At 69.1% G+C, this 57,671-nt stretch carries 53 protein-coding genes (2 of these 53 only partly in view); 10 read left to right on the top strand and 43 right to left on the bottom strand.

The annotated features are described in order from the left end of the window. On the top strand, nt 1–366 hold the 3' portion of the coding sequence (locus OG555_RS31660; RefSeq protein ID WP_329476209.1) for a hypothetical protein. It extends 354 nt beyond the left edge of the window; the window shows 366 of its 720 coding nt (coding positions 355–720); its start codon lies off the left edge, out of view; its stop codon occupies nt 364–366. Here the strand turns inward: OG555_RS31660 and fxlM are convergent. Next, nucleotides 350–1,552, bottom strand: a complete 1,203-nt coding sequence (gene fxlM / locus OG555_RS31655; RefSeq protein ID WP_329476208.1) for a methyltransferase, FxLD system — start codon at nt 1,550–1,552, stop codon at nt 350–352. The genes OG555_RS31660 and fxlM overlap by 17 nt on opposite strands. Nucleotides 1,553–1,557: 5 nt before the next feature. Beyond that, on the bottom strand, nt 1,558–2,055 hold the full coding sequence (locus tag OG555_RS31650; protein ID WP_329476207.1) for a MarR family winged helix-turn-helix transcriptional regulator: 498 nt from the start codon (nt 2,053–2,055) through the stop codon (nt 1,558–1,560). Between the two features lie 73 nt (nt 2,056–2,128). Between OG555_RS31650 and OG555_RS31645 the strand changes: the two genes are divergently transcribed. From OG555_RS31645 to OG555_RS31635, 3 genes are all read left to right on the top strand, one after another. Next, nucleotides 2,129–3,031: an EamA family transporter gene (locus OG555_RS31645; RefSeq protein WP_329476206.1), complete on the top strand. Its 903-nt coding sequence runs from the start codon at nt 2,129–2,131 to the stop codon at nt 3,029–3,031. Nucleotides 3,032–3,033: 2 nt separating this feature from the next. After that, nucleotides 3,034–3,675 (top strand): NAD(P)-dependent oxidoreductase, encoded by a 642-nt coding sequence (locus OG555_RS31640; protein ID WP_329476205.1) that lies wholly within the window; start codon nt 3,034–3,036, stop codon nt 3,673–3,675. A gap of 592 nt (nt 3,676–4,267) precedes the next feature. Further along, a complete protein-coding gene (locus tag OG555_RS31635; RefSeq protein ID WP_329476204.1) occupies nt 4,268–7,003 on the top strand; it encodes an ATP-binding protein in 2,736 nt (911 codons plus the stop codon). Nucleotides 7,004–7,053: 50 nt separating this feature from the next. Here OG555_RS31635 and OG555_RS31630 read toward each other — a convergent pair whose 3' ends face one another. From OG555_RS31630 to OG555_RS31620, 3 genes are all read right to left on the bottom strand, one after another. After that, nucleotides 7,054–7,725, bottom strand: coding sequence for a helix-turn-helix transcriptional regulator (locus OG555_RS31630; RefSeq protein ID WP_329476203.1), 672 nt, complete (start codon nt 7,723–7,725; stop codon nt 7,054–7,056). Nucleotides 7,726–7,968: 243 nt separating this feature from the next. After that, nucleotides 7,969–8,406: a type II 3-dehydroquinate dehydratase gene (gene aroQ / locus OG555_RS31625; RefSeq protein ID WP_329484908.1), complete on the bottom strand. Its 438-nt coding sequence runs from the start codon at nt 8,404–8,406 to the stop codon at nt 7,969–7,971. A 19-nt stretch (nt 8,407–8,425) separates the two neighbouring features. Further along, on the bottom strand, nt 8,426–9,016 hold the full coding sequence (locus OG555_RS31620) for a TetR/AcrR family transcriptional regulator (RefSeq protein ID WP_329476202.1): 591 nt from the start codon (nt 9,014–9,016) through the stop codon (nt 8,426–8,428). A 53-nt stretch (nt 9,017–9,069) separates the two neighbouring features. Here OG555_RS31620 and OG555_RS31615 point away from each other — a divergent pair, with 53 nt between their 5' ends. Further along, nucleotides 9,070–11,094 (top strand): HelD family protein, encoded by a 2,025-nt coding sequence (locus OG555_RS31615; RefSeq protein WP_329476201.1) that lies wholly within the window; start codon nt 9,070–9,072, stop codon nt 11,092–11,094. On the opposite strand, the gene OG555_RS31610 is transcribed toward OG555_RS31615, so the two are convergent. The 6 genes from OG555_RS31610 to OG555_RS31585 all read right to left on the bottom strand — a co-directional run bounded on the left by OG555_RS31610 (nt 11,055) and on the right by OG555_RS31585 (nt 15,760). After that, entirely contained in the window at nt 11,055–12,137 is a 1,083-nt protein-coding gene (locus OG555_RS31610; protein WP_329476200.1) for a Gfo/Idh/MocA family protein, read from the bottom strand. The two genes, OG555_RS31615 and OG555_RS31610, sit on opposite strands and share 40 nt — an antisense overlap. A 100-nt stretch (nt 12,138–12,237) precedes the next feature. After that, entirely contained in the window at nt 12,238–13,338 is a 1,101-nt protein-coding gene (aroB, locus tag OG555_RS31605) for a 3-dehydroquinate synthase (protein ID WP_329476199.1), read from the bottom strand. After that, nucleotides 13,335–13,844: a shikimate kinase gene (locus OG555_RS31600; RefSeq protein WP_329476198.1), complete on the bottom strand. Its 510-nt coding sequence runs from the start codon at nt 13,842–13,844 to the stop codon at nt 13,335–13,337. Before OG555_RS31600 ends, aroB begins: the two co-directional genes overlap by 4 nt. Beyond that, nucleotides 13,841–15,046, bottom strand: coding sequence for a chorismate synthase (gene aroC / locus OG555_RS31595; RefSeq protein ID WP_329476197.1), 1,206 nt, complete (start codon nt 15,044–15,046; stop codon nt 13,841–13,843). Before aroC ends, OG555_RS31600 begins: the two co-directional genes overlap by 4 nt. A 43-nt stretch (nt 15,047–15,089) precedes the next feature. Then, on the bottom strand, nt 15,090–15,500 hold the full coding sequence (locus OG555_RS31590) for a type II toxin-antitoxin system VapC family toxin (protein ID WP_329476196.1): 411 nt from the start codon (nt 15,498–15,500) through the stop codon (nt 15,090–15,092). Beyond that, nucleotides 15,497–15,760, bottom strand: a complete 264-nt coding sequence (locus OG555_RS31585; protein WP_328520013.1) for a type II toxin-antitoxin system Phd/YefM family antitoxin — start codon at nt 15,758–15,760, stop codon at nt 15,497–15,499. The genes OG555_RS31590 and OG555_RS31585 overlap by 4 nt, the downstream gene beginning before the upstream one ends. Nucleotides 15,761–15,891: 131 nt before the next feature. Between OG555_RS31585 and OG555_RS31580 the strand changes: the two genes are divergently transcribed. Beyond that, entirely contained in the window at nt 15,892–17,013 is a 1,122-nt protein-coding gene (locus OG555_RS31580; protein WP_329476195.1) for an ADP-ribosylglycohydrolase family protein, read from the top strand. Between the two features lie 9 nt (nt 17,014–17,022). Here the strand turns inward: OG555_RS31580 and OG555_RS31575 are convergent, their stop codons facing one another. The 16 genes from OG555_RS31575 to OG555_RS31500 form a co-directional block, all read right to left on the bottom strand. After that, the gene (locus OG555_RS31575; RefSeq protein WP_329476194.1) at nt 17,023–17,730 is read right to left on the bottom strand and encodes an A24 family peptidase; all 708 of its coding nucleotides are present in this window, start codon (nt 17,728–17,730) and stop codon (nt 17,023–17,025) included. Nucleotides 17,731–17,762: 32 nt separating this feature from the next. Continuing rightward, nucleotides 17,763–18,803 carry a DUF2330 domain-containing protein gene (locus tag OG555_RS31570; protein WP_329476193.1) on the bottom strand — a complete coding sequence of 347 codons (1,041 nt, stop codon included), beginning with the start codon at nt 18,801–18,803 and terminating at the stop codon, nt 17,763–17,765. Between the two features lie 13 nt (nt 18,804–18,816). Further along, nucleotides 18,817–20,289: an FAD-dependent oxidoreductase gene (locus tag OG555_RS31565; RefSeq protein WP_329476192.1), complete on the bottom strand. Its 1,473-nt coding sequence runs from the start codon at nt 20,287–20,289 to the stop codon at nt 18,817–18,819. Next, the gene (locus tag OG555_RS31560; protein WP_329476191.1) at nt 20,276–21,100 is read right to left on the bottom strand and encodes a shikimate dehydrogenase; all 825 of its coding nucleotides are present in this window, start codon (nt 21,098–21,100) and stop codon (nt 20,276–20,278) included. Before OG555_RS31560 ends, OG555_RS31565 begins: the two co-directional genes overlap by 14 nt. Continuing rightward, complete coding sequence (mltG, locus tag OG555_RS31555) at nt 21,100–22,296, bottom strand: endolytic transglycosylase MltG (RefSeq protein WP_329476190.1); 1,197 nt, start codon at nt 22,294–22,296, stop codon at nt 21,100–21,102. The genes OG555_RS31560 and mltG overlap by 1 nt, the downstream gene beginning before the upstream one ends. Next, nucleotides 22,293–22,751: a Holliday junction resolvase RuvX gene (gene ruvX, locus OG555_RS31550; RefSeq protein WP_329476189.1), complete on the bottom strand. Its 459-nt coding sequence runs from the start codon at nt 22,749–22,751 to the stop codon at nt 22,293–22,295. Before ruvX ends, mltG begins: the two co-directional genes overlap by 4 nt. Next, nucleotides 22,751–25,420 (bottom strand): alanine--tRNA ligase, encoded by a 2,670-nt coding sequence (gene alaS / locus OG555_RS31545; RefSeq protein ID WP_329476188.1) that lies wholly within the window; start codon nt 25,418–25,420, stop codon nt 22,751–22,753. The genes ruvX and alaS overlap by 1 nt, the downstream gene beginning before the upstream one ends. Nucleotides 25,421–25,425: 5 nt before the next feature. Continuing rightward, nucleotides 25,426–25,698: a DUF6167 family protein gene (locus OG555_RS31540; protein ID WP_329476187.1), complete on the bottom strand. Its 273-nt coding sequence runs from the start codon at nt 25,696–25,698 to the stop codon at nt 25,426–25,428. Further along, nucleotides 25,695–26,105, bottom strand: a complete 411-nt coding sequence (locus OG555_RS31535) for a DUF948 domain-containing protein (RefSeq protein ID WP_329476186.1) — start codon at nt 26,103–26,105, stop codon at nt 25,695–25,697. The genes OG555_RS31540 and OG555_RS31535 overlap by 4 nt, the downstream gene beginning before the upstream one ends. Nucleotides 26,106–26,245: 140 nt before the next feature. Beyond that, the gene (locus tag OG555_RS31530; RefSeq protein ID WP_329484907.1) at nt 26,246–26,371 is read right to left on the bottom strand and encodes an excalibur calcium-binding domain-containing protein; all 126 of its coding nucleotides are present in this window, start codon (nt 26,369–26,371) and stop codon (nt 26,246–26,248) included. Then, a complete protein-coding gene (locus tag OG555_RS31525; protein ID WP_329484948.1) occupies nt 26,313–26,630 on the bottom strand; it encodes a hypothetical protein in 318 nt (105 codons plus the stop codon). The genes OG555_RS31530 and OG555_RS31525 overlap by 59 nt, the downstream gene beginning before the upstream one ends. Nucleotides 26,631–27,194: 564 nt before the next feature. Next, nucleotides 27,195–27,629: a hypothetical protein gene (locus OG555_RS31520; RefSeq protein WP_329476185.1), complete on the bottom strand. Its 435-nt coding sequence runs from the start codon at nt 27,627–27,629 to the stop codon at nt 27,195–27,197. Between the two features lie 759 nt (nt 27,630–28,388). Next, nucleotides 28,389–29,756 (bottom strand): replication-associated recombination protein A, encoded by a 1,368-nt coding sequence (locus tag OG555_RS31515; RefSeq protein WP_329476184.1) that lies wholly within the window; start codon nt 29,754–29,756, stop codon nt 28,389–28,391. 52 nt (nt 29,757–29,808) lie between these two features. Beyond that, a complete protein-coding gene (locus tag OG555_RS31510; RefSeq protein WP_329476183.1) occupies nt 29,809–30,456 on the bottom strand; it encodes a VC0807 family protein in 648 nt (215 codons plus the stop codon). 76 nt (nt 30,457–30,532) lie between these two features. Next, nucleotides 30,533–33,046: an accessory Sec system translocase SecA2 gene (gene secA2, locus OG555_RS31505; RefSeq protein WP_329476182.1), complete on the bottom strand. Its 2,514-nt coding sequence runs from the start codon at nt 33,044–33,046 to the stop codon at nt 30,533–30,535. A gap of 44 nt (nt 33,047–33,090) precedes the next feature. Beyond that, nucleotides 33,091–33,888, bottom strand: a complete 798-nt coding sequence (locus OG555_RS31500; protein WP_329476181.1) for a GNAT family N-acetyltransferase — start codon at nt 33,886–33,888, stop codon at nt 33,091–33,093. 107 nt (nt 33,889–33,995) lie between these two features. On the opposite strand from OG555_RS31500, the gene OG555_RS31495 reads away from it, so the two are divergent. Then, entirely contained in the window at nt 33,996–34,595 is a 600-nt protein-coding gene (locus tag OG555_RS31495; RefSeq protein ID WP_329476180.1) for an AMIN-like domain-containing (lipo)protein, read from the top strand. A gap of 52 nt (nt 34,596–34,647) precedes the next feature. Here OG555_RS31495 and OG555_RS31490 read toward each other — a convergent pair whose 3' ends face one another. The 4 genes from OG555_RS31490 to OG555_RS31475 form a co-directional block, all read right to left on the bottom strand. After that, nucleotides 34,648–36,663, bottom strand: a complete 2,016-nt coding sequence (locus tag OG555_RS31490; RefSeq protein ID WP_329476179.1) for a GxGYxYP domain-containing protein — start codon at nt 36,661–36,663, stop codon at nt 34,648–34,650. A 232-nt stretch (nt 36,664–36,895) separates the two neighbouring features. After that, nucleotides 36,896–37,249, bottom strand: coding sequence for a GntR family transcriptional regulator (locus tag OG555_RS31485; protein WP_329476178.1), 354 nt, complete (start codon nt 37,247–37,249; stop codon nt 36,896–36,898). A 50-nt stretch (nt 37,250–37,299) separates the two neighbouring features. After that, complete coding sequence (locus tag OG555_RS31480) at nt 37,300–37,728, bottom strand: VOC family protein (protein ID WP_329476177.1); 429 nt, start codon at nt 37,726–37,728, stop codon at nt 37,300–37,302. Beyond that, nucleotides 37,725–38,189, bottom strand: coding sequence for a helix-turn-helix transcriptional regulator (locus OG555_RS31475; RefSeq protein WP_329476176.1), 465 nt, complete (start codon nt 38,187–38,189; stop codon nt 37,725–37,727). Before OG555_RS31475 ends, OG555_RS31480 begins: the two co-directional genes overlap by 4 nt. A gap of 82 nt (nt 38,190–38,271) precedes the next feature. Between OG555_RS31475 and OG555_RS31470 the strand changes: the two genes are divergently transcribed. Continuing rightward, complete coding sequence (locus OG555_RS31470) at nt 38,272–38,943, top strand: class I SAM-dependent methyltransferase (protein ID WP_329476175.1); 672 nt, start codon at nt 38,272–38,274, stop codon at nt 38,941–38,943. Between the two features lie 9 nt (nt 38,944–38,952). Here the strand turns inward: OG555_RS31470 and aspS are convergent, their stop codons facing one another. From aspS to OG555_RS31455, 3 genes are read right to left on the bottom strand one after another with little or no spacing between them, the layout of a single operon-like run. After that, on the bottom strand, nt 38,953–40,737 hold the full coding sequence (aspS, locus tag OG555_RS31465) for an aspartate--tRNA ligase (protein ID WP_329476174.1): 1,785 nt from the start codon (nt 40,735–40,737) through the stop codon (nt 38,953–38,955). Further along, complete coding sequence (hisS, locus tag OG555_RS31460) at nt 40,734–42,065, bottom strand: histidine--tRNA ligase (RefSeq protein ID WP_329476173.1); 1,332 nt, start codon at nt 42,063–42,065, stop codon at nt 40,734–40,736. The genes aspS and hisS overlap by 4 nt, the downstream gene beginning before the upstream one ends. Nucleotides 42,066–42,075: 10 nt before the next feature. After that, complete coding sequence (locus tag OG555_RS31455; protein WP_329476172.1) at nt 42,076–42,765, bottom strand: MBL fold metallo-hydrolase; 690 nt, start codon at nt 42,763–42,765, stop codon at nt 42,076–42,078. 234 nt (nt 42,766–42,999) lie between these two features. On the opposite strand from OG555_RS31455, the gene OG555_RS31450 reads away from it, so the two are divergent. After that, entirely contained in the window at nt 43,000–44,226 is a 1,227-nt protein-coding gene (locus OG555_RS31450) for a DUF349 domain-containing protein (RefSeq protein ID WP_329476171.1), read from the top strand. A gap of 38 nt (nt 44,227–44,264) precedes the next feature. Here the strand turns inward: OG555_RS31450 and OG555_RS31445 are convergent, their stop codons facing one another. The 3 genes from OG555_RS31445 to OG555_RS31435 all read right to left on the bottom strand — a co-directional run bounded on the left by OG555_RS31445 (nt 44,265) and on the right by OG555_RS31435 (nt 49,740). Further along, nucleotides 44,265–48,119 (bottom strand): hypothetical protein, encoded by a 3,855-nt coding sequence (locus OG555_RS31445; RefSeq protein ID WP_329476170.1) that lies wholly within the window; start codon nt 48,117–48,119, stop codon nt 44,265–44,267. Nucleotides 48,120–48,346: 227 nt separating this feature from the next. Then, nucleotides 48,347–49,156, bottom strand: a complete 810-nt coding sequence (locus OG555_RS31440; RefSeq protein ID WP_329476169.1) for a hypothetical protein — start codon at nt 49,154–49,156, stop codon at nt 48,347–48,349. 2 nt (nt 49,157–49,158) lie between these two features. Then, nucleotides 49,159–49,740, bottom strand: coding sequence for a papain-like cysteine protease family protein (locus OG555_RS31435; protein WP_329476168.1), 582 nt, complete (start codon nt 49,738–49,740; stop codon nt 49,159–49,161). 190 nt (nt 49,741–49,930) lie between these two features. Between OG555_RS31435 and OG555_RS31430 the strand changes: the two genes are divergently transcribed. After that, a complete protein-coding gene (locus tag OG555_RS31430) occupies nt 49,931–50,830 on the top strand; it encodes a hypothetical protein (protein WP_329476167.1) in 900 nt (299 codons plus the stop codon). 3 nt (nt 50,831–50,833) lie between these two features. Here OG555_RS31430 and OG555_RS31425 read toward each other — a convergent pair whose 3' ends face one another. The 6 genes from OG555_RS31425 to secD form a co-directional block, all read right to left on the bottom strand. Then, entirely contained in the window at nt 50,834–51,490 is a 657-nt protein-coding gene (locus OG555_RS31425) for a hypothetical protein (protein WP_329476166.1), read from the bottom strand. A 309-nt stretch (nt 51,491–51,799) separates the two neighbouring features. Continuing rightward, the gene (locus tag OG555_RS31420; RefSeq protein ID WP_329476165.1) at nt 51,800–52,372 is read right to left on the bottom strand and encodes a GrpB family protein; all 573 of its coding nucleotides are present in this window, start codon (nt 52,370–52,372) and stop codon (nt 51,800–51,802) included. Nucleotides 52,373–52,412: 40 nt separating this feature from the next. Continuing rightward, complete coding sequence (locus OG555_RS31415; RefSeq protein WP_329484906.1) at nt 52,413–54,611, bottom strand: RelA/SpoT family protein; 2,199 nt, start codon at nt 54,609–54,611, stop codon at nt 52,413–52,415. A 284-nt stretch (nt 54,612–54,895) separates the two neighbouring features. Then, nucleotides 54,896–55,435 (bottom strand): adenine phosphoribosyltransferase, encoded by a 540-nt coding sequence (locus tag OG555_RS31410; RefSeq protein WP_329484905.1) that lies wholly within the window; start codon nt 55,433–55,435, stop codon nt 54,896–54,898. Further along, nucleotides 55,435–56,628, bottom strand: a complete 1,194-nt coding sequence (secF, locus tag OG555_RS31405) for a protein translocase subunit SecF (RefSeq protein WP_329476164.1) — start codon at nt 56,626–56,628, stop codon at nt 55,435–55,437. The genes OG555_RS31410 and secF overlap by 1 nt, the downstream gene beginning before the upstream one ends. Then, a protein-coding gene (gene secD, locus OG555_RS31400; protein WP_329484904.1) for a protein translocase subunit SecD crosses the window boundary here: on the bottom strand, nt 56,628–57,671 show its 3' portion. 657 nt of this gene lie beyond the right edge of the window; the window shows 1,044 of its 1,701 coding nt (coding positions 658–1,701); its start codon lies beyond the right edge, outside the window; the stop codon is at nt 56,628–56,630. Before secD ends, secF begins: the two co-directional genes overlap by 1 nt.

Here is a 57,671-nt window from a genome sequence, read left to right as displayed (position 1 = left end):
CAGGACCTCGACACCCGGGTGCGCGAGCTGATGCGCACCGGCCACGAGGTCGGCGCGATCCGGCTGCTGTGCGACGAGCGGGACCTGGGCATCCTCGACGCGCAGAAGTACGCCCGCGCCCTGGTCGCGCCGACCGGCACCACCGCCGGCTCGCCGCAGTCCGCGGACGCCGAGCCGGACGAGGACGAGTCCCGGTACGTCGGCTCGGCCGCGTTCGCCGAGTCGATCTTCGACCTGGACCGCGAGGAGGACGTCTGGGCCAGTGGCTGGGTCGACACCCCCGAGCCCGACGACCGCTCCGACATCGACGAGCTCTGGCAGACCGTCCGCAACCCGCCGCGCCCCGGAGTCACTCCGGCCAGCTGACCGTGATGTAGCTGTGCCGCCGGCCAATGTGGAAGCCCGGCGGCAGTTCGTCGCCGACCGGGTGCACCTGGAACGCCGGCCCGGGACCACGCCGGTGATGGACGTCCCAGATCCGCACCTGGTCGACCATCCGATCGATCAGGTCACGTGCGTCCGGGCCATGACCGTTGCACCCCAACTCCACGAACGAGGCCAGGGCGCTCCGAGCCTGACGGGACGTCAGATAGGCGACGCTGTCGCGGGTCGCCACCGCTGCGGCTCCCCAATGCGGCGTCGGCGCGACGACACCCGGTCCGCCACCGGACAGAACGCAGTACCCGGGCAGTGTGGTCGCGAGCCGGAGGTTGAGATCGAACAGCGGCTCCTCGCGGTTCACCACCACCCCTGACCAGACCCGCTCCCCCGGTTGCTCCAGCACGCCGTCGTACGGATGCGCGTCGACCTCCTGATCCTCGTCGAAGCAGACGCCCACCTCGTCGCCGCTGATCGGGACGAGCCGCTCATAGTTCGCACCGGCCCCTTGCATGCAGACGAATCCGCACCAAGTCATCGACCGGCTGTCCAGGTGACCGTGCACCCGGTCGAACGCGATCGCCCGCGTCTGCCCACGCACCCGCAGCGGTACGACGATCCGCCCACCAGGCCGAAGCTGGTCGATCCAAGCCAGCGGGATGTCCCAGGCCGTCACGGTCACCACGATCCGGTCGTACGGCGCCTGACCCGGCGCACCGTACTCGCCGTCCGCCTGCACGACCAGGACGTCGTCGTACCCGGCCTGGTCCAGAAGCGCACGGGCGCGGGCGGTGACCTCGGGGTCGATGTCGACCGTGGTCACGGACCCCTTCGGCCCGGTCAGCTCCCGCATCAGGGCGGCGTTGTAGCCGCCGGAGCCGATCTCCAGCACCTGGTCACCGGGCTCGATCCCGGCCTGCTCGAGCATCAGTGCCACGATGCTCGGCTGCGACACCGAGCTGATCACCACGCCGGCCTGGTTCCGCTTCATCAGCACGACATCGTCAGCGTACGCGAGGTCGAGCGGAGTGTACGGGACGAACAGGTGCCGCGGCACCGTCCGGAACGCGGCAGCCACCCGCTCGTCACGGATGGTGCCTTCAGCAACCAAATGCCGGGTGAGGGCCGCACGCAACAACTCCGCCTGGGCCGAGTCGTTGCCGAGGGCAGCCATGGCGGTCAGTCCTGTTGGTCCCCGAGCGATTCCAGCAGCGTCCGCAGCAGACCGGCGAGCTGATCGCGCTCGGCCCCGGACAGCCCGGCGAGCAGCCGGCTCTCAGTGTCGACGTGGGTCGGCAGCACGGCATCGATCAACCGCAGACCCTCGGCGGTCAGCGTCACCCGAACGCCGCGCCCGTCGGTCTCACTCGGCGCCCGGGTGACCAGGCCGCGGGCCTCCAACCGGTCGAGGCGCTGACTGATCGCTCCGGACGTCACCATCGACGAGCGCATCAGACCGGCCGGGGTCAGGCTGTGCTCGGAGTTGCTGCGCCGCAGGGTCGCGAGAACGTCGAACGACGCCCGGTCGAGGTCGTGCCGGGCGAAGTTGCGCCGCAGCTCGCCGTCGAACAGCTGACTCAGCCGGCTCAGCCGGCCGATGACGCCCATCGGCGACGCGTCCAGGTCGGGCCGCTGCTCGCTCCACTGCTCGAGCACCAGGTCGACGTGATCTGCCATCTGTCCAGCTTACGGCCAACTCGCTTAGCGGTGAGGTATTGAAAGTTGCTTAGCGCTGAGATACTTTATCTTAGTGCTAAGCAATCGGGTCTCACTCCTCCTGGTCACGGCGATCACGCCGATGCTCTGGGGCACCACGTATCTGGTCACCACTGAGCTCCTTCCACCACACCGTCCGCTCCTCGCGGCGCTGCTCCGGGCCCTGCCGGCCGGACTGCTGCTGATCGCCATCACCCGCACGCTGCCGCGCGGCAGCTGGTGGTGGCGATCGCTGGTCCTCGGCACGCTCAACATCGGGGCGTTCAACGCACTGCTGTTCATCGGCGCCTATCGGCTGCCAGGTGGCGTGGCCGCGACGGTCGGCGCGATCCAGCCGCTCCTCGTCGCGCTGCTGTCTACCGGTCTGCTGGGTCAGCGACTGTCGCTGCGGACTGTCCTGACTGCGATCGCCGGTGTGTTCGGGGTCGGCATGCTGGTCCTCCGAGCCAACGCCCAGCTCGACACCTGGGGTGTGCTCGCAGCCCTTGGTGGAGCGGTCGTCATGGCGCTAGGCGTCGTACTGAGCAAGTGCTGGACGTCGCCCGCTCCCCTGCTGGCCACCACCGGCTGGCAACTCGTCGCCGGCGGTGTGGTGCTGCTGCCCGTCGCGTTCCTGGTCGAGGGCGCACCGCCTGCGTTCACCCTGCAGAACATCGCGGGCTACACCTACCTGACGATCATCGGCTCCGCGGTGGCGTATGCCCTCTGGTTCCGTGGCCTTCGGGAGCTGTCCCCCACCGATGTCACGTTCCTCGGGTTGCTGAGCCCGGTGACCGCCACCACCCTCGGCTGGCTGGTGCTCGACCAGCGCCTCACCACCGCCCAAGCCATCGGCGGCCTGATCGTGCTGGCCGCGCTCATCAGCGCCCAGGTACGGCGCAGGACGAGGCCAGTCAGTCCAGCGCCCGTCCTCGTGGCAGCGGGAGAGAGGAGCTGACGATGCGCGTCCTCGTCTGGGGCGCCACCGGCGCAGTCGGCAGCCGAGTCGTCCACGACGCCCTCGCCCGCGGCCACGAGGTGACGGCAGTGAGCCGAACCCTCAGCCGCCTCGCGACACTCCCCGCCTCTCCCGCTCTACACATCCGCCGAGGCAACGCGTCCGACCCGGATGACGTCGCCGCCCTGAGCGCCGGCCACGACGTCGTCATCAGTGCGACCCGTCCACAGCCCGGTCAGGAAGCCGAGTTGGTCCAAGCGGCCAAAGGCCTCCTCATCGGTCTCCGGTCCAGCGGCGTACGCCTGATCCTGGTCGGCGGTGCGGCCGGCCTGATCGTCCCCGGCACGAACCACATGCTCGTGGACGCACCAGACTTCCCAGCCCTTCTGCGCCCGATCGCCCTTGCCTGCAACGAACAGTTCGCCCTGGTCCGCGAAGCTGACGACGTCGACTGGACGTACGTCAGTCCCCCGGCCCTCCTCGAACCAGGCACCCGTACCGGCACCTACCGCAAGGGAACAGACCACCTCCTCACCGATGCCCACGGCAACTCCCACCTCTCCATCGAAGACTTCGCGATCGCCTTGCTGGACGAGGCCGAGCAGCCACAACACATACGCCACCGCTTCACCGTGGGCTATTAGCCGTACCCGGCCGGAGGTTGGTGGTGCCGCCAGCAGCCAGACGACGACAGCACTGGCCTCACCTCCCAGGTCACCACACTGCGCCGGCAACAGATGGGGAGGATTCCGGCCGATCCGGGAGTGTGATCCGGGAGCATAATCCGCTCCACCTCAAGATCGCCGCGTCAGCACGCCGCGGGTTGTCGCCCCCTGAGGTGGTGGGTTGCCGCCTGAGTTGGTGGGTTGCCGCCTGACATTCTGGCTGTGCAACCCATCACCTCAGGGGGCAACCTCTCAAAGCCGCACTAGAACAACCGCGTTGCGCGGCCGGCTCCACTCGCCGCCAGCAGCCCGCGACAGCGCGACCGGCTTCACTCCGCGAGTCACCACACCGCCTCGCCCGAACGGTCGTACGACGGGCAGCTGTGCGCCGCCGGGAAGCGCCCGCGGGGGGTGGGTGGGAGTGTCGCGGGAGCGGGGGTGGCGGGTTGGTGTTCGACGGTAGGTATGGGGAACGCCGGCGGGCTGGTGCGATGGCGCCGTACCGGGGGACCTTCCGGGTTAGCGAAGGGGCAGGCTCTAAGATCGGCGGGTACGACGTCCTCCACTGGGGGTGAGAGCGACGAGGCACCTGCTCCTGCAGGTCGATGTCCTTGGCCCGGCCGAGGTGGTGACGGCTGCCCGGGTGCGGCTTGCGGTGCGGCAACCGCTGGCTCGGGCGTTGGCCGTGCGGCTCGCGTTGGCCCGGGGTGAACCGGTTGCCGATGACATCTTGATCCGGGATCTGTGGGCTGACGCGGACGCGGCCCGGCCGACCGCGCGGCTGCGGGTGCTGGCGTCCCGGCTGCGTGGTGCGCTGGGTGAGTTCTCGGGTGCCCTCGACCGGAGTCCGGCGGGGTTCAGCCTGCGGGCCGAGCCTGCCGACCTGATCGCCGCCGAGCGTGCGCTCGCCACGATCGACGCCGTACGGCGAACTGACGACAACGCCCGCGTGTTCGCGACGGCAGCGACCGCCATCGACCTCTGGCGTGGTCAGCCGCTGGGCGATCTGGACGACATCCCTTTCGTCGCAGCACAACGGCACCGCCTGCAGTCCCTCCAACTGGAGCTTCAACTGGCCTGGGCCGAGGCCGGCCTGGCTCTCGGTCACCCCATCGGACCCGACCTCGAACGTCTCGTCGCCGCCCACCCACTGCACGAACGCCTGGTCGGCCTGTCCGCCCTCTCACTCGCCCGCTCCGACCGGCAAGCGGAGGCGCTCGACCGGCTCCGGAGTCTGCGCCACCAACTCGCCGACGAACTCGGCATCGACCCCGCACCGGAGACTGTGGCGATCGAGGACGACCTCCGCGGCCATCGCCCCACGATGCCCCGGATTTCGTTGCCCACGGCAGCGAAGAGCTTCGTCGGCCGCCGGCACGAACAAGCCGAGCTGCTCAGCGACCTCACCCGCCCGACCCTCATCACGTTGCTCGGCGACCCCGGAGCCGGCAAGACCCGGCTCGCCCGCGAGGTCGCCGCGCAAGCCGTCGGCGAGGGTCGTCCGGTCGCCTGGCTCGGCCTCGCCCCACTGCACGCCGCGGACAACCTGGTCGCAGCCCTCGCCGCGGCGATCGGTGCCGACAGCAACGGTGGTTCGATCGGACAGGCCGCCGAACTGCTCACCGGCGCGCTGCTCGTGGTCGACCACGCCGAACACCTCACCGCCGAGATCGGCCCGGTGATCGACGAACTGCGGGTCAAGGCCGCCAACCTGTCCATCCTCGTCACCTCGCAGCGCGCGCTCGAGCTCTCCGACGAGCATGTCCAGCGCATCGGCCCACTCTCGGCGACGGCCGCGGTCGCGCTGTTCTGCGATCGCAGCGGGGTCGAGGCAAGCTCCGCCGTCGACCAGATCTGCGCCGCCGTCGACCGTCTCCCCCTCGCTATCGAGCTCGCCGCCGGCCTGACCCGAACCCTTCCCGTGCGGCAACTCGCCGACCGGATCGACGACCGCCTGCTGATCTGCGACGCGGGACCCTGGCACGCGGGCCTCCGGACCGCCCTCGACTGGAGTCACGAGCTGCTCGAACTACCAGTCCGTACGGCGCTTCGCCGGCTGTCGGTGTTCGCCGGGGGCTGCACGTTGGAGGCCGCCGAGGCGGTCGTCGGCGGCGACGGAATCCGGGTCGATGAGGTGGCGGAGCTCCTCGCCGTACTGGTGGACCGGAGTCTGGTGACGATGGACGACGACGAGCGGTTCAGTCTGCTGGAGACCGTCCGCGAGTACGGGCACGAGCGACTGCGGGCCTCCGGTGAGGAGGCCGCCGTACGGGCGCGTCATGTCACGTGGTGCGCGGGGCTGGCGAAGTTCGGCGAGCACTATGCACGGTTGAACCAGCGGTCGTCCCTGCCCGAGCCGGTGGCAGCGCGGCGGCTGCGGACCGAGGAGCCCAACCTGCTGGCCGCGCTCGACTGGTGCCTCAGCGAAGGCAACGACCCGGGTCGCGTCAGCGAGATCGTCGCGCCGCTGTCCTGGCACTGGTACTACCGCGGCATGATGACCCAGGCCCGCGGCTGGTTGCGTGGCTCCCTCGCCATGCTCGCGCCCGGCTCACCTGAGCGCGCCGCCGCGCTGGCCGCGCTCGCGGTCCAGACCCGCTTCAGCGGTGGGTACGCCGAGGCGCGCGACATCGGCCTGGAATGCGTGGAGATCTACCGCGCGCTGGGTGACGACCGCGGACTCGCGATCGCGTTGCAAGGACTCACACTGACCAGCCTCGGCTTGGCCGACGAGTACGCCGCCCTCGACTACGCCCACGAGACGGAGCTGCTGACGCGCCGGCTGAACTTCGGCGTACTCCTGGGTGGGGCGCTGAACTGCTCAGGCCTTGCACTCCGGCAGCTCGGATACCCGGTCGAGGCCCGGACGATGTTCGAGGAGGCGTACGCCGCCTGGTCCGGGCTGCAGGACGACCAGGGCATGGTGATTGCCGGCGGCAACCTCGGGATCATGGACTTCCAGGCCGGCGACTTCGCCGCCGCCCGGGACCGTGGCCTGCACACCCTGCGGACCGCGCGGAACGTCGGCTACTCCGTCGGCGTGCTGGACGCGTTCGGCCTGCTCGCCTCGGTCGAGGCCGCCGCCGGCCACCACGACCTGGCGGTCCGCCTTCTCAAGACCGCCGAACACCAGCGCGAGGAGATCAGCGCCCCACTGTTCATCGCCGACGAACTCGCCGCCGTCGCCACCGCCTGGACGCTGTGCCGCCAGGCCCTCGGCCCCGAGGCGGACCACATCGCCGAGTCGGCCCGCCAGCTGTCCATCGACAGCCTGGTCACCGAGCTCCTCCAAGACCACAGCCACTAGCAAAGAAGCCGGCCCTCGCGGGGAGCGAGGGCCGGCGGGGTGGCGATGGGTCAGATGAGGCCTTCGCGGAGGGCGTAGGCGACGGCGTGCGAGCGGTTCTTCAGTTGCAGGCGGCTGGTCACGTCGTGGAGGACGTTCTTCACCGTCCGCTCCGAGTAGGACAGCTCGCGGGCGATCTCCTGGGTGTCCTTGCCGTCGGCCACCAGCCGCAGCACCTGCGTCTCGCGGTCGGACAGCCCGGTGTCGGACAACCGACGCGGTGCCAGCACGTGCCGCTGCATCCGCGACACCTGACCGAGCAACCTGCCCAGCAGATCCGGAGGCAGGCTGCCGTCACCCGCCGCGGCGGCCTGCAGAAGGTGCACGATGCGGTCGGCCGTCGCCTCGGTACGCCGCAGCACACCGGACACCCCCAGCTCGACCGCGGTCATCAGCGCCTCGTCGTCGATCGTGCCGCCGATCAGCACGGTCCGGCGACACCCCCGTTGCGTTGCCGCCCGGAGGACCTGGACGGCTCCGCTGTCCAGCGAGTCGACGGCGACCAACGCGACCACTGGCGGGGCGGTGCGCTGGTCGGCCGGCGGGCTCTGCTGCAGCGCCGCTAGGTCGGCGTCGCTGATCAGGGCGATCTCGCGCCGCTGCTTGAGCGCGTGCACCAGCCCGAACTGCGACAACGGGTCCAGCGCTTTCACCCAGACAGGTATGCCTTGTTGCGTGATCATGCTTGTCACTCCCCCAGAGCGTTGATGAACGGGACGGATCGAATCCGCAGTCACACGAACCCCCGAATCGTCGATTCGATCGTGCCGCCGAACCTTCAGCCAGCCTTCAGACCGGTGACGGCCGGTAGCGGGGCCCCACGCCTAGAGTGAACCATCCGCCTCTCACCGGCGTCTCACCCCGATCTCTTGGCCGGGTCCGCGACGTGTGCCCACACCACCTAGATGCCCGAAAGGGCAGTTTGGTTATTCCGGGAGGGTGGTGAGGGCGCGAAGCGCGAGCCGGTAGGAGTCGAGGCCGAAGCCGGCGATGGTACCGGTGGCCACGCCCGCGACGACACTGGTGTGCCGGAACTCCTCGCGGGTGGCGGGGTTGGTGAGGTGGATCTCGATCAGCGGAGCGGTCCGCTGGGCGATGGCGTCGCGGAGTGAGTACGAGTAGTGGGTGAACGCGGCCGGGTTCAGCACCACCGGGATCCGCCCGTCAGCCGCCTCGTGCAACCAGCCGACCAGCTCAGCCTCGTCATCGGTCTGCCGCACCTCGACCTCCAGCCCGAGCTCGGCACCCGCCTTCTCGCACTCCCCCACCAACTCGGCGAACGTCGTCGACCCGTACTTCTCCGGCTCCCGAGACCCCAGCCGCCCCAAGTTGGGCCCGTTCAGCACCAGCACTCGCCTACGCACATCAGTCACCCGACCCACCCTAGAGCCCAGCGGCCAGCGAGTTGTAGGCGGTGACCGCCTCGGCGCGAGCCGTCGGGTAGTAGACGGAGGCCGCGGTCCCGGAGCTCATGGCTTGCCAGTTGCGGCGGCTGAGCACCTGATGGACCGAGATCAGGCAGGCCGCTGTGATCTCGGCGCGGAGGTCATTGCCCAGGGCAACCGCCAGGGCCTGCTGGTCGCCGGCGACAAACTGCGCGAGGTGAGTCTCCAGAGCCGGAGTGGTGAAGACGAGGTTGTTGTAGGCGAGCACGGCTGGGTGGTCGTTGAGACCGGTGACCGGGTCGCGGCGGTCGAGGCCATCGAGGAAGTGGTCGCGGAGGGCCTCGATCGGGGGCGCTGCGGAGGCATCGACCACTCTGGCGGCTTCGTGCTGGTGGTCGGCGATGCGGTGCAGAACGAGATCCTGTTTGGTCGGGAAGTACTTGAACAGGGTGGGTTTGGAGACGTTCGCGGCCGCGGCGATGTCGGTGACCGACACCTCGTCGAAACCGCGCTCGAGGAACAGCGTGATCGCCGCCTCGGAGAGGGCGTCGTGGGTCTGCTGCTTCTTGCGGGCGCGGAGTCCGGTCACGACGTCATGTTAACCTAGTCAGAAGATTGACCGGGTTAACTTTCAGGAGGGTGATGCGCGAGCTGGGCGGGGAGCGCGAGTACGCCGAGCGGTGCCGGGAGGCGTTGCGGCGGATGGTGGCCGGCGCGCGGGAGAACGTGGTCGTCGGCGAGGACACCTGGGGCGATCGGTACACCGCCGAGCGACTCGGCTACTACCTCAAGACGCTCGCCCGCGACCTGGGCGAGGAGGGTGACAACCCGCCGTTCTTCGGGCTGATCCGGTACGGCGCGCAGTCCGGCGCCGGCGAGCACCGTGGCCAGACGTACTACCTCGGCCGGCGCCACATCTCGGATGCGATCGGGCGCCCGCCGATGGTGATCGACTGGCGCGCCCCGGTGTCGACCGCCTTCTACCAAGCCTCGGCCGTCGAGCCGCAAGGGGTTGAGACCCGTCGCCGCTTCGGCTGGTCGGGCAACAGGCTGACCAGCTTCGAGGACGAGCACCTCACCTCGGGCGCGCCGTCCGGTTCGAGCGATCTCGTCCGGCGGGAGATCGAGCGAGCCCGGGTCGGTCCGATGCGCGACATCGTGGCCACGATTCAGCCGGAGCAGGACGCGCTGGTGCGGACCGAGTTGGAGCTGTCGGTTTGCATCCAAGGTGCACCCGGCACGGGGAAGACAGCGGTCGGACTGCATCGGGCCGCCTACCTCCTCTACGCACACCGGTCGCGGCTGCGGCGGAACGGCGTACTCGTGCTCGGCCCCAACCGTGCCTTCCTGCACTACATCTCGGCCGTGCTGCCGACGCTCGGCGAGGTCGACGTCGAGCAGACAACCGTCGAGGAGTTGCTGGGCGGCACGATCCGGAGCATCGACGAGCCGGAGATAGCCGCGATCAAGCACGATCCGCGGATGGCCGACGTACTGCGGAACGCGGTGTACGGGCGGATCGGGCGGCCGGACCAGGCCGTGGTCGTGGCTGACGGGTCGTACAAGTGGCGGGTCAATCAGCACGAGTTCGACGAGATCGTGGCCGAGGCCCGGGCGGATGCGACTGCCTACCTGATCGGTCGCGAGCGAGTGACCGCTCGGATCGTCGCCTCCTTGCAGCGTCAGGCAGAGGCGCGCGGTCAGAACTGCAACGCGGTATGGCTCCGGGCGATGGCACGAGCCGCGAAGCCGGCGGTCGAAGCCGTGTGGCCGAACGTGAAGGCCGACGAGATCCTGGCCGAGCTCCTCAGCCACCCCGATCAGTTGGCGACCGCCGCGGACAGCATCCTCACCACGGAAGAGCAGGAGGCCATCGCCTGGCCTCGGCCGCGGAAGGCGAAGAGCGCACGCTGGACCGCGGCGGACGCCGTACTGCTCGACGAGGTGAGCGCCCTCCTCGAACGCGGGCAGACCTACGGCCACGTGATCGTCGACGAAGCGCAGGACCTCTCCCCCATGCAGTGCCGCGCGATCGCCCGTCGCAGCGAGCACGGCTCGATCACCGCGCTCGGCGACCTGGCTCAAGGGACGACAACCTGGGCGGCCGGCGACTGGGAGACACAGCTGACGCACCTCGGGAAGCCGTCGGCCGAGGTGGTCGCGCTCACCACCGGGTACCGCGTGCCGGCAGCCGTGGTGGAGATCGCCAACAGGCTGCTGAAGCCGCTCGGCGTCTCGGTGCCGCCGACCACCTCGTTCCGCTCCGACGGGCAACTGACGATCACGCGGGTCGACGATCTCCCGTCGGGCTGCGTGACCGCCGTCCAAGCAGCACTCGAGTACGACGGCTCGATCGGCGTGATCACCGCGGACCACCACAGCGCGACCCTGGCCGATGCGCTCAAGGCGGCCGGAATCGAATCCGTCCCGCCGGACGGCGACGGCCGGGTGGCCGTCGTACCGTCAAGTCTGGCCAAGGGCCTCGAGTACGATCACGTGATCGCCGTCGAACCGGCCGAGATCGTCAGCGCCGAGCCCCGCGGCCTGAATCGCCTCTACGTTGTGCTGACCCGAGCCGTCTCCCGCCTCGACGTCCTGCACACCCGCGACCTGCCGAGCGAACTGACTTACCAAGGCGCGCCCGGGCCACCCATGCGCTCGGCATAGCTAGTTCCCCGGGTCAGCTCACCGCGACGAACCGGCTTGTCGGTGAAGGCGGACGCGTAGATGGCGGCAGCCAACTCGACCGTGTTGCGAGCTTCGGCGAGGGTGACCGGCGCCGGCGCACCCGTAGTCAGGGCATCGAGAACCGCGGCCAGTTGGGCAGCGTGCCCGCTCGCGACGTCGGGCAGATCGGTAGACCAGGCATCGGTCACCGACTCCTGGCCAGGTGCCGCGGTGATCGTCCAATCGGGGTTCTTGTAGCCGTAGAGATGTTCCAGCTCGACCGTCGCGTTCTCGTAGTCGAAGCGGAGCTGGGACGTCTGCCGCGGCGACACGAGGGAGTTGACGACCGAGGCGACGGCGCCGTTCTCGAAGGTGACCAGTGCCATCGACACGTCCTCGGTCTGCGTCGGCCGCGCCTGCCTGGCCGCGAGCGCGGTCACCTTCTCCCACGGACCGAGGATCGACAGCAGCAGGTCGTACTGATGGATCCCGTGCCCCATCGTCGGGCCGCCGCCCTCGACGTCGAAGGTCCCCCGCCACGGCACCGCGAAGTACGCGTCGTCGCGGTACCAGGTGGTGTTGCACAAGGCAACCAATGGCCGGCCGAGAACACCGTCGGCCACGAGCTCGCGCAACCGCACCGCCCCGGCCCCGAACCGATGCTGGAAGATGCAGGCGACCTGAGCAGCTGACGCGCTCTCCGCCTCCAGCAACGCGTCGAGCTCGTCGAGCGACAGCGTCGGCGGCTTCTCCACCAGGATGTCGACATCCGCCGCCAGGCACTCGGCAGCCAAGGGCACGTGTGAGCTGGGCGGCGTACACAGGTGGACGAGGTCGACGCCGCCGGCCGCGAGGAGCTCGGTCAGGCTCGGGTACACCGCGGGGATGTCCCACTTGGTCGCGAACTCCTTCGCCCGGTCGAGGTCGACGTCGACCGCGGCGACGAGCTCGGCGCGCTCGGGCAGCGACGTGACCGCCTTGGCATGGGAGTTGGCGATCCCGCCGGTGCCGACGATTGCGATCCGGTGCTTGCTGTCAGACATGCAGCCCCTTCAGGTCGGAAAGCCCTTTCCAAATATCCTTGAGGGGTTTGCACCGATGTACAAGGCCTGGTCCAGCAGGTGACCGTTTCCGGCCACGGCTTCAGCTGATCTCGGCGTACGCCGCGACGAGCAGGCTCGGGTCCGGGGCCTCGAGGATCGTCGGCTTGGCCAGGGCGTCGAGGATGACGAAGCGGAGCCGGTCGGCCCGGGTCTTCTTGTCGAGCTTCATCGCGTCCTGGAGCTGCGGCCAGGCGTCGGCCCGGTAGCAGACCGGGAGGCCGAGGGATTCGAGTACGGCGCGATGGCGGTCGGCGGTCGCGTCGTCGAGCCGGCCGGCCGCGCGGGCCAGCTCGGCGACGAAGATCATGCCGATGCTGATCGCGGCGCCGTGCCGCCACTTGTACCGCTCGACCCGCTCGATCGCGTGGCCGAGCGTGTGCCCGTAGTTCAGCGCCTCGCGGCCGATCCGGCCCCCGGCGGTGGTGGTCCGCTCACGCAGATCCGCGCCGACCGTGTCGGCCTTCACCTGGATGGATCGAGCGATCAGTTCCCCGGTCGCGTCGTACGACGGACTCGTCGCGCCGGCCGGATCCTTCTCGACCAGGTCGAGGATCACCGGGTCCGCGATGAATCCGCACTTCACCACTTCGGCGAGACCGCTGACATAGTCGTTGCGAGGCAGCGTCTCCAGCGCGGCGAGGTCGCACAGCACGCCGGCCGGCTCCCAGAACGCGCCGACCAGGTTCTTGCCCTCGGCGGTGTTGATCCCGGTCTTCCCGCCGACGGCCGCGTCGACCATCCCGAGCAGCGTCGTCGGGATGTGCACGACCTTCACCCCACGCAGCCAGGTCGCGGCGACGAAGCCGGCGAGGTCGGTCGTCGTCCCGCCGCCGATGCTCACGATCGCGTCGGAGCGGGTGAAGCCGGCCTGACCGAGCACCGACCAGCAGTAGGCCAGCACCTCGGCGGTCTTCGCGTCCTCGGCGTCCGGGATCTCGATCGCGTGCGCGGTGTACCCGGAGGCGGTCAGGTCGTCGCGGATCGCGTCGCCGCTGGTCCGCAGCGCGCGCGGGTGGACGACGGCGACCCGCTGCACGCCGTCGCCCAGCAGGCCAGGCAGTTCACCGAGCAGATTGTTGCCGATGACAACGTCGTACGGCGCGGCCGCGGTCACCCTGATCCGGGTCGACTCGCCGGTCACCCGCGGGCTCCGAGCTGACTGAGGATCTCGTCGGTGATCTGCTCGGGCGTCTTCTCGTCGGTGACCACAGTCAGCTTGGCGACCTCGGCGTACAGCGGTCGGCGGGCTTCCATCAGGTTGCGCAGCTGAGTCCGGACGTTGCCCAGCAGCAACGGCCGCGCGACGCCGAGACCGACGCGCTTCGCCGCCTCGCCGAGGCTGACGTCGAGGAAGACCACCGTCTGACCGGCCAGGTCGGCACGAGTGTCGGGGTCGAGGATCGCACCACCGCCCAGCGACAACACCTCGCCGGAGTCGGCGAGCGCGGCCACGATCGCAGCTCGCTCCAGCGCGCGGAAGTGTGCTTCACCCGAGTCGACGAAGATGTCCGAGATCGGCTGGCCCGCAGCGGTTTCGACATCGGTGTCGGTGTCGCGGTGCCGGGCGTGCAACCGCTCGGACAGCAGTGCGGCGACGGTCGACTTGCCCGATCCGGGCGGCCCGACGAGAACGACGAGAGGACTCACTGCTCGGCCCACTCCCGCGGCGTGATGGTGGTCGGCAGGCTCGCCAGGTACGCCTTGTGGTTGCGCGCGGACTCGGCCACCGAGTCGCCGCCGAACTTCTCCAGCGCGACGTCGGCCAGCACCAGCGCGACCATCGCCTCGGCCACGATGCCCGCGGCCGGTACGGCGCAGACGTCGGAGCGCTGGTGATGCGCGGACGCGGCCTCGCCGGTCGTGGTGTCGATCGTGCGGAGCGCGCGCGGGACGGTCGCGATCGGCTTCATCGCGGCCCGGACCCGGAGCGTCTCGCCGGTGCTCATACCGCCCTCGGTGCCACCCGACCGGCCGCTGGCCCGGCGGATGGTGCCGTCCTCGGCGACGATCTCGTCGTGTGCCTGCGACCCCGGGGTGCGGGCGAGCTCGAACCCGTCGCCGAGCTCGACGCCCTTGATCGCCTGGATGCCCATCAGCGCACCGGCCAGCTTGGAGTCGAGCCGGCGGTCCCAGTGCACGTAGCTGCCGAGGCCCGGCGGGAGTCCGTCCACGACCACCTCGACCACGCCGCCGAGCGTGTCGCCGGCCTTCTGGGCGGCGTCGATCTCGGCGACCATCGCCTTGCTTGCGTCGGTGTCCAGGCAGCGCACCGGATCCGCGTCCAGCTTCTCGACATCGGCGTACGCCGGGATGACGCCGTACGGCGCCTTGACGGTGCCGAGCTCGACGACGTGGCTGACGATCGTCACGCCGTACGCCTGCCGGAGGAACCTAGCCGCGACCTCACCGAGGGCGACCCGGGCCGCGGTCTCGCGAGCGCTGGCGCGCTCCAGCACCGGGCGGGCCTCGTCGAAGCCGTACTTCTGCATGCCGGCCAGGTCGGCATGTCCGGGCCGCGGGCGGGTCAGCGGAGCGTTGCGGGCCAGGTCCGCCAGTGTCGCCGGGTCGACCGGGTCCGCACTCATCACCTGCTCCCACTTCGGCCACTCGGTGTTGCCGACCTGGATCGCCACCGGGCTCCCGAGTGTGAGGCCGTGCCGGAACCCGCCGAGGAACGTCACCTCGTCCCGCTCGAACTTCATCCGAGCCCCGCGGCCGTAACCCAGCCGACGACGAGCCAGGGCATCGGCCACGTCATCAGTGGTGACCTCAACCCCGGCGGGAAGACCTTCGAGTACGGCGACGAGCGCTTGTCCGTGCGACTCGCCGGCAGTAAGCCAGCGCAGCATGCCGCGATTCTTTCACGTCCGTCCCAGCCCGCAGACGCCGGTCTCAGTTCCAGAAGGGATTGAGGAGTCGTACGCCGGTCCGCTCGACGTCGGAGTGGTTCCGGGTGACGAACGTCCAGTCGTGGACGAGCGCGGTGGCGGCCATCAGACCGTCGACCAGCGGCAACGGGGCCGTCGCGTTCAGGCGGCCCCAGGTCTCGGCGACTTCCAGCGACACCGGGACGATGCGGTCCGCATACCCACGGACGAGGCGCTGCCGCCAGTCCTCGATCACCGCCGCCTGCTCCGGGTCCCGCGCCGCGAGTCGCTCGACGCCCTGCTTGATCTCTCCGACGACCAGAACGCTCAGGTACAGCTCACTCGACCGGACCGACCCGAGCCAGTCCGAGGCGCCGGCATCCGGAGACTTCTTCCGGAACTCCGACACCACGTTGGTGTCGAGCAGGAAGCTCACTCGAACTCGACCTGCCGCACCGGAGCAGTCGAGCGCTCGATCTCGAGCATGCTCAGATCCGGCGCCGAGGCCAGGAAATGCTTGAAGTCCACCAGTTCCACTCCCGTCATCCGCCGGTAGTCCACGATGTCCAGAACCACGGCGACCTGCTGTCCGTGCTTCGTCACGAACTGCGGACCATCCGTCTGAACGGCGCGGATCAACTCACTGAAATGCTGTTTCGCCTCTTGCAGCTGCCACTGTCCAGCCGTCACCGTCATCACCGATCACCTCATGAAACAGTCTAGACAGACTGGACAGAATCACTCAACCCATCGGCAGGTGGGGGTGTCCTCGGTGCGGCCGTCGCGGAGGGTGAGGACGCTGGCACCACCGTCGGTAGGGTTCTGGCATGAATCGGGTGGCGGAAGAGACGTGGCGGGCGCGGGTTCGCGGGAGTCTGCTGGGCGGGGCGATCGGGGACGCGCTGGGTGGGCCCGTCGAGTTCCAGGACGGTCGGTCGATCATGGCCGAGCACCCGGATCGGCTCCGGACCTTCGTCTCCGGACCGGCCGAGTGGCCGCCGGGGACGATCACCGACGACACGCAGATGACGCTGTTCACCGTCGAAGGGCTGATCCGGGCCGGCGTCCGGACCGATCGCGGCCTCGGCTTCACGGTGGCGGTGGTGCAGCACGCGTACGACCGCTGGCTGGACACACAGACCCAGCCCGGACCGACTGGCGAGCGGGACGGCTGGCTGCACGCCGAACAGTGGCTGTACGCCCGGCGAGCACCAGGTACGACGTGCCTCAACGCGCTGACGGAAGCACGCAAGGGCGAGCCGCGGATCCCGCAGTTCGGCGCGGAGGCCATCAACGACTCGAAGGGCTGTGGCGGTGTGATGCGGGTAGCGCCGTTCGGACTACTGCCGGCCATGTTCCCCACCGACTGGGTCTTCGACTCGGCCGCGACCGCCGCGGGCTACACACACGGCCACCCGACCGGCAAGCTCGCCGCCGGCACTTTGGCCGCGATCGTCCACGAGATCTGCGGCGGCGCCACCCTCGACGCGGCCCTCGACACCGCAACCGCCCTGCTCGTGCAGCACCCGAACCACGAGGAGACCAGTACGACGCTCTCCTTCGCGCGCCACCTGGCAGCGACAGGGGCCGAGCGCGGACCGGTGACGGTCGAGCGACTAGGTGGTGGCTGGGTCGCGGAAGAGGCGCTGGCGATCGCTGTCTACGCTGCCCTCGCCTGCCCCGCGCCCGAGCAGATCCTGGACGCCCTCGCACTATCGGTGACGCACTCCGGCGACAGCGACTCCACCGGCGCCATCTGCGGGAACGTCCTCGGCGCCCTCCACGGTGAGACGGCGCTGCCGCCGGAGCTCGTTTTCACCGTCGAGGGCCGCCCTGTCATCCTCCAGCTGGCCGACGACTTCGCACTGGAGTTCACCGAGGCCTCCAAGCGGCTGCACGGCGACTACGGACCACACACCACCTGGATCACCCGCTACCCGGGCTGGTGACTACACCGGCTATCCGACGTACAACCGCTCGAGCGGTGCGCCCAGAAACACGCCGGCCAAGGCACCGACCAGCATGAAGGGGCCGAAGGGGACCATCTGTTTGCGGGTCATCACCTTGCCCACGATCAGGACGATCCCGACGATCGCGCCGAGGAAGAATCCGCCGTACAGGCCGCTGGCGAACTCACCCCAGCCGAGCCAGCCGAGCGCGAGCCCGAGGAGCCCGGACAGCCGGACGTCGCCGAACCCGACTCCGCGCGGAAACGCGAACCAGAGCACGTAGAACACCGCGAACCCGATCGCCCCCGCAAGCACCGCCCGCCGCAGCGAGCCCCACTCCCCCGACACCACCGCGGCACCGAGCAGCGCGAGCCCGACCAGCGCGTACGTCGGCCAGATGATCACCGACGGCAGAAACCGGGTCCGCGCGTCGATGTACCCGAGCACCGACCCGGCGACCGCCAGCAACAACCACGCCGGCAGGACGGCCGACATTCCGAGCATGAGCCCCAGCAGTCCCCCGGACACCGCGGCCAGACCGCCACACCAGTACGCCGCCCGCCGACCGGCCAGCGCGGCGTACGGGACCTTCGTCTCGCCCTCCTCCAGGACCGGCTCGGGGATGCTCCGCAGCAGCAAGGGCGCGAGCACGTACGCCGAGACGCCGCAGAAGACCACGCCGATCCCGGCGGCGAGCAACGCGTTGTCTGCCGGCACGATCCAGGAGCCTAGACGATTTCGGCCCGCGGCTACGCCCGTCCTGTGGATGAACGCCGGACGAGCACCCTGGCGATCGCCGCCGCACCGGCGCCGAGCAGCAGCAGGCCGCCGAGAACCACGCCGATCGTGCTCCACAGACCGTCGTTCTCGGTGACGTACTCGACCCGCTGGAACCCGTCGTCGGTCGCCGCCGGCGCGAAGGTGAAGTCGTCGGTGATCCGGCCCGGATCGCGATAGGTGACCGTGAACGCGGTCAGATAGTCGGCCGGCTTCGCCAGTGCGTCGTCCTCGACCCGGCCGGCGAACAGCAGGTCCGGTTTCACGTCCGCGTCCGGCAGCTTGGTGGCGTCGACGCGATGCGCGGCCGCGACGTACACGGTGACCGTCTGCGCGGTGGATGCGCCCTTGCTCAGCCGCATCGGGTACACGATCCGGTCCGACGCGAACGTCAGCCGCAACGGCGGCGTCGCCCCACTCAGGCTCTCGCCGGCCTGCCGTGGCGCGAGCTTCACGGCGACGATCTCCCACTTCTCCGTCAGGTACGGCGTGAGGTTCGCGGCCAGCGTGGCCGGTACGACGTACCCGTTCGTGCGGAGCCAGTCCGTCACCGCGGATCCGCTCGAGCCGCCGAGCCGGGCGACCTGGAACGGCCCGAGCACCATCTGCTGCCGCACGCTGACCCCGGCAGCCGGCGCCTCAGCGGCAAGGGGGTCGCCACTGCTCATGATCCCGAGGTCCCGGAACGGCCAGTAGGTCTTGCGGATCACCGTCTTCGGCCTTGTCATCCGGTCCAGCCGATAGAACACGTCGTCGTCACCGAGCTCGACCTTGGCCGCCGCGGGCACCGGCATGATCCAGGCCGCCTTCTTCGACGAGCCGTTGATCGCCATCGACAGCGTGATCTTCTCCGTCCCCGCATCGTGCTGGACCAGCGCGTTCTCGCCGAACGCACGAGCGCGCGATTGGGCATCCGGTAGGTAGCCGCCGCACGCGCACGCCCAGGCGGGCGTCACACCAGCCGCGACGAATCCGGCAATCAGCACTCCTGCGACGACCCGCCAAAGTTTCACGGCGGGAGACTATCTAGCCGAGGGTGTAACTCGTGTGGAAGAAGTTCGCCGGGTCGTACTTCTTCTTGACCGTCTGCAGCCGGGGCAGGCTCGCGCCGTAGTACGTGCTGACCGAGCGACCGGTCTCGACGTAGTTGACGTACCCGCCGGCCGAGTACGCGCGGACCGCGCGATGCCCGTTGGTGATGAACGTCTGCGCCACCTTGAGCTGCGCCGTGGTCGGGTGTGCGGGCGTCCCGCAGTACCACTGGACGACGCCGAGGGCCGACCGCCACGGCCAGGACGCGCCACCCGCCGGCTGCTTGGTCGCCTGCCCGCCGAGCGGGTCGAGGATCGCCGACGCCGGGGTCTTGGCCCGCGCCGCCGCCTTCACCGCGCCGAGCAGGGCGGTGATCGTGGCCGCGTTCATCGGCCCCTTGAGTACGTCGGAGCCGGCCAGGAACCCGGTCCGCGGGCTGGTCGTCCCGCCGCCGAGATACGTCACGGCTTCCATGTGCGTCTTCACCGTGATCGAACGGACCGACGCTCTCGACCCGACGAACGACTCGAGCTGCGCGGCCGCGGCCGTCGCGTTGCCGGTGGTGGAGATGCCGAGCACGTGGATCGACAGCGTGCCGTTGCTGACGGCATCGATGTGCAGGTTGCCCCAGGAGGTGATCGGCGCGGACTGGGCGAACCTCTGCCAGCCGCGGACGACGGCCGCCGCCTGCGACTCCGGCCAGGTCAGCCGGAAGAATCCGAGCTTCGTCCCCGGAATCGTGGAGATCCGGAACGAGGTGACCACGCCGAGGTTCCCGCCGCCGCTGCCCCGCAACGCCCAGAACAGATCCGGGTCCACGGCCGCGCTGACGTTGCGGGCCGTACCGTCGGCGGTGATGACGCCCATCGACAGGATCCGGTCGCAGGTCAGGCCGAAGGCGCGGGTGTGGATGCCCATCCCGCCACCGAGCGCGAGCCCGGCGATCCCGACGGTCGGGCAGGTCCCCGTCGGCAGGGAGCGTCCGTACTTGTCGAGGAACGCGTGCACGTCGTACAGGTGGGCTCCGGCGCCGATGGTGACGACGCCGTTCGCGTAGCTCAGGCCCCGGATCGCGCCGACGTCGAGCTGCATCCCCTTGCTGATGGTCGACGCACCGACGTAGGAGTGGCCGCCGCTCTTCGGCACCAGCACTATCTTGTTCGCCCGGGCGAAGTTGATCGCCTTCTGCACGTCGGTGGCGTTCGCTGCCTTCACGACGGCACCCGGCTGGACGGTGTCCCAGCGCGGGTTGAAGAGCAGGTGCGAGGAGGCGTAGCCGGGCGACGCGGGCAGGTACAGGCGGCCCGTCAGGGACCGGGCGAAGCTGTTCCAGTTCGGAGCGGCCGCGGCGAGGGTGTCGGCCGCAGGGCCTGCGCTCGCCTTCTTCGCGTCCGAGCAACTGGTCAGTGCGGCGGCAACGAGCGTGCCACCTGCTTTCAGTACCGTTCGGCGGTCAAACTGGCTCACGATCCCCGAGCTCCTCACGAGCGGCTGCCCTCATGGCCGCCAGAGGTGCCGGCGTCCTACCAGTCATCATCTCCACTTGGAGCGCAGCCTGGTGCACGAGGAGATCAAGTCCGTTCAACAGCTCGGTACCGATCCGGTGCGCCGCGATCGCGAGCCGGGTCGGCCACGGGTGGTAGGCGACGTCGAACACCACCGGCGCGACGCCTGCGAAGTGCTCGGCCCACGGGTCGACGGCACCGCCGGGCAGCGTCGAAACGCACAGATCGAACCCACCGATCTGCTCGACCTGGGTGAAGTCCGCGACCGAGGTCCGCAGCCCGAGCTCGGCCGCCAGGTCCCGCAGCCGCTCGGCCTTGGCGACGTCCCGGACGACGACAGTCACCTCGGTGACCATCATCGCGCGCAATGCCGCCAGCGTGGACGCGGCGGTCGCGCCGCCACCCAGCACGACGGCCGTGTCGGCCGCGGTGATGCCGTGCTCGGCGAACGCGTTCACCAGCCCGGGTACGTCGGTGTTGTGCGCGGACCGTGATCCGTCCGGCTCGAACAGCATCGTGTTCGCCGCGCCGATCAGCTCCGCGACCGGATCGACGGTGTCGACCAGGTCGAGTGCCACCCGCTTCAACGGCATGGTCAGCGACAACCCGCGGACGTCCTCGCCGAGGGTCGCCACGAACCCGCGGAGCTCGTCCTCCTCGACCTCGAACGCGTCGTACCGCCAGTCCAGACCGAGCGCGGCGTACGCGGCCCGGTGCATCGCCGGTGACAACGAGTGCGCAATCGGCGACCCGAGCACGGCGCATCTCATCATCAGCAGCGGCCCTTGTGGGCGGCGCACCAGGTCTGCAGCTTCTTCACGTTCTGCATGTGCTCTTCCGGCGTACTGGCGAACGCCGTCTCGCCGGTGTCGAGGTCGATCAGCGTGAAGTAGAGCCACGGCCCCTGCGCCGGGTTGATCGCCGCCCGCAGGGTCTCCTTGGTCGGCGAGTTGATCGGCGTCGGCGGGAGGCCCTTGTTCTTGTAGGTGTTGTACTGCGAGTCCATCTGGCGCTGCTCGGGCGTCGTGAACACGCCGCCGTCCTTGCCGACGACGTAGTGGATGGTCGAGTCCATCTGGAGCTTCATCCCGATCCGCAGCCGGTTGTAGATCACCCGGGCGACCTTGGCGTAGTCCTGCGGGCGGTTCGTCTCGGCGCCGATGATGCTGGCCACGATCACCGCCTGGTACGGATCCAGCTTCTTGCCCTGCGCGGTCTTCACCAGGTTCAGCTCGTTCGCGTTCTTCGCGTACTGCGCCGTCATCAGCTTCAGCATCGTGTACGCCGTCGCGCCCTTCGGCACGTCGTACGTCCCCGGGTACAGGAAGCCCTCGGCGTTGTTGTGCGCGTACGCCGGCAACCCGAGCGAAGCCGGCTTCGCCAGCGCGCCCGCGGCGGCGCCGGCCGGCAGCTTCAGCTTCGACTTCTGCAGGGTCTCGCTGACCTCGGCCTTGGTCAGGCCGGACCGGAAACTGATCCGGGTGACCAGGATCGACTTGGCGGTGTCCAGCATCAGGTCGAGCGCGGCCTTGGCAGACATCTGCTTGTGCAGCGTGTAGGTGCCGGCCTGGATCTGAAGCGACCGCGAGTCGGCCTTGGCCACCTTCTCGAACGCGCGGGCGCTCTTCACGACGCCCTTCTTCTCCAGCGTGTCCGCGATCGAGGCGGCCGCCTGACCCTTGGCGACCTCGACGACCACCGTTTCCTTGCTGCCGGTGCCGGAGTAGTCCGGCGCGGCGAACATCTGCTCGATCGCGTCCTTGCCCTTGCCGAACCCGATCACCGCGCCCGCGATGAGGGCGCCGACCACCAGCAGCGAGATCAGGCCGGCGAAGCAGCCGAACGCGCGCCGGCCGCGGGCCTTGCGCCGGTTCGCCCGGCGCTCGACCCGGGTCTCCGGGCGCAACCCGAGCCCGGAGCCGAGGTCGTCGCTCTCGCTCAGGTCTTCGTCCAACGACGGTCCGTTCACAGAGGCCTCCCGGGCGGGTTGCCGGTCTCGCGCTCGAGGTCGAGCGCGTGTTGCAGAATCACGACCGCGGCGGCCTGGTCGACCACCGCGCGCCGCTTGGAACCCTTCTTTCCCCGTTCCCGCAGCATGCGCTCGGCGGTGACCGTGGTGAACCGCTCGTCCACCAGCCGCACCGCCGTGTCCGCCTTGCCCTCCTGCACCTTTGTCCGCACCAGCTCCGCCGTCTCCCGGATCTTCACCGCGGCCGGCCCCTCGCCCCCGGACAGGGAGCGGGGCAGCCCGACCACGATCTCGAACGCCTCCAGTTCGGCGGCGAGTGCCGCGATCCTATCCAGATCACCAGGCCCTCGGCGGACCGTTTCCACCGGGGTCGCCAGGATTCCGCGCGGATCGCTGCTGGCAACGCCGATCCGGACATCGCCGATGTCCAGCGCGAGGCGCACGCCCGTTCTCATCAGCCAGTGACGAGTTGGCCGACGGTGTGTTCCACCGCAGCCAGTGCCTCGTCGGAGCCACCGGGATCGGTGCCACCACCCTGGGCCACGTCGTCCTTGCCGCCGCCGCGACCGCCCAGCTTCTCGGCCGCGACCCGGACCAGGTCGCCGGCCTTCAGCCGCCACTCGCGCGCGGTGTCGTTGAGCGCGACCACCACACCGGGCTTGCCGTCGTTCACGCTGAGTACAGCGACCACGGCCGGCTTGTCGCTCGGCATCCGGCCGCGCACGTCGAGGGCCAGCTTGCGCAGGTCCCCGCCGTTCACGCCGTCGGGGGCGCGGTGACCGACGTACTGGACGCCGAAGACGTCTCGCGGGTTGCTCGCCAGCTCGGCCGCGGCCGCGAGGACCTGCGAGGCCCGCATCCGCTCGAGCTCCTTCTCGGCGGCGCGCAGCCGCTCACTCAGGTCGGCGACCTTCGCGGGCAGCTCCTCCGGCCGGGTCTTCAGGTTCTCGCTGAGCAGCCGGACCAGCGCCCGCTCGCGGCCGAGGTAGTGCAGCGCCTCCAGGCCGACGAACGCCTCGATCCGGCGAACGCCCGCTCCGACCGACGACTCGCCGGTGACGGTCAGCGCGCCGACCTGCGACGAGTGCTTCACGTGTGTGCCACCGCAGAGCTCGCGGGACCATGGGCCACCGATCTCGACCACGCGGACCTGCTCGTCGTACGTCTCGCCGAACAGCGCCAGCGCACCCCAGTCCCGGGCCTCCGGAAGCGTCATGTACTGCGCCGAGACCGGCAGGTCCTTCCGGACGGCGAGGTTCGCGACCTCTTCGATCTCGGATCGGGTCGCCTGATCCAGCGCCGACGACCAGGCGAAGTCGAGCCGCAGGTAGCCGGGCTTGTTGTAGGAACCGCTCTGCAGCGCGTTCGGGCCGAGCACCTGGCGCAGCGCAGCGTGGACGACGTGCGTGCCGGAGTGCGCCTGACAGGCCGAGACCCGCCACTCGTGGTTGACCTCGGCGTGCACGTCCTGGCCCGGCTGGACGACACCCTCGAGCACCTCGACCTTGTGCACGATCAGGCCCTTGACCGGGCGCTGGACGTCGAGCACCTTCAGCTTGACGCCGTCGGCAACGATCAGGCCCTCGTCGGCGATCTGGCCACCGGACTCGGCGTAGAACGGGGTCTTCTCCAGCACGACCTCGACGGTCTCGCCCTGCTCGGCGGCCGGCGCGACCACGCCTTCCTTCAGCAGGCCACGGACCTGCGAGTCGGTCGCGAGCTCCTGGTAGCCGGTGAACTCGGTGACGCCCTTCTCGCGCAGCTCCCGGTACCCCGAGGTGTCCGCGTGACCGGCCTTCTTCGCCCGGGCGTCCGCCTTGGCCCGCTCGCGCTGCTCCTTCATCAGGGCCTTGAAGCCCTCGGTGTCCACCTGCAGGCCCTGCTCGGCGGCCATCTCGATGGTCAGATCGATCGGGAAGCCGTACGTGTCGTGCAGCTGGAACGCCTTCGCGCCCTCGAGCTGGTGGGCACCGCCGGACTTGGTCTCGCGGACGGCGACGTCGAAGATGCTCGTCCCGGCCGTCAGAGTCCGGCGGAACGCCTCCTCCTCGGCGTACGCGACCTGGCTGATCCGGCCGAAGTCGGCCTCCAGCTCGGGGTACGACTTCTTCATCTGCTGCAGGCTGACCGGCAGCAGCTCGACCAGGCTCGGGTCCTCGTAGCCGAGCAGGCGCATCGAGCGGATCGCGCGGCGGAGCAGCCGCCGCAGCACGTACCCGCCCTGCTCGTTGCCCGGGGTGACGCCGTCGCCGATCAGCATCAGTGCGCTGCGGACGTGGTCGGCGACCACCCGGAACCGCACGTCGTCCACGTGCTCGACGCCGTACTTGCGGCCGCTCAGGTCCGACGCCCGCTCGATCACCGGGTAGATCTCGTCGATCTCGTACATGTTGTCGACGCCCTGCAGCAGGTACGCGACGCGCTCGAGGCCGAGACCGGTGTCGATGTTCTTCTTCGGCAGCTCGCCGAGGATCTCGTAGCCGTCCTTGCCGCCACCCTCACCGCGGATGTTCTGCATGAAGACCAGGTTCCAGAACTCCAGATAGCGGTCGCCCGCCTCCCAGTCCCGGTCGGCGCCGAACTCCGGGCCGCGGTCGATCAGGATCTCCGAGCACGGGCCGCACGGGCCGGGGATGCCCATCGACCAGAAGTTGTCCTTCATACCGAGCCGGACGATCCGGTCGTCGGGCAGGCCGGCGATCCGCTTCCACAGGTCGATCGCCTCGTCGTCGTCGTAGTACACCGACGCGTAGAGCACCGACTCGTCGAAGCCGTAGCCGCCGTCGCGCTGGGACCGGGTGACCAGGTCCCAGGCGTACTCGATCGCCTTCTCCTTGAAGTAGTCGCCGAAGGAGAAGTTGCCGTTCATCTGGAAGAACGTGCCGTGCCGGGTGGTCTTGCCGACCTCGTCGATGTCGAGGGTCCGGACACACTTCTGCACGCTGGTCGCCCGCGCGTACGGCGGCGTCTGCTGGCCGACGAAGTAGGGCACGAACTGGGCCATGCCGGCGACGTTGAACAGCAGGTTCGGGTCCGGCGACGGGAGCGGTGCGCTCGGCACCACGGTGTGGCCCCGGTCCTCGAAGTACTGCAGGAACCGCCGCCTGATCTCACTGGTTTCCATGGGTGTTACCGGTAGTCCTCACGCGTGTCCGGGTGGGTTGTGGGTGGGGCCGGAGGCATGGCGCTGTTGGTGTCGATGCCGAGGGAGTCGCGTAGTTCGGCCTCCCGCTCATCCATGCCCTCACGGACCTGGTCGCCGAAGTGCCGGACCGCGGCGGCGAGCTTGGCCGCGGACGCCTGCATGCTCTCCGGGGCGAGCACCTGAACACGCTTCTTCAGCCGGGTGACGGCGTACACGCCGACGACGATCCCGAGGATCAGCCAGAAGATCCGCTTCACTGTTTCCGCGCCTTCCGCTCGGCCTTCATCTCTTCCTTCACCCGTCGGCTGACGTCCTTGCGCTGCTGGTCACCGAGCGCGCGACGGACGCCGTAGCTGAAGGCGGCCGCCTTCACCAGCGGACCGCCGGCGGTGGCCGAGAACAGCGACATGAGCGCGGCCGCGTTGGTGGTCACCGTGGTCGCGTTGTCGGTGATGGTGTCCACCTTGGCCAGCTGGGCGTTCGTGGTGGTCACGGTGGTGGTCACCTCGCCGAGCAACGGGATGGTCTCGTTCGAGACGCCTTTCACCATGATCCGGGTCTCGTCGAAGACCTTGCCCAGCTTCAGGATCGGATAGGCCAGCAGGCCCACCAGGATGAGCAGCGCGCAGGCGGCTATCAACCCCGCGACTTCACCGACGCTCATGGAAACGATCCACCTTCCGTTGCGACCTCGTGGACCGCCCGACCTTATCGCGCGGTCCAGGCGCACTCCGCTCCAGGACACCATCCCGCACATCACAGTCCCTCACCAAACCGCGACAGCACGTCATCCCACGGCAACGGTCAGGAGCTGCCGTTCTCGCACGCGACACCGTCGCCGTTGTGGTCGAGCGCTGTCGAGTAGCCCGGATCACCGCGGTACAGGGGCGCCTTGCCGGCTGCCCGGACCTCGGCGCAGTCCTTGTACACCACCGCTGTGGGGGTGGTCGAGCTCGGTGTCGTCGAGCTCGGTGTCGCCGGACTCGGCGACGTTGGGCTCGGTGTGGTCGGAGTGGGTGTCGTCGAGCTCGGCGCCGCAGGGCTGGGCGTCGTTGGGCTGGCCGTCGTTGTGGCCGGTTTGGCTGGGGCCGGAGTCGTCGAGGTGGGTTTCGACGGGGTGGTTTTCGCCAGGGTGGTCGGCGGGACGGGGGTGCTGGACCGGCTCGGCCCGGAGAGCGGGCCTGACCACGGTGGGGCCGGCGCGCTGGGGGTCGGCGTCGGCCGCGTCGACGGGAACCAGGGGGTGGTGACCGGCAGCAACGGCTTCCCCACCGGGAGAGACGGTCGCTTGCCCGACCGCGTCGTACCCGAGGTCCGCTCGACCTGCGGGCTGAACAAGGTCGTGCTCGGAGGTGCCTGGGTAGTTGCCGAGTCGTGCGAGCGGGACGGAACGAAGAACAAAATGGCGGCCAGTGCGACCACGACCGCGGCGAGTGCGCCCAGCTTCAGAAGCGGCAGACGTCGGCGGCTGTGTCGGGGACCGGAACTGCGGATATGTCGAGCGAGGCGGAACTGCGTCACGTGCGAACCCTTCACCCCCAGGCCGAGAGGCAGCCTACCCACTCGATCCCACCACAGAACGCACCGGGCACCGAAACCAGCACACCACCCACCCTTCACCACCGAAGCCACCGTGCCAATGAGGGGAATGTGCCATCGGCTGTGAGCGGTGTGTGATTGGAAGGGGCTTACCAGCCGCACGTTGCCCACACTCGATGTGATGGGTGGGTTGGTGGGTTGGTGGGTTGGTGGGTTAGGGAGCGCGGGGGGTGAAGGTCCAGCGGTGGGGGTGGATGGGGGGCGCGGACAGGCAGGCGTGGTGTGCGCGCTGGATTCTGGTGATCAATGCCGGCTCGTCCGCCATGTCCACCGACGTCACCCGGATGATCGTCAGACCGCGGCGTTCGAGGCCTTCCTCGCGATGATTGTCCGCCGTCTGTTGACTGATCTCCCGGTGGTACGCGCCGTCGTACTCGAGGCCAAGTCCCGAGATCGGTTCCAGCAGGTCGACGATGCCCAGGAAGGTGCCGTCGACATCGAAGATCGGTGCGTTCACCTCGAGTGGCGGAAGTCCCGCGCGTCGACAGAGCAACCTCAGCCTCGACTCCGGTGGAGACGCCGCCAGCTTGTTCAGCAAGGGCAGCGCCGCGCGGAGCTGCCGCACACCGCGCCGGCGCGGATGCGCCATCTCGTAGGCCGAAATCCTGCCAGGGTCCGCAAGCCCGGCATGGAGGAGGCAGTCACCGGCCACGACAGCTTCAGTCAGATTCGGCGCAAGCCGCAGTAGGTCGTACGTCGTCCTGACGCCGCTGGTACACCGGAGGCCGTGGCACTCGACCACGTCATCAGGCTCCAAGGTTGCGCGCAGCGTGTTGATGCCTGGCCGATTCACGACGCTTCTCGGCGGTACCACGAGCAGAACGGGTTCACCGACGCGCAGCTCGCCACGCGCGGTCCGTGCCCAGCCGCCATCGAGGTATGCCACGCCTTGCAAGTACGCCGACGCCCAGCCGCCAACCACGCCACCGTCCGGCATGACCGCCGTTGCGTCCAGGATCCGCTACCTGATGGGATCGTTCACCTGTGCCGACCGGTGGTAACCGAAATGCGGCGATACCCAGTGTGGTGACTCCAGCTGCGCTCGGGTGACCCCAACAGCGAGCAACTCCCGCCTTCGCACGGCAAGTGGTGGTCCGTCGATCTTCCCCATCACCCAACAATGCCCGCACCCCGTACGCGGCACCTCACATTGTCCACAGCTCCAAATCCACTGAAGCCACCGTGTTACTCGTCCGCCCCACGCCACCGAAGCCACCGTGCCGAGCGCGGGCGATATGCCATCGAGTGCGAGCAGCGTGCCATCGGCAAGGGCTTACCCACATCACTCTTTCCACACTGGATCGACCACTCGGCAACCTCGGCGTACCACGGGATCACGCCATCCGGCTCACTCGCGGTCCCTGAGGATCTTGCGGATGTTGGCGACGCGGTCGGCGTACGCCGCTTCGCCGCCGCGGCGGGTGGGCTTGTAGTAGTCGGTGCGGTCGACGACGTCCGGTGCGTACTGCTGCGGGACGATGCCGCGCGGGTCGTCGTGGGAGTACTGGTACGACGAGCCGTGGCCGATCTTCTTGGCTCCGGCGTAATGGGCGTCACGGAGGTGGGGTGGGACCGGGCCGACCTTGCCGGCCTTCACGTCCGCGATGGCCGCGTCGACGGCCATGATCACGGCGTTGGACTTCGGCGCCAGGGCCAGCGCGACGACGGCCTGGGCGAGGTTGATCCGCGCCTCGGGCATGCCGATCAGCTGCACCGCCTCAGCCGCGGCCACCGCGACACCGAGCGCGGTCGGGTCCCCCATGCCGATGTCCTCGCTGGCGGAGATCACCAGCCGGCGGGCGATGAACCGCGGATCCTCGCCGGCCTCGATCATCCGCGCCAGGTAGTGCATCGCCGCGTCCACGTCCGAGCCCCGGATCGACTTGATCATCGCCGACGTGACGTCGTAGTGCTGATCTCCGGCTCGGTCATACCGCACCGCGGCCCGGTCGACCGCGGTCTCCAGCGTCTTCAGATCGATGACTTTGGCGTCTTTCGCCCGCGCTCCGCCCGCTGCGGCCTCCAGATAGGTCAGCGCGCGCCGCGCGTCTCCCCCGGCCATCCGCAGCAGATGCGCCCGCGAGTCCTCGGCGAGCTCGAACTCTCCGTTCAGTCCGCGCTCTTCGGTCAACGCCCGGTCGAGGAGCGTCGAGATGTCCTCGTCCGTCAGGGATTCCAGCGTGAGCAGGAGACTCCGCGAGAGCAGCGGCGAGATGACCGAGAAGAACGGGTTCTCGGTGGTCGCCGCGACGAGCGTCACCCAGCGGTTCTCCACTCCGGGAAGGAGCGCGTCCTGCTGAGCCTTCGTGAACCGATGCACCTCGTCGATGAACAAGACGGTCTCGACGGTGCCGGTCCCGCGGGACAGATCCCGGCGGGCGCCGTCGATCACCTGCCGGACGTCCTTCACCCCGGCCGTGACGGCCGACAACTCCACGAACTTCCGGTTGGTCTGATGCGACACGACCGCCGCGATCGTCGTCTTCCCCGTCCCCGGCGGGCCCCAGAGCAGCAGCGACATCGGCTGGTCACCCTCCACCAGCCGCCGCAACGGCGACCCGGGTGCGAGCAGGTGCTGCTGCCCGACGAGCTCGTCAAGACTCCGCGGCCGCATCCGCACGGCCAGCGGAGCCGCCGTATGGTCCACGTCCGCCAGACTCCCGCCGCCCCTGGCCGGCGCCGGCGCTCCCGGAAGGTCGAACAACCCATCACTCACGTCCCGAGCCTATCCGCCGGCACCGACAGCGCCCGCATCCATCACCCCGGCGCTACAGCTCCGCGCCTGCTCGCCGTGCCGCCGCCCGCGGAGCGAAGACCACGTGCCACGTGCCGCTGCGGCGGAGCAGCACCTGGGTGGGGATCTGCAGCGCGATGATCGTTACCACCGTGATCACCGGCTCCATCGCGGGTACGACGGGAATCGGCAGCGTGTACGCGACGACGACCCGGATCACGGCGTCGAGGACGGACGTGATCCCCCAGAGCACCGTGATCCTCCGCCAGGCCTGCCGGAACCGTGGATCCTCGTCCCACAGCCGGTCCATCACGGCCGCCCGCCACGAAAAGATCGCGCGGGTGAACGTGTAGCAGAGCGGTTGCGGATGCCTGAGCGACCACAGTGTGATCCCGGCGAACGGGAGGCTGATCCAGGCGTTGCGAACGAGCAGGAGCCGGGCATCCCCACCCAGGACCGCCACCACCGCGCTCCCCAGCATGCTGACGATCACCGCCACCCCCAGGAGATCGGTACGGCGGCGACGCGCGATCGAGATCCCCGCACTGATCAAACCGGGCACGGTGCCGGCCAGCAGAGCGGTCACGTTGCTCGCGCCGGCGGCTCGGAGGCCGTAGTACAGCGCGAGCGGAGTGGCGATGTCGAAGACGAGGAACCGGACGCGGTCGCGGGTGCGGGACATGACCCGAGACTCGCCCGCCGGGCCGGTGCCCGGCATCGGGCGGACGGCTGCGGCCGATCAGACCAAAGTCGAAGGTCTACGCCTTCTGGTCCGGCTTCTCTTCGTCCTCGTCCGCGTCACGCAGCTCTTCGGGCAGCTCGTCCTCGTCGTCGTCCGCGTCGCGCAACTCTTCGGGCAGCTCGTCCTCGTCGTCCGCGTCGCGGAGCTCTTCCGGGAGGTCGTCCTCGTCGAACTCCTCGGGGAGGATCTCCTCCGACTCCGCCACCGACTCGGGTTTGATCGCGTTGCGGAGGCGACCCAGGATCCGGTCCGCCTCGGTGCCGAACGGGTTGTCGTTGACCAGGTAGGTCCAGGTCGCGGTCGGCCGCGGGATGCCGCTGGCCTCCTCGTCCAGCCCGTCCGCGGTGATCTCGGCGTCCTGGAAGGTCTCGACAGCGTCCGTCCACGCGTCCGCGATCAGCGTGTCGAACGACGCGATCGCCGACTTGTTGAACTCGTCGATCGGCTTCAGGTGCACGATGCCGCCGGCCAGCGACCGCAGGTGGATCCCCTCGCGGAGATCCGCCAGGTACGCCAGGTGATCCGTCCAGCGCCGGTCGAGGTGACCCAGGACGATCCGCCGGGCCGCGTCCTTCACCACGTCCTCGCCGACCTCGTCGACCAGTTCGTCGTACCGCTCCTTGGCCCGCTCGGCCAGCTCCTCGGCCGCGAGGTCGTCGACCAGCACCTTCTCCCGGGTGTCGAGCAGGATCGCCCGCTGCTGCCCGGTCAGCCGGTGGTACTGCCACGTCGTCCGGTGCAGCTCGGCATTCGCGCCGTCGGCGACCCGCTGTGCACCCTCGAGCATCCCGACAGACTTCCGGTCCGTCAGGCGCCCACTCTCGTCCGGATGCGGCCGCAGACCTGACGAGACGGAGTAGCGCGTCACGAGCTCGTCGGCGAGGCTGGCGAAGAACAGCGTGCCACCCGGGTCGCCCTGCCGCCCGGCGCGCCCACGCAGCTGGTCGTCCAGCCGGCGCGAGGCGTGCAGACCGGTCCCGATCACGTAGAGGCCGCCGAGCTCGATGGCCTTGTCCTTGTCGTGCGACTCGTCCTTGCCGCCCAGCCGGATGTCCGTACCGCGACCGGCCATCTGCGTCGACACGGTCACCGTCCCCGGCACACCGGCCTCGGCGATGATCGCCGCCTCCTCGGCGTCGTTCTTCGCGTTCAGTACGACGTGCGGGACCTCGGCAGCCTCGAGCCGGTCGCTCAACTGCTCGGACTCCTCCACGCTGTGCGTGCCGATCAGGATCGGCCGTCCGGTCTCGTGGACCTCGGCGATGTGCTCGACCAGGGCCACGTTCTTCTGCTCGGCCGTCAGATACAGCCGATCGGGGTCGTCCTTGCGGATGTTCGGCTTGTTCGGCGGTACGACGGCCACGTCGACCTCGTAGAACTCCTGCAGCGACTCCCCGACGACTACCGCCGTACCGGTCATGCCGCACAGGGTCTTGTAGCTCTTGACCAGCGCCTGCACGGTGATGCTGTCCAGCACCTCACCGGAGTCGCTGACCGGAACGGCTTCCTTCGCCTCGACGGCGGCCTGCAGACCGTCGGGCCAGCGCTGCAGCTTGGCGATCCGGCCGCGGTTGTTGTTGATCAGGCTGACCTTGCCGTCGCGGACCAGGTAGTCGACGTCCTTGCGCAGCAGCACCTCGGCGTGCAGCGCGACGTTGATCTGGGTCAGCCGGTCGAGGTTGTCGTCCTCGTACAGGTTGATCCCGCCGAGCGTCTCCTCGACCTTGTCCGTTCCCTTGTCGGTCAGCGCGACCGTCCGGCCGTCGCCGTCGATCTCGTAGTCCACGCCCGCGCGCAGCATCCGGACCAGCTGGACCACGTCCTCGTCCAGTTCCTCGGTCCGGGTCGCACCGGCCAGCACCAGCGGGACCCGGGCCTCGTCGATCAGCACCGAGTCCGCCTCGTCCACCAGCGCCACGTCCGGCTCGACCGTGACCCGGTCGGCGACATCGGTGACGAGCCGGTCGCGCAGTACGTCGAAGCCGATCTCGCTAGCCGGCGCGTAGCAGACATCCGCCTCGTACGCCGTACGCCGCTCCTCCGGCGTGGACGCCTGGCCGATGTGCGACACCGTCACGCCGAGCAGCTCGTACACCGGGCCCATCCACTCGGCGTCGCGGCGGGCCAGATAATCGTTCACTGCGAGCACCTGGACCTTGCGGCCACCGACCGCGTACCCGGCGGCGGCGAACGCACCGGCCAGCGTCTTGCCCTCACCGGTGGCCATCTCGACCACGCGGCCCTGCAGCATCGCCAGCGCGCCGACGACCTGGCCGTCGAACGCCCGCTCGCCGATCGTCCGCCGGCCCGCCTCCCGCGCCAGCGCGAGGAACTCGATCTGCTCGTCCTCGTGCAGCCCGCCGGTGGTGCGTAGCTCCGCGACCGCCTCGGTGAGCTCCTCGTCGGTCAGGGCCAGGACCGATTCCTCCGCCTCGCCGACCAGCTGGGTGAGCCGCTCGTAGGGGCCGAGATCGATCGAACCGGGGCGCTGCAGCAGCCGGCGGAAGCGAGACGCGATTTTCAGGGCCATGATCCGGAAACGTACAGCGTCGGACCGTCGTTCCGCGCGTCAGGTCACGGTGTCCACTCGTAGGGGGTGGTGATCGTGACGCCGTGGAGTCCCAGCTTCTGCAGGATGGGGCGGGAGTCCTCGGACGCGTCCACCCGGAGGAACTCGTATCCACGCTCCTTCGCCAGCCGGGCCCGGTGCACCAGCAGCGCGCTGTACAACCCCTGCCGCCGCCACTCCGGCAACGTCCCGCCACCCCACAGGCTGGCGAACCCGGTCCCGGGGTGGAACCGGACCCACGCGGCCGACACCGCCGGCCCGTCCGCCCCCTTCAGCGCGTCTTCGACCAGGAACACCGACAACCGGTCGGGGAACATCCGCGCCTCGGCCGCCAGCCGCTCCACGATCCGATCCAGCCCGTTGTGCCACAACGTGTCGGTGAGTACGCCGATCCGGTGGTAGTCCTCCGGTCCATCGGCCTCCCGCAGCCGCACCTTCGACGGCAGGGCGGAGGGCCGCTCCAGGATCCGATCGACCTCGCCGAGGATCAGCGTCTCCGGCTCCTCCCGGCTGAACCCGGCCCGGACCAGGCGCTCGCCGAGGTCGGCCGGTTCGTCGTACGCGTACGTCTTCCACTCGAACGGCAGGCCACGGTCACGGAAGAACGCCACCTGGTCCGCGATCACGGCGTCCGGGTCGTTGCCCAGACCGCGCGGTGTCTCGACGAACCCGGCGCCGTCGGGCCCGTCGTCGTACGAGCGATGCACCAGGCCGTCGCGCTCCTCCTTCCAGCCGGGGATGGCGTCGGCGTCCGGCAACCGGATCCGGCGGTGGAACACCTCGAGCAACTCGGCTGGCGTCATCCGCACATCGTGCCTGATCGACTACCAGAAATCACCAGGCTCGAAAGTAAACCAGTTGGCAACTGGTGTCGTCCAAGTAGTTGTCCATACAAGGGGGGAACACCATCATGAACGTCCACCACATCACACCCAGGACGATCCTCGCCGCACTCGCGGTGATGGCCGTCCCGGCCGCCGCGTTCGCCGCGCCGGCCCTCACCGGATCATCCACCGCACCCCGTACCGCCTCGACCGCCGCGGTCGCCGCCGCCTGCCCGAGCGGCTGGGGATCGTTGCCCGAGGCAAACAGCCGGATGACGCCGGCACCCGTCACGAACGTCCGCACCGGACGGCATCCGTGCTTCGACAGGATCGTCGTCGACGTGCACGGTCGAGCAGCCGGCTACGACGTCCGCTACGTCAAGAACGTCTACACCGACGGCGCAGGCTTCCTCATCCCGCTCCGCGGTGGCGCAAAACTGCAGATCGTCGTCCACGCCCCGGCGTACGACGACAACGGGAAGGCGACGTACCTGCCGAAGAACGACCGTGAGCTGACCAACGTGGCCGGCTACACAACGCTCCGCCAGCTCGCCTCCGCGGGCAGCTTCGAGGGGCAGACCACGATCGGTGTCGGCGTCCGCGCCAGGCTCCCGTTCCGCGTCTACACGCTCGCGGGGCCGGGATCGAACACCCGCCTCGTGATCGACGTCGCGCACCACTGGTAAGCCCCCACCCCGCGGTCGCCCGGCTCCCCCACCGGGCGACCGCTTTCGCCTTCTAGAGCACGCGATTGAGCAGGTCGAAGAAGGTGTTCGCGAGCACCAACTCGTAGGGATCGCCGAGCATCGGCGCGAGTTCGGCCATGTCGGACGGTGTCCACGACCAGGCGCCGATCCCGCCCGCGATGAAGAGCGGGCTCGCACCGTCCCAGTTCGCGATCTTCGCATCGAGCGCGGCCTTGTACTCGGCGGCCTTGCCGGGTGCGCCCCAGATCCCGATCACCGGCAGTCCGCCGCGCCGGACCAGCAGTGGGTCGCCGTCCCACGACTGGATGATCCCCTTCACCGGGGTGTAGTCGGCGTACCCCTTGGCGATCTCCTCCGGGAACGGCACCCACTGGCCGTTCTGGCGGTTGTTGTACGCGTAGACCTGATCCATCCCGGTGCGGCGCATGAAGTCGCCGGACATCTTCAGGTACGACGTCAACTGGTCAGCGGGCCATGAGCCGGGATAGGTGTAGCCCCCACCGGACGGACCACAGACCAGCAGGTCGTTGGCCGTTGCGGTCCGCTGGAAGTAGCTGAACAACCCCGGACCGGTCTCCGCAAGCAGCGGGCTGATCGTCCAGTTGGCCAGTGCCTCGCCGCGTTTCGGGTCGTCCCAGATGTCGCGCATCCGGCGCTGGCAGTACTGGATGTTGTCGCCCTCGCCGAAGGTCAGGGTCACGTAGACCTTGTTCTTCGGCTTGGTGATCCGCCGTACCGGCCGGACCGTGTCCGAGATCGGGGCGGTGAACCCGGCGTGGACAGTCCCGTTCATGTAGAAGTCGGCCGCGATCACCGGCGAACCGCCCTGCGAGGCGAGGTCGACGCCGTCCCACTCGCCGGAGACGTCGTTGGCGAACCACCCCATGTACGGCGCCAGCGGCGGGTACTTGGCGTAGTGCTCGATGAGCAGGTCCCCGGTCTCGCCGCCCGGCGGTAGCCAGCTCACCAGGGCTTTGGTGGCCACCACGTAGTCGCGGAAGTACGGGAACGGCTCGATCCGGGTCGGTGCGGTGTCGGTGGCCGTGACCAGGTATTGGTTCCACATCGTCACGGTGACGACGAGGGACGTCGTACCGGCGGGTGGTTCGAAGCGGTAGATGAAGTAGCCGCCACCGTCGCTGAAGCGGTTGGCCTCACCACCGATCGAGGAGTTGGCACCGTCGAACAAGTACTGCGCCTCTTCCGGCGTGTTCGGCAGGAAGTGGGCGATCTCGGTGCCGTTCGCCTTGACCGTGACCTCGGAGACCGACGGTCCCCAGCCGTCGTCGGTGAACGAGTCCTGGAACCGGACGAACACGGCCTGCTGGCCGAGCTTGGCCGAGACGTCCAGGTCGTAGCTGCCGCGGTTCGAGGAGTCGCGGATCTGCCGGGTCTCGCGGGCGATCTCCTGCCACTGCACGTTCTCGACCGCGACCACGCGGGTCGGCGGCAGGCCGGCGAGCAGCTGCTGGGTGACCCGCGGGAACAGGTTGTCGAGCTGCCACCGATAGGTCTTCACGCGGTCGGCGTCGAACATCCCGCGCAGGTCCTTCACGATCCGCAGCCCGTGCGCCTTGGCCTGATCGGCGTCGGCGACGACCGCGTTCTCCAAGCCGGCCAAGGTGGTCGCGACGTTGAGCGAGTCGGGTACGTCGGGGTCGTGCACGATCGCGCCCCGGATCCGGCTGCGGTACTTGGCGACCAGGTCCAGCGGGTTCGCGTACAGCTTGGTGGGCAAGTGCATGTCGGCCAGCCACTTGGCGTCCGGCGTACTCATGGTGCCCGTGTCGTAGAGGAAGTACAGCTCGGGCTGAGTGCGATTGACGACGCCTTGCAACGTTGTCAGCAGGGTCTGATCGCCACCGCTGAGCTTGCTGACGTCGCCGTAGTCCAGGTGTTTCGGGCGGTTGAACACCGGCAGGAGCCGGGAGCCGCTTCCGGTCGTGAGATCGGCGGCATTCGCGCTGGCGGTGAGGCCCGGAAGCAACCCGAACCCACCCGCCGTCACCGCGCCACTGCCCGCCAGGAACGCACGTCTCGAGACCATCGTGACCACTCCCTGAGGTTGACATCGATGTCAAATCAGCCGGGAGATTAGCAACGTCACGACAGCGTGTACATAGCTCGTCACACCGTCGCCCGAGGTATTTTGGAATCGTTTCCGAGGTCACGCGTACCGACGGACGGGTAGTGGTGCCGATATCGAGGAGTTGACGGGGTCGCCCACGCCTGACGGCCAAAGGCGGGGACCACTACTACCCGTTCTTCGGTACAGGCCCCTACCAGGCCCGGCTCAGGATCTCGGTGGCCTCGGCCAGGCTGATGCCGGCGCGGCGGGCGGCTCGGGCTAGGGCTGTTGCCGCCGCGCGGGTCTCCTCGTCGTCGACCTGGCTGCGGGACGCCAGTACAAACGTGCCGTTGCGCCCGCGTGTCTCGACGAGCCGGTCGGCCTCGAGTTCCTTGTAGGCCCGCGCGATCGTGTTCACCGCCAGCCCCAGATCCAGCGACAGTTGCCGAACTGTCGGCAGCCGCGTCCCCCGGGCCAGCTCGCCGGCCCGGATCAACGCCTCGATCTGCGCACGCACCTGTTCGTACGGCGGCGTGATCCCCACCGGATCCACCGAAATATCCATCCGCTCACCATGCCGGATCGGCGGCCCCGGGGGAATTCAGCTGGCCGGGTTCAGGCGAAGTCTTCTGCGGTGTAGGGCTTCTGTTCGACCAGGACCAGCCAGTTGCCCGAGTTGTCCCGCAATACTGCCTCCACGCCGTACGGGCGATCGGCCGGCTCTTGGATGTACTCGACCCCCTTGGCGACCAGGTCGGCGAACGTCTTGTGGCAGTCGTCCGTGGCGAGGCCGACACCGTGCATCGAGCCTTTCGCCATGATCCGCTGGATCCAGCCGGCCGACTCTTCGTCGAGAGGCGGGCCGGGCAGCATCAGCGCCAGTTCCAGCTCGGGATGCTCGGACTGGTGCACCGTGCACCAGCGAAAGTCCTCGCTGAGGGTGATGTCCTCCCCCAGCACGAACCCGAGCTTGTCGGTGTAGAACGCCTTCGCCGCGTCGATGTCGTTCACATAGACGGTCACCAGGCTGACGTTGGTGATCACGGCTCCTCCTCTTGGTAGTCGTCAGTACGACGGTAGGCGGCAGCCGCCCCTGGATGCTTCTCCGGAATTGCGGAGTTCAGCCCGAGCATGAACACGAAGCAACCCGGGATCCGCGCGCCGGTCTGCGTCCGCTGATACTCGGTGGGATTCATCCCGACGAGCTCGGTGAACCGCTGCGAGAACGACCCCAGGCTGCTGTAGCCGACCAGCCCGCACACCTCGGTCGCGGTGAGGTTCGTCGCCCGCAGCAGATCGGTCGCGCGCTCGATCCGCCGCCGGGTGACGTACTGCATCGGCGTCTCGCCGTACTCGGCCGCGAAGCAGCGCAGGAAGTGGTACTTCGACACCCCGGCGGCCGCCGCCAGCCCGGCCAGGTCGAGCGGCTCCGCATAGTTGCGATCGGCAACATCCCGCGCACGCCGCAGATGCCCCAGCAGCCCCACCGGTACGACGATCGCCACCCTCCGAGCCTAGGCCCAGAGCGGACTTTCGGCGGGTACCGAAAGCTTGGAGCTCCCCGACAGCCTGCTCGAAGGTGGTGGGATGAGAGTCGGACAAGGTGGGACCGGGCCGGGACCGCACACCCCGGACGGCAGTGCGATCGAACTCTACGAGGTCACGCCGGTGCACGGTGAGGACCAGTTGATCAACGCCGCGATCGATCCGGGCAGCAGCATTCTCGAGCTAGGTTGCGGTACCGGGCGGATCACCCGGCCGCTGCTCGCCTGCGGGCATCAGGTGGTCGCGGTCGACGAGTCGCCGGACATGATCGCGCGGGTCACCGGGACCGAGACGATCTGCTCGACGATCGGCGACCTCAGGCTCGACCGCCGCTTCGACGTGGTGCTGATGATGTCGTACCTGATCAACGTCGCCGACGACGCGGAACGCCTGCGCCTGCTGCAGACCTGCGCCCTCCACGTCCGCCCCGGCGGCGCCGTCCTCCTCCAGCAGCAGATCCCCGGCATGCTGCGCGGTCCCGCCGTGATGGAGAACGACCGCCGCCGCCTGGTCGTCTCCGACGTCGAGGAACTCCCCGGCAATCGCCAGGCCGCGACCCTGACCCACACCATCGGAGGCCGCTCCTGGTCGCAACGGATCCTCACCCAGAACCTCACCGAGGAGCAGCTGTCCGCACAGCTGACCGAGGCCGGCCTGACCCTGACGGACTACCTCACCCCCGACAAGACCTGGGTACGAGCGCAACTCGCCTGACGGTCCGCGCTACTGCTTGGCGTCGTCCTTCTTCTCGGGCTTGGCGTCGACGCCGGCCTCCTTGCGCTGCTCGGGCGTGATCGGCGCCGGCGCGGCGGTCAGCGGGTCGAACCCGCCGCCGGACTTCGGGAAGGCGATCACGTCGCGGATCGACTCGGTGCCGGCCAGCAGGGCGGTGATCCGGTCCCAGCCGAACGCGATCCCGCCGTGCGGCGGCGCGCCGAACTTGAACGCGTCGAGCAGGAACCCGAACTTCTCGGTCGCCTCCTCGTCGGTCAGACCCATCACCTTGAAGACCCGCTTCTGCACGTCCTCGCGGTGGATACGGATCGACCCGCCACCGATCTCGTTGCCGTTGCAGACGATGTCGTACGCGTACGCCAGCGCCGACCCCGGGTCGGTGTCGAACGTCGCCATCGAGTCCGGCTTCGGCGACGTGAAGGCATGGTGTACGGCGGTCCACGCGCCGGACCCCACCGCGACGTCACCGGCGGCGGTCGCCTCGTCGGCCGGCTCGAACAGCGGCGCGTCGACGACCCACACGAACGACCAGGCCGATTCGTCGATCAGCCCACCGCGGCGGCCGATCTCCAGCCGGGCCGCACCGAGCAGCGCCCGCGACGACTTCACCGGACCGGCAGCGAAGAAGATGCAGTCACCCGGCTTCGCGCCCACGTGATCGGCCAGACCGATGCGCTCTTCCTCGGACAGGTTCTTCGCGACCGGACCGCCCAGCTCACCGTCCTGGCCGACCAGCACGTAGGCCAGACCACGAGCCCCGCGCTGCTTGGCCCAGTCCTGCCACGCGTCCAGCTGCTTCCGCGGCTGGTCGGCGCCACCCGGCATCACGACGGCACCGACGTACGGCGCCTGGAACACCCGGAACGGCGTGTTCTTGAAGTACTCCGTGCACTCCACCAGTTCGAGGCCCATCCGCAGATCCGGCTTGTCGCTGCCGAACCGCGCCATCGCCTCGGCGTACGTCATCCGCGGGATCGGCGTCTGCACGTCGTACCCGACGAGCTTCCACAGTGCGGTCAGGATCTCCTCGGACAGCGCGATGACGTCGTCCTGGTCGACGAAGCTCATCTCGATGTCGAGCTGGGTGAACTCCGGCTGCCGGTCGGCGCGGAAGTCCTCGTCCCGGTAGCAGCGGGCGATCTGGTAGTACCGCTCCATCCCGGCCACCATCAGCAGCTGCTTGAACAGCTGCGGCGACTGCGGGAGCGCGTACCACGAGCCGGGCTGCAGCCGCGCCGGGACGAGGAAGTCCCGCGCGCCTTCCGGCGTCGACTTGGTCAGCGTCGGCGTCTCGATCTCGACGAAGTCGTGGTTCGCGAGCACCTCCCGGGCCGCGCGGTTCACCTGGCTGCGCAGGCGGAGCGCCGAACCGGGGCCCTGGCGGCGCAGGTCGAGGTACCGGTACTTCAGCCGGACCTCCTCGTTCACCGGGGTCGTGTGGTGCTCCTCGACCGGGAACGGCAGCGGGGCGGCCTCGTTCAGCACCTCGACCTCTTCGGCGATGACCTCGATCTCACCGGTCGGCAGATTCGGGTTCGCGTTGCCCTCGGGGCGCGGGGAGACGACGCCGACGACCTTCAGGCAGTACTCCGAGCGCAGGCCGTGCGCGGCGTCCTCGTCGCGGATGACGACCTGGACGGTGCCGGTGGAGTCGCGCAGGTCGAGGAACGCCACGCCGCCGTGATCGCGCCGCCGCGCCACCCAGCCCGCCAGGATCACGGTCTGCCCGGCGTTCTCGGCGCGCAACGAGCCTGCGGAATGGGTACGGATCACGAGTTCTCCTGAAGGGTGTCGATCTGAGGTCGTACGTCGGCCGCCGGAGGCGTCCAGGTGGCCGGGTCGGCGGGCACCTGCTCGCCGCTGCGGATGTCCTTCATCTCAGGGCCGTTCTCGGTGCTGAACAGCACGAACGGGATCCCACGCCGGTCCGCGAACCGGATCTGCTTGCCGAACTTCGCCGCCGCCGGCGCCACCTCGACGGGAATTCCGCGCGAACGCAGCTGCGCGGCCGTCCGCATCGCGTCGGCCCGGTCCTCCTCGGCGTTCAGCGCGACCAGCACGGCGGTCGGCGTACTGCGGCTGCCCTTGAGCAACCCCTGGCTGATCAGCCGGTGCACCAGCCGGGACACACCGATCGAGATCCCGACGCCCGGGTACGTCGTCTTGCCGTCGGAGGCCAGCGAGTCGTACCGCCCACCGCCACCCACCGAGCCGAACGACTCCTGGCCGACCAGGTAGATCTCGTAGACCGCGCCGGTGTAGTAGTCCAGGCCGCGGGCGATCCGCAGGTCGGCCATCAGCAGACCGGGAGCGTGCTCGGCGGCCGCGGCCATCACCTGGCTCAGCTGCTCGAGGCCATCGTCCAGCGTGGGGTGCTCGACACCGAGCGCGCGGACCTGGTCGGCGAACGACGTGTCCGTGCTGGAGATGTCGGCCAGTTGCACCGCGAGCCGAGCCTGCTTGTCGGTCGCGCCGGCCTCGATCAGGCGCTCGACCACCTTCTCCGGACCGATCTTGTCGATCTTGTCGACGATCCGCAGCACCGTGGTCACGTCGTCCAGGCCGAGTCCGCGGTAGAACCCCTCGGGGATCTTGCGGTTGTTCACCTTGATCACGAACTCCGGCACCGGCAGCTTGCGCAGCGCGTCCGCGATCACCAGCGGGAGCTCGACCTCGTAGTGGAACGGCAGCTCGCCGCTGTCGACGATGTCGATGTCGGCCTGGGTGAACTCGCGGTAGCGGCCCTCCTGCGGGCGCTCACCACGCCAGACCTTCTGGATCTGGTAGCGGCGGAACGGGAAGACCAGCTTGCCGCTGTGCTCCAGCACATAGCGGGCGAACGGCACGGTCAGGTCGAAGTGCAGCCCGAGCGCCGCGTCCTCATCGGCTCCGGCGGCCAGGCGCCGTACGCCGTAGATCTCCTTGTCGGCGTCCTCGCCCTGGTTGGACAGGCGCTCGACCGGCTCCACCGCACGAGTCTCGATCGACGCGAAACCGTGCAGCTCGAACGTTTCCCGGATCACGTCGAGGAACCGCTGCTCGACGATCCGGTCCTGCGGAAGGAATTCGGGGAACCCGCTCAGTGGGCTGAGTCTAATCATTTGGCCTTGCTCATATCTGCTGAATCTCCAGGTCCTGCAAGTAGGGGTTGGTCGCCTTCTCCCGGCCGATCGTGGTCTGGCCACCATGACCCGGCAGGACGACGATCTCGTCGCGCATCGGCAGGATCTTGGTGGCCAAGGTATGCAGCATCGCCGGATGGTCGCCCCCAGGCAGATCCGTCCGGCCGATCGACCCGGCGAACAACACGTCACCGGAGAAAAGAACCGCGGGCACGTCTTCCGGCCCGTCGTACGGCGTGGTGAACGTGACCGACCCCTTGGTGTGTCCAGGGGTGTGGTCGACGGTGAAATCAAGGCCCGCCAGCTCGACGCTCAGACCGTCGGTGAGCTCGGCGACGTCGTCCGGCTCCGCGAACTCGTGCGTCCCGCCGAGCAGCATCCGCGCCGTTTCCGGGCTGAGCCCGGCCATCGGGTCCGACAGCAGGTGCCGGTCGTCCGGGTGGATCCAGGCGGTGGCGTCGTACGTCCCGCAGACCGGGAGTACGGAAAACATGTGGTCGATGTGACCGTGTGTGAGCAGTGCGGCGACGGGTTTGAGCTTGTTCTCCCGCACCACCCGCTCGACGCCGGCGGTCGCGTCCTGACCGGGGTCGATGACGATGCATTCCGCGCCCTGGCCGGTGGCGACGACGTAGCAGTTCGTACCCCACGAACCCGCGGGGAACCCGGCGATGAGCACGACAGACCTTCCTGAAACGGTTCCGGACCACCCAAGGCTACCGGTGCGCGGGCGGTGACTTCGAACCGGATTGTGACGCAACACCGTTGCGTCACGGCTGGGAGTTTGTGATTGTTCAGGGATAAGCGTCGGGACAGCGCCCGACGCGCCCAGGCGGACCCTGTTCGCGCGGATGGACCGGGGACTGACCAGAATGGGCACGAGCGCAGTGCATACCGCCGGAAGGGGCGAGTTGTGGCCGGAGAGAGCTGGGGCCGGGTAGCTGAGGACGGAACGGTCTTCGTACGGACCAAGGACGGTGAGCGGGCGGTCGGCCAGTGGCCGGACGCGAACCCCGAGGAGGCCCTCGCCTTCTACACCCGCCGGTACGACGCGCTGGCGTTCGAGGTGGAGCTGCTGGAGCAGCGGGTCCAGGCGGGCACGGTGTCGCCGGACGACGCGCGAGCTGCGGTGAAGAAGGTGACCAGCTCGATCGACGAGGCGCAGGCGGTCGGCGACCTCGACGGCCTGCGGTCCCGGCTGGAGGCGCTCACCCCGCTGGTCGCCCAGCAGCGCGAGAAGCGCAAGGCCGAGCGGGCCGCGAAGGTCGAAGAGGCCCGCGCCGCCAAGACCAAGATCGCCACCGAGGCCGAGACCATCGCCGCCGGCACCGACTGGCGGCACGGCGTGACCCGGCTGCGCGAACTGCTCGACGAGTGGAAGGCACTCCCCCGGCTCGACAAGTCCAGCGACGACGAGCTGTGGCACCGGTTCTCCTCCGCGCGCACGACGTACACCCGGCACCGTAAGCAGCACTTCGCCGAGCTGTCCTCCAAGCGTGAGGAGGCCGCGGTGGTGAAGGAGCGGCTCGCAGCTGAGGCGGAGACGCTCGCGTCGTCGTCCGACTGGGGTCCGACGTCGGGCCGCTTCCGGGACCTGATGCGGCAGTGGAAGGCCGCCGGTCCGGCGCCGCGCGAGGTGGACGACAAGCTGTGGGCGCGTTTCCGGGCCGCCCAGGACACGTTCTTCGGCGCGCGGGACGCCGTACAGGCGGAGGAGAACGCCGAGCAGGTGGAGAACCTCCAGGCCAAGGAGACGCTCCTGGTCGAGATCGAGGCCATCCTGCCGGTCGAGGACGCGAAGGTCGCCCGTGAGCAGCTCCGCGAGCTACTGGACCGCTGGGACCAGATCGGCAAGGTCCCGCGCGACTCGATGCGCGCCATCGACTCCCGTCTGCGCGCCGTGGAGCAGGCCGTGAAGGCCGCTGAGGACGAGGTCTGGAACCGCAGCAACCCCGAGGCCCGCGCCCGGGCCGAGGCCACGGTCAAGCAGCTCCAGTCGCTCATCGCCGACCTGGAGAAGCAGGCCGCCAAGGCGGAGTCCCAAGGCAACGCCCGCAAGGCCACCGAGGCCCGCGAAGCCATCGCCGCCCGCCGCGAATGGCTCACCCAAGCCCAAAACGCCCTCACCGACTTCAGCTGACGCCCGCGGGCCCCGCTCCCGCAGGCGTCAGCCCGGGCTTACGGCCCGAAGAAGGTCATCGTCCGGCCGATCAGGTCTGCCTTGTCGGCCGCCGTTCCGTAGGCCTCCAACGGGAAGGCCAGGAAGACGACCTTGTACGTCCCGGCGAACGACAGTGCGTCCGGCTGAGTGGCGTCATCGGTGAACGCCGTCAGCGCACCACCGTTCGGCGTGATCTGGTCCTCGAACTCAGCGCCCAGGACCGCGTGGTTCAGCGGCACCGTGCCGATGCCGTTCGTCACCGGGTTCCCGGCGACGCCGTGCACGGCGTCAGTGCCCTTGTCGTTCTGCGTCTCGCTCCCGTCCCAGGTGATGTGCAGGAAGTCGTGCACGAAGGCCGTCGTACCCGCTGCCTGGTCGAGGATGTCCTGACCGGACATCAGCAGCCGCCCGCCCGCGGTCAGGAACGCCTGCAGCCGTTGCTCGTACGGCGTGATCGGTGCCGGGTAGCTGTTCCCGGTGAACCACACGACGTTCTTGTGTGCGAGCAGGTAGTTCAGCGGCAGGTTGCTGTCGGCGCCGAGGTCCCAGGTGTCGAACTGGACACCCTTGCTGGTCAGGGCGGTCGAATACACCCCTTGCACGTCGGGCGAGTTGTTGTCGTTGTCGACGAGCAAGGTGTCGACGGTGACCGCGATGGTCTTGATCGAAGCGGTCGCCGTGACCCCCGGACTACCGGCCGAGGTCGCGGTCACGGTGGCCGTGTTCGTGCCGGTCGCCCCAGCCGTCACCTTGACGCAGACCGCTGCCGTCGCCCCTGGCGCGACCGCCGGTGTCGTCGTGGCCGGCGTCGTACAGGTCGAGTCGAAGAACGCGACCGGGTCGGTCCCGCCACTGCTCGACAACGTGTAGCTGTCGGTGGTGAAGCCGAGGTTCTTGACCGACAGCGGGTAGTTCACCGTGGTCCCCGGCCGACCGCCGTCGGTCTGCGTCGCCGGCGTGAGGCCGACGGCGTAGGCCGGTGCGATCGGGGTCGTCACCGGTGAGCCGGTCGTGAAGGGACCTTCGGCGGACGTGGCTCGTACGCCGTCGTTGACAATCGCGGACAGCTTCTTCGAACTGGCGATCCGTACGCCGAGGTGCACGGTGACACTGCCGCCCGCCGGAATGGTCAGACCGGTCCACGTCGCGACTCCGGCAACGTTCGTACCACCGTTGTCGGCGTCGAGGAACGATGTGTTCGCCGGGATCGGGTCGGTCAGCCTCACCCCGGTTGCGGCGGCGTTGCCGATGTTCTTCAGCGTGATCGCGTAGTCGAGTCGGCTCGACGGTCCGACCGGCACGCCCGCGTCCACCTTGCTCACGACGAGCGCCGGGACGGCCGTCGTGTCGAAGCTCCGGAACGCTCCCCGACCGTGGGTTCCGGCTGCCAGCACCCGGTGGGACGGATCCAGGTTGAGCTGCCAGATCGCGGCGTCCGGCATGCCGGAGCCGAGCGGTGCCCAGTGCACGCCGCCGTCGTGAGTGACGAAAGGTCCGACATCCGTTCCGGCGTACAGAGTGTTCGCGTACGACGGGTCGAGGATGATCGAGTTCACCGGGCTGTCGGGCAGGTTGAAGCTGATGTCGGTCCAGCTCGCCCCGCCGTCGGTGGTCTTGAAGACGTGACCGGGCCGGGACGGCGTCGCCCGGTTGAAGCCCGCGTAGGAGATGTACGCGATCCGGTAGTTGCTCGGGTCGACCGCGATCTGCGTGGGCGGCCGCTTCGGCAGCTTGCCGTTGTCCAGCCGGGTCCAGGTGGGCGTGTCCGTGACCTGGGCGTTCGGGCTGACGTACACGTACCCGTCTTCCGCGCCGGTGTAGACGGCGTTGCCGCCACCCACGCCGATCGCCGAGATGAAGCAGCCGCGTCCGCCGTTGGGAGCCGCGCCGGTGCAGCCGCTGCTCAGGTCGGGACTGATCGGCTTCCACCGCACGTCACCCGCCGACGGAGCCTTCGCGTTGTCCGTGCGGTACAGCCGGTAGGTGCCGAGGAACAGCTGATCCGTCCGCTGCTGGTTCTGCACCCAGGGGATGTAGAACTCGGCCCGATCGTTCAGATTGATCCCGGTCTGGATGAACTGGTTGGAGAAGAACGCCGCTCCGCCGTCGGTGTAGCGATACGGGGTGATGCCGAAGTACGTGCCGAACACGAAGTTCGCGTCGTTCGGGTCGACCAGCACTTGACCGCCGTCACCGCTGGCGACGTCGAACCAGCTGGCCGAGGCCGTCGACTTACGGTCGGTGCCGTTGTCCTGCGTACCGCCCCAGACCCTGGCCGGCACGGTCGGCACGTTCGCGATCGAGGTGAACTGACCGAGCTGGAGACCGGTGCGATGGGTCACCGCCGCGGTGTTCGGATCCACGGTGCCGTTGAGGTTCTGCCACGTGACCGCGCTGAGCGGGTCGGTGGCGCTCGGCCGGCCGCCGCGGTCGGCGCTGTACCAGACGCCACCGTCGTTGCCGATGAGGACGTGCGCCGGGTTCGCCGGGTCGAGTGCGACCGCGTGGAAGTCCGGGTGCTGGTCCCAGCCGAGGTTCTTCCAGGTCTGGCCACCGTCGTCGGACCGGAAGATGCCGCCGGATCCGATGTCGTAGTTGAACTGGCCGGCCGCGTAGACGATGTTCGGGTTCACCGGATCCGCGAGGATCACGTTGTCGTACGTGCATTGCTCCGCGCAGTAGTCCTCGACGGTGTCAGCGCCGGTGCCGGCCGGCAGGATCGCCCAGCTGGCCCCCTGGTTCGTCGACTTGAAGACCCTGGAAGGCTGATCGTTCCAGTTGAATCCCGCGTACAGTACGGCGTTCTGCCCCGCCGGATGCGACAGTCCGAGCGCGAACCGCGTCCCGGTACCGGCGTAGTCGGCGGCCGGCAGACCGGTCATGATCGGTGCCCAGTGCGCGCCGGCGTCGGTGCTCTTGTAGATCGCGTCCCCCCAGAACGAGCTGTAGAGGATGCTCGGGTTCTGCGGGTCCAGCTCGAGGTCGGTGGCGCCGTTCAGCTCCGACTTCGCTTCCTTCAGCAGGGTCCAGCTCGTGCCGCCGTCCTTGGACTCCCAGACGCCGTACTTCGAGTGCACGGGAGGCGTCGTACGTTTGGCTCCGCCGCGCCCACGCAGGATCGCGGCGTAGAGGTGGTTCGCGTTGGCCGGATCGACCACCAGGGCCGAGGTCGACACGCCTTCAAAGAAGTCGCCGGACACGTGGGCCCAGTGCTCGCCGCCGTCGGTGGACTTCATGACGCCGTTGCCGAAGTAGCTGTCGCCGGACAGTGCGCCCTCACCGGTACCGGCGTACACGATGGCGTCGTTGGACGGTGCCACGGCAATCGCGCCGATGGCGAGGGACGGCTGGCCGTCAGTCTTCGCCGACCAGGTGCCGGTCGATGGGTCGTAGAGCCAGATGCCACCCTGGGCGCCGCCGAGGATGAATTGGCCGTTGCTGGGCCGGATCGCCAGTGCCCCGATCCGCCCGGCCATCGCGGTGAAGATCGGCGTACTGCGGGTCACCTGGACGATCGGATCTGGTCCGAGGCCGGTCCAGGTACCGGTGAACGTCGCAGGGCCAGGACTTGGCGTCCCGTTCTTACGGAGGTCGGCCGCGGCGCGGGCCGCGGCCGCACGCAATGCTCCGGCCTGCTGGTTGTCGAGCGGCTGGTCGCCCGCCGTACGGCGACTCATGAAGAACAGGTCCCGCTGCAGCTGGACCTGCTCGTCTTCCTCACTGATTCGCGGCGGCGCCGCTCCCGGCTGCAACGTCGGGGTGTCGTCGACCACCGCACTGCCAACAGCGCTGCCCGGAGCCGTCACCAGCCCCGCTATCAGCACCGCCGACCCGATCGCCGCTACCGCAAGCCGAACCCGTCCAATCGTCATACCGCACTCCCCTTAGTCCCCCGAGAGCGCTGTTGCCTCCAGCAAGCTCGCCACTCCATCAACCTGTTGTCAAGACCTCACTCCCTGTGGACAACTCTCAGCACGCTGAGGGCCTCCTGCTGGGATGTTCGAGTACGACCTGCCGTACTACTTCGCCGGGCTGCCCTTCACGGCCCGTCAAGTGCCGCGCAAACTCGCCTGGCTGCCGGCTCGCGGCGGGCGAGGGTTTAGTTGGAGGCGGGCTTGCCGCGGCGGTGGCGGAGAACGCCGACGGCGAGGACCAGAAGGAGTGCGGCTGCGCAGGTGATGGGGAGGATGAGGTCGTTGTAGGTATCGGTGGGGGGTGCGGCGGTGAGGTCGTTGTAGCTGTCGGTGGAGGGTGCAGTGGCGACGTCGTAGCCGCCGGCGGTGCCTTCGTCGGAGTAGTGGGTGCCGGGGAGTTTGTCGGAGTAGCGCGTGGCGACCAGGTCTTGGTAAGCGGCGACTGTGATGGGGGCGGTGCCGATGGACTTGGCGGCGGCGGGGTTGAGGGGGCGGATCCGGGTGCCGGTGAGGGCGTACCAGGCGCCGATCTGGGGTTCGGTGAAGACGAGGGCGCCGCGGGCTGCGGTGCTCATGCGGGCTTCGGTGTTGCCGCTGGCTACGTTCACCGGTTGCCAGGTGCCGGTGGCCGCGTCGAGGGCGGTGAAGACGGTCAGCGACTGATTGCCTTGGGTGGCGGCAGTTGCGGCGTACCAGAAGGTTGCCACGGGCGCCGAGGTGTCGCGGACGAAGGCCGGATTGAGGGCGTAGATCGCGTGGGTGTCCGGCGCGACGGCGAGTTTGCCGGTGGTCTTCGCGGAGCTCGTGGTGGCGAGTTTGCCGAGCAGGCGGAGGGCGGTCGGTGACTGGGCCGCAGTGGTTGCCTTGGACAACTCAGTGGCGGAGACCGGTTGCGGGGTCGCCGCATTCGCACCACCGGCGAAGGTCATCAGCAGTCCGAGACCGACGGCCAGTACGGCGGCGGAGCGGAGCAGGATGTTCTTGGGGCGGGGCATGGTCAGGCTCCGATCCGGTACAGGGAGTGGGTCCAGGTGAACTGGGAGTTCGACCGGTACCAGTTGTAGGTCGAGTAGTTGTAGCGCGGGTCGTCCGGCCAGGGGTTGTAGAACTCGATCGTCGAGTCGGAGGAGTCGTACCCGATGATGTCCATCATGTGACCGCCGCCCGACGTCCAGCCGATCCGCGTCATCACCGGGCGCCCGGCCGCGATCTCGGTGACGAGGGTGCTGAAGCTCAGCGTGCCCGAGACGTAGCTGCCGGCGCTGATCCCGATCGAGCGGAAGGCCTGCTGGTCGTTCGCCAGCGTGGCCTGGTTGTTCGGGCAGGTCGCGTTCTGACTGTTGCCGAAGGCCAGGTTGCAGAACTGGTTCTGCGAGTACGCGCGTCCGTAGAACGCCGCGATGCTGTTGCCGCTCGCCGCCCAGCACCAGTTCGACTTCTGCTGGGACTGCCCGGTGACGTTCAGGTAGTAGCTGCCGGGCGCGGCCGACGCCGGCGGCGCGAGCGGTGCCAGCGCGGCCAGTCCGAGGATCGTTGCCAGCAGCAATGACCAGGAGCGGCGGGGGCGAAGCCTGCTCATGGAGCCTCCTTCGATGGGTGGTGGATGTCCATCGTCGGGACCCGGCCGGGCCGCGGCAAGAACCGGCGTACGACGCCACCGCCCGCTGTGAACGCGAAGCTGCCGTGAACAGCGGGTGACAAGCCGGTGCCGGACTGTGCTGTGAATGTTTACACTGAGCCGCGGACCGCCATTCCCTAGGAGCGTCACCATGATCGAATCGTCGGTGCCGGCTGTGACTCCTGAGACGTCGTTCGCCGAGGCGCTGCGGCAGGCGATAGCGCGCCGCGGCCTCGCCCTGAACCGGATCCGCACTCACCTCGCCGATCGCGGCCTGCAGGTCGGGGTTGCCACGCTCAGCACGTGGCAGAGCGGCCGCCGCATCCCTCGCGACGACTCGCTGGCCGTCATCACCGCGCTCGAGGAGCTCCTGCACCTGCCCACCGGCTGGCTGACGGTCCGCATCCCACCCGCCCGCAGCGAGCCGGCCTGCTCCACACATCCGTACGCCGTCGTCGACTACGCCGTGGCCCTGACCGAGCTGCTCGATCGGCTCCGCCGCGACGCCCACGGTCGCCTCCGCAACGTGACCGTGCTCGAGGAGCTCCACCTCGGCCCCGACCGGAGCGGCCACCTAAGACGCGTGACCCAGAGTGTCATCGCCGTACAACCGGTGGATCGCCTGATCATCGCTGCCCAAGGCGAGCCGGGCTGCAACGTCGACCACATCGCCCTGCGCGCGGTGAGCGGCTGCCGGACCGGCCGGATCGCACGCCATCCTGACACCGGCGCGATGCTCGGTGAACTCCTGCTCGACCGCATGCTCGCAGTCGGCGACACCGCCGTCGTGCACTACGACATCGAGGACCGGACCGGCCTACCGGCGATGGACTATCAGCGGTTCAACGAGTGGGGCGGGGCCCACTACGTGCTCGAGGTGCAGTTCGACCGGGCCGCTCTGCCGGTCCGAGTGCACAAGTTCCGCCGTCGCCACACGAGTGGTCCCGACCTCGTCCGGCGCGACCTGATGCTCACCCCCGACGGCCGAGCGCACGTCGTGGAGCCGTCCACCGATCCCGGCACCGTCGGCATCGCGTGGGAGTGGGACTGACGCTCAGGTCTGGAAGCCGGCGTGCACGTGGTCGTGGTGGGTCTGGTCGGAGAAGAACGCCGCACCGGACAGCTGGTACGGGCCGCCGACGTTGTACGAGCCGAGCGACTCCGCCGCCCGCATGTACGACGTGATCAGCGACCGTGAGGTGCTCGGGGCAACGACCGGGTGACGATCGATCTGCCAGGTGTCGAACGCCCGCCCGCGCGGGTGATCGCTCGGCCTGCTGGTGCCGAAGACATCCAGTGGATGACCGGAGCGGATCACACTGATCCCGATCCGGTACGTCGTGGCGAGCTGCAGCATCGTGGTGAGCACGCTGTCATGCACCTGCCCCGACCGGATGTCGGCCGCGGATGCCGGCGGCAACGAGATCCGATCACTCGCCAGCACCTGCCGCGCCGCCGCCGACAACCGCGCGGCCGCCGCTCCAGGCTGCGCCGGGTGCGTCGCCGTCACCCGCCAACTCCCCCGCGACTTGCTCAGCCGTACGTCGACCGTCGTACCACCGCTGACCACACGCCCACCGCTGATCGTGTACACCCGGCACGGCACCAGCACACTCGCCGAGTTGCTCAGGATCCCGCCGTACTGCGCATCGATCACGTCAATCACCGACCGCGTCCCAGCCGGCCGCAGCAACTTCACCACAGCCGCCACCGCCACCGCCTTGGCCTCAGGCTGGATCTCCCCGGACCCAGGTATCCACGCCCGCACCGAAGGCAGCGCGACCGTGGGAGTAGAAGCCGGCGCACTCGGTGTAGCCGGCGCCGTCGACGCCGTTGGCGTGCTAGGTGCCCTCGACGTCCCCGCGGGACTCGAGGCAACCGAACTGCTCGGCCCACTGTCAGCCGAGGATCCACTGCACCCGGCCAGCAACCCAGCACCCGATACCAGCAGTCCGCGACGTCCAAGCCGACCTGACGAGCTCATACTCGCAGTCTCCCCCGGCCCTCAAACGCAGCCAGGTCAGCTGGGCGACCAGCCGGTCTCCCGCGCCCACCGCTCGGCGCCCGCGATCAGCACCTGCGTCGCCGGTGCCTTGATCTGCCCGTAGTCAGCCCAGTCGGTCACGCTGACCGCCAGCCGCTGCTTGAACGCTCCCCAGCCGACCCGCGCCGCCTCGTCGGCCCGCAGGTAGTCCCGGAACAGCAACGCATACCGAGCGTTCGGCCCGCCCGCGATCCGGAAGTGGATGTTGGACGACCGAGCCCCCACCGGTGGCGCGAAGACACGCTTGCGGCTCTGCGTACCGCTCGAGACCTCGAGGACGTTCCACGGCTCCGGCCTCAGCCGGAAGCCCAGCCCTTCCATCGTTTCCACCAGCCCATCGCCGTCCAGGTCGGCAGTCCGCACCTGCACGTCGATGCAGTCCTTGGCCGGCAGACCGGGCACCGAGGTGGATCCGACATGATCCACCGCCACCGCCCGATGCCCCAGCGCCGCAGCCAGCCTCCCGGCGATCAGCTCGAACTCGTCCGGCCACCCCGGCTGATAGTCGACAACTGAAACCGACGCGTGGATCTCATCAGGAAAGGGCATCGGACCAGCTTGCCGAGCACCGGACCTGGTGTCGACCGAGTTATTGCGTGACGCGGTAGACGTCGAAGACGCCTTCGACGGAGCGGACGGCCTTCAGGACATGGCCGAGGTGGGTGGGGTCGCCCATTTCGAAGGTGAAGCGGGACTTGGCGATCCGGTCGCGGGTGGTGGTGAGGGCCGCGGACAGGATGTTCACGTGGTAGTCGGACAGCACCCGGGTGATGTCCGAGAGCAGGCGGGCCCGGTCCAGCGCCTCGACCTGGATCGCGACCAGGAAGACGGACTGAGCGGTCGGGGCCCACTCGACCTCGACGATGCGCTCCGGCTGGGTCTGCAGGTTCTCCACGTTGGCGCAGTCCGCCCGGTGCACCGAAACCCCGGCGCCGCGCGTGACCCAGCCGATGATCTCGTCGCCCGGCACCGGCGTACAACACCGGGCCAGCTTCGACAGCACGTCCGTCGCGCCCTTGACGATGACACCGGCGTCGCCGCGAGCCGTCCGCTTCCGGCGCTCACGACTGGCCGGCAGCCGCACGCCCTCGGACAGATCCTCGGCCGCGCCCTCCTCACCGCCGTATGTCTCGATCAGACGCCGTACGACGGCCTGTGCGCTGACGTGGCTCTCGCCGACCGCGGCGTACAGACCGGTGACATCCGGGTAGCGCAGCGAGTTGGCCACCGCGGTGAGCGTCTCATGCGAGAGCAGGCGCTGCAGCGGCAGGCCCTCCTTGCGGAGCTGCTTGGCGATCGCGTCCTTGCCGTGCTCGATCGCCTCGTCGCGGCGCTCCTTGGAGAACCAGTGCTTGATCTTGTTCCGCGCGCGCGGGCTCTTGACGAACGTCAGCCAGTCGCGCGACGGACCGGCGCCCTGTGCCTTCGAGGTGAAGACCTCGACGACGTCACCGTTCTCGAGGGTGCTCTCCAGCGGCACGAGCCGGCCGTTGACCCGGGCGCCGATGCAGCGGTGCCCGACCTCCGTGTGGATCGCGTACGCGAAGTCGACCGGCGACGACCCCGTCGGCAGCGACATCACGTCGCCGCGCGGGGTGAAGACGTAGACCTCGGAGTTGTTGATCTCGAACCGCAGCGAGTCGAGGAACTCCGACGGGTCGGAGGTCTCCCGCTGCCAGTCGACGAGCTGCCGCACCCAGGGCATCTCGTTCGGCCCGCCGATCTCGGTGGTCGGCGCACCGGCCACGTCCGGCGCGGCGGTCGTCGGGTCCTCCTTGTACTTCCAGTGCGCGGCGATGCCGTACTCCGCCCGGCGGTGCATCGAGAACGACCGGATCTGCAGCTCCACCGGCTTGCCCTGCGGCCCGATCACGGTGGTGTGCAGCGACTGGTACATGTTGAACTTCGGCATCGCGATGTAGTCCTTGAACCGGCCGGGCACCGGGTTCCACCGCGCGTGCAGTATGCCGAGCGCGGCGTAGCAGTCCCGGACCGACTCGACCAGCACGCGGATGCCGACCAGGTCGTAGATGTCGCCGAACTCGCGGCCGCGCACGATCATCTTCTGGTAGATCGAGTAGTAGTGCTTCGGCCGGCCGGTGACGGTCGCCTTCACCTTGGCCCCGCGCAGGTCCTCGTGCACCTGGTCGATGACCGACGCGAGGTATTCGTCCCGGGACGGCGCGCGCTCGGCGACCAGCCGGACGATCTCGTCGTACACCTTCGGGTGCAGGGTCGAGAAGGACAGGTCCTCGAGCTCCCACTTGATCGTGTTCATACCCAGCCGGTGGGCCAGCGGGGCGTAGATCTCGAGGGTCTCGCGAGCGATCCGCTCCTGCTTCTCCTGCCGCAGGAAGCCGAGCGTGCGCATGTTGTGCAGCCGGTCGGCGAGCTTGATCACCAGCACCCGGATGTCCTTGGCCATCGCGACGACCATCTTGCGGATGGTCTCGGCCTGCGCGGACTCGCCGTACTTGACCTTGTCGAGCTTGGTGACGCCGTCGACGAGCATGGCGATCTCTTCGCCGAAGTCGCGAGTCAGGTCCGCGACCGTGTACGGCGTGTCCTCGACGGTGTCGTGCAGGAGCGCGGCGCACAGGGTCGGCGCCGTCATACCGAGCTCGGCCAGGATGGTGGCGACCGCGAGCGGGTGCGTGATGTACGCGTCACCGCTCTTGCGGAGCTGGCCGGTGTGGTACTTCTCCGCGGTCCGGTAGGCGCGCTCGATCATGCCGAGGTCGGCCTTCGGGTGGGTCGCACGGACGACCCGGAACAGCGGCTCGAGCATCGGCGCGCGGTTCGGGTGCCTGGTGCCGCCGAGGCGGGCGAGCCGGGCGCGAACGCGGGCGGGCGCGAGCCGGGGCGGTTGGGCGGCGGGCGGCGACACGGGCGCCGGGCGAACGGGTGTGGGCGCGCGCGGGGGCTCCTGCGGTACCACGTTCGGCACCGCCGATGTCATCGCCGGGTCTTCGCCCACGTTGTGTCCCTCCGCCGACAGACCACCAGTCTAGGGGGCGACGGCCAACGAGGCAGAAACACCCTGTGGACAACACGCCGGGTAGGGCGACTGATTCACACCGTGACGAGGGCGGTCAACTGCTCGTCGGCGAGGCGTTTGCGGCCCGGCAGGAAGGAGAGTTCCAGCAGCACCGTCGTCCCCAGCACCTCGGCGCCGCAGCGCCGGATCAGCCGCAGACACGCCTCGACCGTGCCGCCGGTGGCGAGGACGTCGTCGATCACGAGCACCCGCTCCCCCGGCGCGAACGCGTCCTGGTGCACCTCGATGGTCGCCTCGCCGTACTCCAGCGCGTACGACTCCTCGTAGGTCGCAGCCGGCAACTTGCCCTTCTTCCGCACCGGCACGAACCCGGCGCCGAGGGCGAGCGCGACCGGGGCGGCCAGGATGAAGCCGCGCGCCTCGATCCCGACCACCTTGTCGACCACCGGGTTCCCGTCGTCGTCCTTCCCGGAGGCGGCCAGCGCCTCGACCACCTGGGCGAACCCGCTGTGGTCGGCCAGCAGCGGGGTGATGTCCTTGAACACCACCCCCGCCTGCGGGTAGTCCGGGATGTCGCGGATGCCGTCGGTCAGGACCTGCTCGAGCGACCGCATCACTTGCCGCGCTTCGACCGCGGCTTGCGCGTCGGCTGCGGCCGACCGGCCGCTGTCGCCTTCATCGGGCGTGCCGCGGGCGTCGGCGCCGTACCTGCCGGCCGGTCCTTCTTGCGCGGCGTGTCCTGCTGGACGGACCGCGCGGCGGCCGCACCCGCACCCGCAGCAGCACCCGCGGGCGCCACCGCGACCGGAGCAGCCGCGCTCGCCGCCTGGGCCCGCCTGGCCATGACCCGGCGGTGCAGTGCCTGCATGCCCGGCTCGCGCTCCTTGAAGGTCGCGAGCAGTGCCGGCGCGATGAAGATCGACGAGTACGCACCGACCGCGACACCGACGAACAGCGCCAGCGACAGGTCCTTCAGCGGCCCGGTCCCCAGCACCACGGTGCCGACGACGAGGATCGAGGCGATCGGCAGCAACGCGGTCACCGTGGTGTTGATCGACCGTACGACGGTCTGGTTGACGGCCAGGTTGGTTGCCTCGGAGTAGGTGTACCGGTTGTTCCCGGTAATGCCCCGGGTGTTCTCCCGGATCTTGTCGAACACGACGACGGTGTCGTACAGCGAGTAACCGAGGATCGTCAGTACGCCGATCACCGTGGCCGGCGTGACGTCGAAACCGACCAACGCGTACACGCCGACCGTGATCGTCACGTCGTGGATCAGCGCGATGATCGCGGCCGCTGAGGCCTTGGGTTCTCGGAAGTAGGCCCAGATCACCAGGAACACCAGGCCGAGGAACACAACCAGCGCCCAGATCGCCTTGTCCGCGATCTGCTTGCCCCAGGACGCGCCGATCTGCTGTGAGGTCACCTGCTCGATCGGGATCCCGGCCTGCTTGGCGATCGCGGCCCGGACCTTCGCGATGTCGTCCTGCGCCAGCGGCTTGGTCTGCACCCGCACCTTGTCGGAGCCGATGGTGGTCACGACCGGGTCGCCGAGATCCTTGGCATTGGTCGCCTTCACCACGTTCGTGAAGTCGTCGACGGTGCTACTGGTGACCTTGACGTTCGCCTGGTACTCGACGCCGCCCTTGAACTCGATGCCGAGCGCCAGGCCCCGGGCGAACAGGCCGACCAGCGACACGACGATCAGGGCCAGGGAGATGCCGAACCAGAGCTTGCGATGACCGATGAAGTCGTACGAGACCTCACCGCGGTGCAGCTTGGCACCCAGCTGTCCGAGCTTCGACATCAGACCTCCCCTCCAACCGGCTTGGGCCTCGACGACGGCTTGGCAGGCCGGGCCGACGGTTTCGTCTGGCCCGGTAGCCGCTCGACACCGAGATGTTCGGGATCCAGACCAGACAGCTTGTGGCCGTGACCGAAGAACTCGGTCCTGGCCAGCAGCGTCATCAGCGGCTTGGTGAACATGAAGACGATCAGCAGGTCGAGCAGCGTGGTCAGGCCGAGCGTGAACGCGAAGCCCTTCACACTGCCGATCGCCAGGACGTAGAGCACCGCCGCGGCGAGCAGCGAGATCGAGTCGGCCGCGATGATCGTGTGCTTGGCGCGGGCCCACCCGGTCTCCACCGAGGAGCGCAGGCTGCGGCCCTCACGGACCTCGTCGCGGAGTCGTTCGAAGTAGATGATGAACGAGTCCGCGGTGATACCGACCGCCACGATCAGACCGGCGATGCCGGCCAGGGTCAGGGTGAACCCGATCGCATGGCCGAGCAGACAGACGAGCTGGTACACCAGGATGCCCGCGATCCCCAGCGACGCCACCACGACGATCCCCAGCCCCCGGTAGTACAGGAAGCAGAACGCGACGACCAGGATGAGGCCGATGATGCCGGCCCAGATGCCCGCGGTCAGCTGGTCGCCACCGAGCTGCGGCGACACGGTCTCGACCGAGGAGATGTCGAACGAGACCGGCAGGGCGCCGTACTTCAGCACGTTCGCCAGGTCGCGCGCCTCGGCCTCGGTGAACGTGCCGGTGATCTGCGCCTGGCCACCTGGGATCGGGTTCTCCACGCTCGGCGTCGAGATCGTCACCCCGTCGAGCACGATCGCGAACAGGTTCTGGCCCTGACCGCGCTGGGAGATGTTCGTGGTGGCCTTGAGGAACTTGTCGCCGCCCTCACCGGTGAACTTCAGGTTCACCTGCCACTGGAAGCCGCCCTGCGGGATGCCCGCGCTGGCGTCGGCCAGGTCGGTACCCCTGAGGATCGCCGGGCCGAGCAGGTACTTGTACTGCTTGTTGCGGTCGCAGGAGAACTGCGGCAGGCTCGGGTC

Origin of the sequence: Kribbella sp. NBC_01484, from assembly GCF_036227145.1 — a bacterium.
GTDB lineage: Bacteria > Actinomycetota > Actinomycetes > Propionibacteriales > Kribbellaceae > Kribbella.
This window is presented reverse-complemented; position numbering and strand designations above follow the sequence as displayed.

Coding starts and splice junctions, on each gene's coding strand:
- aroC (WP_329476197.1), bottom strand. CDS start 15,046: ATGCTGCGCTGGCTTACTGCCGGCGAGTCGCACGGACAAGCGCTCGTC.
- OG555_RS31435 (WP_329476168.1), bottom strand. CDS start 49,740: ATGAGCAGGCTTCGCCCCCGCCGCTCCTGGTCATTGCTGCTGGCAACG.
- OG555_RS31430 (WP_329476167.1), top strand. CDS start 49,931: ATGATCGAATCGTCGGTGCCGGCTGTGACTCCTGAGACGTCGTTCGCC.
- secF (WP_329476164.1), bottom strand. CDS start 56,628: ATGTCGAAGCTCGGACAGCTGGGTGCCAAGCTGCACCGCGGTGAGGTC.
- OG555_RS31495 (WP_329476180.1), top strand. CDS start 33,996: ATGAACGTCCACCACATCACACCCAGGACGATCCTCGCCGCACTCGCG.
- OG555_RS31520 (WP_329476185.1), bottom strand. CDS start 27,629: ATGGCGCATCCGCGCCGGCGCGGTGTGCGGCAGCTCCGCGCGGCGCTG.
- OG555_RS31610 (WP_329476200.1), bottom strand. CDS start 12,137: ATGTCTGACAGCAAGCACCGGATCGCAATCGTCGGCACCGGCGGGATC.
- OG555_RS31500 (WP_329476181.1), bottom strand. CDS start 33,888: ATGACGCCAGCCGAGTTGCTCGAGGTGTTCCACCGCCGGATCCGGTTG.
- OG555_RS31630 (WP_329476203.1), bottom strand. CDS start 7,725: ATGATCACGCAACAAGGCATACCTGTCTGGGTGAAAGCGCTGGACCCG.
- OG555_RS31415 (WP_329484906.1), bottom strand. CDS start 54,611: ATGCTCGAGCCGCTGTTCCGGGTCGTCCGTGCGACCCACCCGAAGGCC.
- OG555_RS31440 (WP_329476169.1), bottom strand. CDS start 49,156: ATGCCCCGCCCCAAGAACATCCTGCTCCGCTCCGCCGCCGTACTGGCC.
- fxlM (WP_329476208.1), bottom strand. CDS start 1,552: ATGGCTGCCCTCGGCAACGACTCGGCCCAGGCGGAGTTGTTGCGTGCG.
- OG555_RS31535 (WP_329476186.1), bottom strand. CDS start 26,105: ATGAGCGTCGGTGAAGTCGCGGGGTTGATAGCCGCCTGCGCGCTGCTC.
- OG555_RS31640 (WP_329476205.1), top strand. CDS start 3,034: ATGCGCGTCCTCGTCTGGGGCGCCACCGGCGCAGTCGGCAGCCGAGTC.
- OG555_RS31560 (WP_329476191.1), bottom strand. CDS start 21,100: ATGATGAGATGCGCCGTGCTCGGGTCGCCGATTGCGCACTCGTTGTCA.
- OG555_RS31410 (WP_329484905.1), bottom strand. CDS start 55,435: ATGCGGTCGCTCGAGCAGGTCCTGACCGACGGCATCCGCGACATCCCG.
- ruvX (WP_329476189.1), bottom strand. CDS start 22,751: ATGAGAACGGGCGTGCGCCTCGCGCTGGACATCGGCGATGTCCGGATC.
- OG555_RS31485 (WP_329476178.1), bottom strand. CDS start 37,249: ATGGATATTTCGGTGGATCCGGTGGGGATCACGCCGCCGTACGAACAG.
- OG555_RS31470 (WP_329476175.1), top strand. CDS start 38,272: ATGAGAGTCGGACAAGGTGGGACCGGGCCGGGACCGCACACCCCGGAC.
- secA2 (WP_329476182.1), bottom strand. CDS start 33,046: ATGGCCCTGAAAATCGCGTCTCGCTTCCGCCGGCTGCTGCAGCGCCCC.
- OG555_RS31585 (WP_328520013.1), bottom strand. CDS start 15,760: ATGACGGTGACGGCTGGACAGTGGCAGCTGCAAGAGGCGAAACAGCAT.
- alaS (WP_329476188.1), bottom strand. CDS start 25,420: ATGGAAACCAGTGAGATCAGGCGGCGGTTCCTGCAGTACTTCGAGGAC.
- OG555_RS31615 (WP_329476201.1), top strand. CDS start 9,070: ATGCGCGAGCTGGGCGGGGAGCGCGAGTACGCCGAGCGGTGCCGGGAG.
- OG555_RS31420 (WP_329476165.1), bottom strand. CDS start 52,372: ATGCCCTTTCCTGATGAGATCCACGCGTCGGTTTCAGTTGTCGACTAT.
- OG555_RS31490 (WP_329476179.1), bottom strand. CDS start 36,663: ATGGTCTCGAGACGTGCGTTCCTGGCGGGCAGTGGCGCGGTGACGGCG.
- OG555_RS31445 (WP_329476170.1), bottom strand. CDS start 48,119: ATGACGATTGGACGGGTTCGGCTTGCGGTAGCGGCGATCGGGTCGGCG.
- OG555_RS31510 (WP_329476183.1), bottom strand. CDS start 30,456: ATGTCCCGCACCCGCGACCGCGTCCGGTTCCTCGTCTTCGACATCGCC.
- OG555_RS31650 (WP_329476207.1), bottom strand. CDS start 2,055: ATGGCAGATCACGTCGACCTGGTGCTCGAGCAGTGGAGCGAGCAGCGG.
- OG555_RS31580 (WP_329476195.1), top strand. CDS start 15,892: ATGAATCGGGTGGCGGAAGAGACGTGGCGGGCGCGGGTTCGCGGGAGT.
- hisS (WP_329476173.1), bottom strand. CDS start 42,065: ATGATTAGACTCAGCCCACTGAGCGGGTTCCCCGAATTCCTTCCGCAG.